The organism is Sediminibacterium sp. KACHI17 (assembly GCF_040362915.1).
Lineage (GTDB): Bacteria > Bacteroidota > Bacteroidia > Chitinophagales > Chitinophagaceae > Sediminibacterium.
The window spans coordinates 1,557,128-1,614,798 of record NZ_AP029612.1 but is presented as its reverse complement, the minus strand read 5'-3'; the positions used below and the strand labels follow the sequence as shown (position 1 = coordinate 1,614,798).

The window sequence follows — 57,671 nt, the reverse complement described above, 5'->3', positions numbered from 1 at the left end:
TCGTAAAAAAATGGATGGTCAAACAAAAAGACCCACAGAATCTGATGCGATTGATGGAAACGTCTGCCAAGAAAATTTTTGAAGAAGCAAAATATAAACCTTGATCAATTCATTTTAGCAGGAACGATCATATCGAAAGAGGGGATATTGACATCGAAGAAAGTTTTGGTATCCTGATTTTCCATGAGATAACTGCCATGCATTCTTCCCATCTCCGTTCGTAAGTTACAACCGCTAACATATTGGTAATGCTCACCCGGACGTAATATAGGCTGTACGCCAACTACGCCTTCACCTTCTACTTCACGATGTTCTCCATTGCTATCGAAAATATGCCAGTGTCTGCGCAGTAACTTAATGGTGAAATTGTTGTGATTTTCGATGGTAATGCGATACGCAAACATATACTCTCCATTCAGCGGGTTGCTGTAATCAGACTGAAAAAAAGTCTCTACACTGATCTCAACCCCTTCTGAAATTTTGGATACCATGCGGGAGATTTTGCTTGAGGTAAAAGTAGGGAAAAAAGTCCATGGACCATCGTCCATCGTCCATCGTCTATGGTCCATGGACGATGGACTTTTTTAACACAAAAAAATACCTCCCAACCCTTACCTTCGCAGCACTTTAAAAAAAGGAATTATGACAAAGATTGCCGTAGCTAAAGGGGATGGAATTGGTCCCGAAATCATGGATGCTGTTTTGTCGATTTTTGATGCCGCCAAAGTGCCATTGGAATATGATTTTGTTGATATGGGTAAATGGGTGTTTGACAAAGGCTACAGCAATGGAATGACCCCGGAAGCTCAGCAAACGATCGAGTCATTGGGGATCCTTTTTAAAGGACCGATGGAAACACCCAAAGGAAAGGGTGTGAAGAGTGTAAATGTTACAGCTCGGAAAACATGGAATACGTATGCGAATAAGCGCACTTTCCAAACATTACATGGTGTAGATACTGTATTTAGTAAAGCGGGTATTCCCATTGATATCACCATCGTTCGTGAAAACATTGAAGATACTTATGGTGGTATCGAACATATGCTGACGCATGACGTAGCATTGAGCCGACGCTTCATCACTCGTCCGGGAAGTATGCAGGTGATCAAGTATGCATTTGAAATGGCGAAGAAAAAAGGCGCAAAAAGGATCACTTGCGGACACAAAGCCAATATCATGAAGATCACTGATGGCTTGTTCCTTGAAGTATTTTATGAAGTAGCAAAAGAATATCCTGAACTGAAGGCTGATGATGTGATTGTTGATGATCTCTGTATGAAATTGGTTAGTCGCCCTGATCTTTTTGATGTAGTGGTACTAACGAATCTTCAGGGTGATATTGTGAGTGACCTTTGTGCAGGATTAGTGGGTGGACTAGGTTTCGCTCCTTCAGCCAATATTGGAGATCATATTTCAATTTTCGAAGCCGTACATGGAACAGCTCCGGATATTGCAGGAAAAAACATTGCCAATCCAACAGCACTGTTATTGAGTGGTATCGGTATGCTGCGTCACTTGGGATTGATGGAAAGTGCTGCGAAAATTGAGAACGCATTGTTGTATACACTCGAAAGCGGAATTCATACCGGTGACTTTGGAGATAAGGGTACTCCTTCTTCTGACACCACCACTTTTGCAAATGCCATTATCAATAATTTTGGAAAACAACCGGAACATAACCCCAAACCTGTTCTTGCAGATTTACCGGTGACACAAACTGTTTTCAAACTGGAGAGAAATCCGATGTTGGAAAGCAATGAAGAATCAGAAGAAAGAATCGTGGGTGTTGACATGTTTATTGAAAGCAATGAACAACCACAATTGGTAGCAGAAAAATGTTTGCAACATACTTTGGATCTTTTTAAGCTGGTGACCATCAGTAACCGAGGTACACAGGTATGGCCAAAGGGTTCTGTATTTACCAACCTGATCAACCAATACCGTTGTCGCTTTGAAAGTGTAGGCGAGGTAGGGCTGACCCAGGTAGATATCCTTGAATTATATAAGCGATTATCGACCGACTTTAAGATCTGTTCAACAGAGTTGTTGAATGCATGGGGTGATAAAAAGGGATATAGCCTGGCTCAAGGTCAGTAAAACCCCGATTTGACCCAATTTGATAGAAAAAACAAGTGCTAGCGGCTTGGAGCTCGCAGCTTGCCGCTTTTTTCCTAATTTCACGGCTCATTTAAACAGCGCAATCGAAACTATATGGCCGAAGTGATTTTAATGCCCCGCCTGAGTGATACCATGACCGAAGGTGTTATTGCCGCATGGCATAAAAATGTGGGTGATGCAGTAAAGAAAGGAGACCTCCTCGCAGAAATCGAAACCGATAAAGCCACTATGGAGCTGGAAAGCTACCAGGATGGTATTCTTCTACATATTGGAACACCGAAAGGTGGGAAGCTTCAGGTAAATGACCTGCTGGCTATTTTCGGTAAGGCCGGTGAAGATATTTCAGCATTATTGGCACAACATGCCGGAGGAAATGCATCTGCTGCTCCAGCAGCCCCTGAAGCATCGCCGGCTCCTGTTGCCGCTTCATCAGCACCCGTACCTGCTATGGATGTATCAAATATGGAAGAAGTGGTATTGATGCCTCGTTTAAGTGATACCATGACCGAAGGTGTGATAGCCGGATGGCATAAAAAAATAGGTGATACCGTTAAGAAAGGAGAAGTGCTGGCTGATATCGAAACTGATAAAGCCACCATGGAACTGGAAAGCTATAAGGATGGTGTATTACTGTATCAGGGTGCGCAACCCGGAGAAAAAATTCAGGTGAATGACCTGCTTTGTATCATCGGTAAAGAAGGATTGGATGTGAATGCGATTGTTCAGGCAGTGAAAGCCAATGGCTCTGCTGCACCTTCTTCTGCACCTGCAGCACAACCTGCTACTCCTGCACCAGCTCCTGTTGCATCTACTCCGGTTCAAACTGAGACCGTTATCAATGAAGGACGGATCTTTGCTTCTCCATTAGCCAAAAAGATCGCCGGTGAAAAAGGTATTGATCTTCGTTATGTAAAAGGAACTGGTGACAATGGGCGTATCACAAAAAATGATGTTGATGCATATGTTCCGGCCGCTGCTACAGCTCCGGCTTCACCAGCAGCTAAGTCTGCTGCTCCAATAGCAACAGCTCCTGCCGGACAAGTAAGTTTTGAAGATGTTCCTGTTTCTCAAATGAGAAAGACCATCGCTCGTCGCTTAAGTGAGAGTCTGTTCACAGCACCGCATTTCTATCTCACCATGACGATCGATATGGATGCAGCTGTTGCAGCACGTGCTAAGATCAATGAAGTGGCGTCTGTGAAGATCAGTTTCAATGATATGGTATTAAAAGCAACCGCATTGGCACTGAAACAACATCCAAAAGTGAATAGCAGTTGGCTGGGCGATACGATCAGATACAATCATCATATCAATATTGGTGTTGCAGTTGCGGTAGAAGATGGATTATTGGTACCTGTAGTTCGTTTTGCTGATACCAAATCACTCAGTCAGATCGGTGCTGAAGTAAAAGAATACGCACAAAAAGCAAAAGATAAAAAATTACAACCTGCAGATTGGGAGGGAAGTACTTTCACGATTTCTAATCTGGGTATGTATGGAATTGATCAGTTCACTGCGATCATCAATCCACCAGACTCTTGTATCCTTGCCGTAGGTGGTATTTCACAAGTGCCTGTTGTTAAAAACGGACAAGTAGTTCCGGGCAATATCATGAAAGTGACATTGAGCTGCGATCACCGTTCTGTAGATGGTGCAACCGGTGCTGCATTCTTACAAACCTTAAAGTCATTGTTAGAAGAGCCATTAAGAATGCTCGTATAATAAATGATTCATAATATGATCAGTAAAAGCTTTTTCCGCAAGGGAAAAGCTTTTTTTCTTGTATTTATGGGGTTTAAAGGGTATTTTGTTCTATTGCTTTCTAATTTATCAAAGTAAATAAACCCTTCAACATGAGAAAAATCTTAACCATCGCTGTAATGGCAACCCTTGTTTTTAGCTGTAAAAACACCGAAGAAAAAAAAGAAGTAACAGCAGATGTTACCTACCCGTATTCATTAGAAAAACCTGATAACTGGGATATCGGAAGTAAAGAAAATACCTTACTTGTTATGAACGCCCTAAAAGCGTTCGAAGAAAACAAAGTAGAGGATTGTCTTTCCTATTTTGCTGACACAGTCAAATGGCGTGCTGATTATATGGACCAAACATTTGTCAAAGACAGTCTGAGAACTGCGATGACGAATCTGAGAAATTCAATGCAGGCGATACAGGTTAAAATGGGAGATTTTGAATCTGTTGTTTCTAAGGATAAAAAAGACGAATGGGTGACCCTATGGTATACTGAAATTGTTACGGATAAGGCCGGTAAAACAGATTCATTAGCGATGATCAATGATATCAAAGTTTCGAAAGGAAAAATTGTTGAGCTCAATGAATCTATTCGCCATTTCCCTGCAAAAAAACTATAAAGCACCCTAAGCTATTTTCAAAAAGAGAGCCGCTGATTTGTTCAGCGGCTCTCTTTTTATACTCACTACCCACACTCATCACAAACTCACCACTCATCACACCCGATCGGTGCTCCTGGAGCTATTTCTGCATGTTGGGGCAGTTCAATGTCTTTAGGTTTTTCAATTCTTTCAACTGCATACAGATAATGAGCACGCCATGTAACAGGATTCAAATCAGCTTGTCTTTTTGCGTACGCTTTTAAATTATTCAATCTGTCAAAGCAAATAGATTTCACCATGTAGTTGGCATTGTTATGCTGACTTAAAGCAAGTAACCACGTCAATACGATCTGTTGTGTTTGCGCTTGAACCTGACCTTTTAATCCTTCCTGCTTTGGTGCCATCCAAGTTTTTTGAATGATGGCATCCAATACTTCACCCCAACCCAAAGTCCCTTTTTGTGCTTTGAATTGTTCGAGTCTGTTCGCTCTTTCTGCATTGAATAAAAAGCCCAATTCAAAATGCGCCAAGGCTTCCGCTGCTGCCATCGGATCAAAACTCATCCCTGTTCTTTTCGCAAAAGTTTCTCCAACACCATAATACAATGGCGGTCTGGGAGGAATCATCAAGCTGATACGATCAGGTAAAGTGAGTACATCCGGTGATAAACAATCCAATGCGGCTTTCAGTGCTTTTTGCTGAATAGCATTGTCCAGTATCTGTGGTTGTTGTTGTACATCACCACGAACATTATAACTGTAATTCATACCGCCGATCAGTTTTACTACGGCTTCGATCTGATAACGATGATAATTGTATACCGGCACCAATACATCTTCTAATCTGGACATTGGCATGGCTTCCTGAATGGCTTTTTCAGAGAATTGATCCAATGCTTTTTGTCGAACCTGTAATACATTTTTTAATTCATCGGTCACATCTTTTCCATTATCCCATAAGTGGGCATAGGGATGTAGTCCACCGGCAGCTCTGGCATCCGCATCTGCTATGAACAGTAATCCTTTTTTGGTATTCTCTTCCAGTAAATTCTTCAAAGCTTTTTCCTCATTGGTACCATCGGGGAAATCCTGATAGCCATAGGTGATGGCTCTTTTATCCCATTCGCCGATCTCATTGGTATATACTTTCGAAAAATCGATCTCGCCTTTACTGTTTACGAAAATATTGGGATGCGGATAATCCATCACCGATCCACGGTCATTATAACTGGATGCATAATTGTGTTGTAATCCGAGTGTATGACCGATCTCATGGGCCGATAACTGGCGTAAACGTTGCAGTGCTGCTTCCCGCATTGTAGCAGGAACAGGTTTGCCGGTTTCATAGGGTGACAGGAGTCCTGTAAAGATCAAATGATCCTGACGCACACGTAAAGAGCCCAGTGTTACCTGTCCTTTGATGATCTCACCGGTACGAGGATCAGTAACAGATGCGCCATAACTCCATCCTCTGGTTGAACGATGCACCCAATTAATCATATTGTAACGGATATCCATTGGATCGGCATCATCCGGTAACATTTTAATGATGAAAGCATTTCTGTAACCCGCTGCTTCAAAGGCCTGATTCCACCAGCGACCACCTTCCAATAATGCAGAACGAATAGGTTCAGGTGTGCCATTGTCTAAATAATACACAATAGGTTCAACCGGATCACTAATGGCAGCTGTTGGATCTTTCTTTTCCAGTCGATGACGGGAAATAAACATCTGTTCAATGGGTTCGGTAAATGGACTACTGAAATCAAAATAGCTGATACCAAAATAACCACTACGGATATCATACTTACGAGGCTTGTATTGATTATCCGGTAGCTGTACAAAAGAGTGATGCATGCGAACGGTGATGGCTTCAGAAGAAGGGGTTACGGCATTCACAAATCTACCCGCATCACTACCTCCGGTAAAAGTAATGATGGCTTCAAACTCACTATTCAAAGGGAAATTGCGGGTATTCGGAAGATAAATCGCAGAGCGAGATTCATTGAATGTATAAGAACCCTGACGCATCCCACGGATACGATCAGCGATACCGTGTGCATCTCTTAAAAAGAAGGAAGTAGCATCTACCAACACTTTATCACCCTCATCTTCATCAATCGTAAAGCCTGCAATGGCCGATTGAGCAAATGATTCTTGTACTGCTTTTCTTTCTTTTTCATCTGATGAGTTGGTGCGATAACGATAGTTAGGCTGTATCATCAATAATTTCTTACCTATTTTATGAAAGGTCACAATACGGGTACTACCCAATTGTCCACGATCAAGCCCGACATCATTAGATCCTAATCCGGCGGGCAGAGAATTCACATAAAGAAACTCTTGATTCAGTTTGTCTACCTGTAACCATATTTTACCGGTATTCGCATCCCACCAATAAGTGAAATAACCATCATACCGTTTCATGTTCTTTGTTTTCTCGTTGATCTTCGATGAGGTGTTCTGCGATTGTGTTTGCAAAAACAGCAAACAACAACAAGCCCAAAGCAGTGTGCGCATGAAAAGAAGTTTTGGTGAAGAAAATGAATGCTTATAAAGATATTTTAAAAAGAGACGTAGCTCTATAAAATACAAATAAAAATCCTGTTACTAGAACAGTAACAGGATCATTATAAATTTGATATCAATCGCTGATTAAGCGTTGAATGGAATTTCCGGATTGCTTACAGCCGGTGTTTCAACAGGTGCAGGAGCTGGTGCCGGAGCAGGAGCTGCAACTGGTGCTGGTTTGCTCACTTTCTTAGGAGCGGTTTTTTTCTTAGCAGCTGGCTTTTTTGCAGCTACTTTTTTAGGAGCAGCCTTCTTCGCTGGAGCTTTTTTTGCTGGGGCTTTCTTTGCTACTTTCTTTTTAGATGCAGCTTTTTTAGGAGCGGCTTTTTTCTTAGCAGCTGGTTTTTTTGCAGCAGCTTTTTTCACTGCTTTTTTAACAGCAGCTTTCTTTTTAGGAGCAGCCTTCTTAGCAGGTGCTTTTTTCTTAGCAGCTTTTTTTACAGCTTTTTTAGCGGCCTTCTTTACAGCCTTTTTTGCAGGAGCTTTCTTCGCTGCTGGTTTTTTAGCGGCTTTCTTTTTAGCTTTTGCCATGATGGTTAGTTTGTTGTTGTAAATGATGAGATAGGAAAGTTAGAAAATAATTTGCGAATTCAAAGTATTAGTTCTTTCAAAAAATGTTAACGGGCTATACACATCCTTATTCTTTCACTTCCAGGAGGGTCACTTTGCCATCCATGGTTGCTGCAATGATCTGTTTATTGCTCAGCATATTCACAGTATTCACCATCGAATTGTCGATCTTATACACCCATTTTTTCTCCTGTTTCACCGGGTCAACGGCATATACTCTTCCACTTTTTGTACCAAAAACGATGGTATTGTCTTTTTCTATCAGCATTGAGGGAACATGCTCGTAACCAAAGCCACAGTTGACTTTCCACGCAACAGACTGCTTTTCCCTAGAGGTAGGGAATGCGACTATCCAATCATTCATGGTTTTTCCGTACACAAATTTTCCGTCATTGGAAATACCGATAGATTCTCTGACCGTGGCTTCATTGTTTCTCCATAATGTTTTACCGGTTTCCAGGTCAATTGCATTGATGTAACGATCTGGTGCTACCACATACACTACCTGATCTTTGATCACCGGAATACAGGCTGCCGGTGAGAAATTCAATACGGTAGATCCATTGTTCCACTGCCAGATCAACTGTCCATTGCTTTTATTCAAAGCATAAAGATTCCGATCCCATGCACCAAAAATGATCTTCTCTCCCTCGATCACAGGTTTACTCATGACCGGGCCATTCAATCCTCCAAAACTCCATATTTCTTTACCCGTAGCAAGCTCCAGCGCCCTGAAATGGTGGTCACTCGAGCCGATATATACCTTGTCATTTTCAATGAGCGGTGATCCCAAAACAGCAGCACCTGTTTGGTATTTCCAGATCAGTTTTCCTGTGTTGTTTTGTAAACAATACACCCATCCGTCTCCCGAACCCATGATCACTTGCTTACCCGCAATAGCCGGAGAGGAAAAAACAGAACCTAGGGTTTGAAACTTCCATTTTTCTTTTCCTGATACTATATCCACTGCAGTGATCGTTCCCATACTGTTCCCAAAAAACACCAGTTTACCATCTGTAGCAGGAGTAGAAATGACATTGGCAGGAGAGTGGTGTACCCATTTGGCTTTTACATTGGGAAAACTATCATTGACAGCATAAGAAGGACGCATGCTTGCTGCACTTGTCTGATAATCATGTTGTGCGATCCGAATGCCCGTCCAGGAAGCACGGGTTTCCAGTCCGGGTCTGCGTTCTGAAAAGAGCATAGAGTCAGCACGTACATCCACCAAATTATACCCGCCGATCTCAGCCTTTGCTCTCAGATTAGAGCGACCCATCACCGCAGGAATACCTTCAAAATTCATGGCTTTATTGGCATGACCATGACCACATAACGCAGCGATGGTATTCTTTTTTTTCAACCTGTCGATGGCTTCATACCAATTATCCAGTCCATTATCCAGTGGATAATGATTGAGGAAGACAATCGGCTGATCTTTCTTTAGCTGGTTCAATTCTTTATCGAGCCAATTCACGGCATCACGCGGGATATGTCCATCACTCATACGCACATAAGGCCCGGAAGCGCAACCAATGAAAGTAATACCATTGTGTTCAAAGATGAACTTATCATAACCAAAGACCTGAACAAAAGCAACACCCCCTGTTTCACTCCAACCGGTATCATGATTGCCGGGAATGATGTAGTAGGGAACTTTTAATTCACTTAGGATCGCTTTGGCCATCTTGATCTCTTCTGTTGTTCCTAATTCCGTGATATCACCGGTAAGTACCACAAAAGCGATATCGGTCATTTGATTGATATCTGCTACGGTTCTTCTTAGATCTTCTTCTGCACTGCCATTGGGAGAGCCAATATGCGTATCAGAGATAAAAGCAAAACGAAAAGGTTTGATCTGTGCCTGAATGTTGATGGTCAACATTACCAATGCAACAACAACTAATTTCTTCATGGTGGAAAGTTACGTACTGTAAACGGATCATAATACTGTAAGTGTTATTGTATCTTTAATTACGAATCACAGATGATAAATATGAAAGGATCGATTTTACAGAATGCAGACTTATATGGGCAGGCAGTGGTATGGATCATGTCATGGGTGCCCTTTATTTATTTTTTCCCTGAGGCATTCAAAAAAAGTGACTTTTATATGTTGATCTTAGTCCATGGACTCGGATTGATGATCATCGGAATTTGGCAGATGGTGAGTTGTTTGCTAAATCTGTTACAGGCCAATGATGTAGATAGCCGGTTTTTCAGAACCAACTTACTGGCAGGGATCATTTTAGGGGTAGCTTTTTTCATCATGTCATCATTCGGTATGTTGAAAATTCCTTTGGATAGTAAGAAAGCTTATATGGTTTATGTACTGTCTATTTATTTTATAACGATCGATGTATTAGCGATACGCTATTGGAGAAAGATCTATCGTCACTATCAAAAAGAACAAGTATGAGTAAGAAAACAGTGGTGTTGGGTGCTTCGGAGAATCCATCACGTTATAGTTATTTGGCAGTAAATAAGCTTCGAGCCTATGGACATCCGGTGGTGGCTATCGGAAATAAAAAAGGAGTGATCGGTGATATAGCTATTACTACAGAAAGACCTGAAGAAAAAAATACAGATACAGTAACGCTCTATCTGAATCCACAATTACAGCAACATTATTATGATTATATTCTTTCGTTGAAACCCAAACGCATCATATTTAATCCGGGTACGGAAAATGATGAACTGGAAGAACTTGCGAAATCTAATGGAATTCAAGTGATGGAAGCTTGTACGTTGGTATTGTTAGGGACTGGACAGTATTGAGATTCGTGGGTCAAAGGGTAACAAAGCTTTTATCTTACATAATATGAGACTATTTTTCTGCTTGTTCTTATTTTCGATCTTATTATGTGTACAATCCGCGTCTGCATCATCAAAGGGTGCTGATACATCTTTTAATATTTATAAGGGTGGAATCGATTCTTTGCATAAGCATATCGAAAGATCATTGGTTCGTTCAATGCCTATTTTAAAGAAAGATTATTTCCTGTTTTTTAAGATATTGATCGGTAATAAAGGGGTAGAAAAAGTCAGTGAATTGTACAACCAAGAAACGGAAATATCAAAGTGGGCGAGTAAGAATATTGGTAAGCATACTGATAATTGGATCAAACCTGAGAAAGAGTCCTTCATCGTAGTAATTCCTGTTTTTCTATTTGTCGAAAAAAGAAAAGAAAATATTTCGGGGCAAGAAACACCTTTTTTTACTGAGGGTAAGTCAAATGAGATAATTAAATATTCTTTTCTGATACCGCCGGTTAAAATTTTTCAGTATACCTCGAGTCATTGAAAAGGGTAGCTTTTATTACTAGATGAATGAGTGATATTTGATCCTTGTTCATCTTTTGACCCATAAAGGAAAAGTGTTCATACTCAAATTTCAATTAGCTTTAATATTACAACCATACCAATAAAGGATATCTTATGCAGTATATGAAAATTGTATTTCTTTTTCTGGGATTGTGTGTTGTGAGTCTAACATCTGCGCAGACTTCTGAAAAAAGAGTGTATATAAATCCATCTATCGGCGGTTTCAGATTAACGACAGATCCAAATAATATCAATAATACCCCATTCATGTTTGATGGGAAGATAGGAACGGATATTAGTAAGCACAGTATTATAGGACTTCAATTTTCCAGGACCCATCAAACTACTATGGTATCCGGCCTGTTCTGGGAGCAAACCGTTTCTGGTCCTTACCCGTTAACTCGATATGGAAAACTTACCCATCAAATAACTGCATTGGGTTTTTTTTATGAACGAAACTTTCAAATCGGAAAACATATAGATCTTTTCCCTAGTGGATATATCCAATATCTTGATTTCAAAGAAATAGAGAGAGGTAATGTTATCTATGTAACTGATTCATCAAGAATTTACGAGCGTAAAACATTTAATAACTATTCTGCAAGGACTGGCATTAATTTAAATATGCAGTATAAAGTTGGAAAATCATTCGCTATAACGATGCGATTACTGCAAATAGATTGTAGGCTATGGGATTCATCAAGGAAAAATATTTCTGGTGAACTGCCTTTTTTATTGGGGGTTAAGTTTTCTTACTGACCAGTTAACTTTCTGCAATTTTCAATACGCATTTTTAAAGAGAGGCTCTTTCATTAGTGGGGTTAGTAATGTTAATGTAAGTAACTTTTAAGAATGGTCTTGGGAATGTATATATTTATTTGAAGAAATTAAAAATACTATTAAATTTATTTTGTTTATCCCCCCCCCTATAAGATCAATAAAATAGAGATAAGTATCTGTTTCATACTAACAGAAATCAGTCACTTTTAGTTTTGTAAAGTTTTATTTCGTTGAATTCATTTTTTTGAATTGAAGGCAATCAATAAAATTGAAATGAAAAAAGTAACAATAATATTTATTGTCATAGTAGCATTTTCCATGGGATTTTATGGATACTTGCTAATTAATGACCCCTTACAACTTAAGCTAAAAACAAGCTTTGTATTTCCTACTTTTTGGCTAGTTATTAGTTTAATTCAACTAAAGCGAAGAAATCTGGCAATATTCTTAGTAATACTATTTACGTTTTTGTTTGTATGCATTTATTTCACTCAGTATGGGTTAAACATATTATTTAATCGATAACTTCTTTTATTAAAAACGTCTCAAAATTTTTATTTCAGAAATCAATTTCATCAACTAAAAAAAACTTTATGAGCACAACAACTTCACGCATTTCAATTAACAATGCTAAGGAGCATCTACAAACCGATGAGATCCTTTCAAAAGCACAAAGCGGAACAATTAGTGCGAGTTGACTTTTGGAAAGTTCCAAAACTGTATAAATACTGGCATTGTATCCTTGCCTTTGTTCTGGTTCGATCTAATATTATAAGTCTCTTGGAATCAGGCAATCCAATTAGGTAGATGATTTTCTTTAAAAAGCTTGTATATGGGTTTTTAACAAGTTATATTGTAGAAACTAACACCTGAGTCATGGATTTTGAAAAACTACTAAATAGTATTGAAAGTCTGCTATATCTGATTATTGTAGAGATTTCACTTGTCTTTATTACGGTTGGAAAACTATTTAAGCACTCAAAAAATTGTTATGCTATTGTGGAGGCTGAAGAAGCGATAGGAGATCCCAATCAACAATATAGAAGGTATAGTTCCCCCATTAAATTGGGTGTATTGATTGCGTTGGCTACTTTATTTGTGATCAATACTGCTCCTGAGTATACTGAAAGTGAGTCGTCTGAAATGGCATCCGCTAATCAAGTGATTGATAGTGCTCAAACCTCTACTCAAGAAAATATTATTCAAAATAGTGATCGTGATACAACAAAAAGTGAAGTAACAGAAACAAGTTCAGATAACACTCATGCAGCTAATACAGACAATACAAATAATAGTAGAGCTAGTACAAAACCAAAGGAAGTGCAAGTGTATGGAGTAGGAGTATTTGAAACATTGCTCAATCACTTTACTGAACTGAAAATTTATGAGCAAGCAGCAATCTTTTTTGTCATTTGCAATATGAATGCGATCATCATTGCCCTTTTATTATTCAAAATAAGTAATGAGCCAATCCTTGGTAAAGTTTTCCGAGGATCTTTTTTAGCTATGATTTATGCCAGAGTATATATGACAGTTCCCTTTTTATTACTCATGACTACTGTTATGTATTCTCCCGATACGGCATTTGATGAAACAAATGGTTCATTAATAATCCAGTTAATATTTATGCTATTATTATTTCTATTTGCTTTTGGGTTTTATCGATATTTAAGCGCTTCTTTATACATTGTAAAATCCACATTGGGTGGAATTTCTTTTTTTAGGCTTTTTGGATTTTTGCTGTTATTGATTTTACTGGATTTTTGGTGGATTTATTTTGGATTCATAGCATCATAATAAGGAGGGTCCTTTAAATATTAATCAATAAAATTGGGCTAAACTATTGGAAAGTTTCGGAACTTTCCAATAGTTTAGCCTGCCCATCCCTCACGATCTAAACTGCGGTAATGAATCGCTTCCGCCAAATGTTCGGGTTGTATATCGGCACTATTAGCCAAATCAGCGATTGTTCTACTTACTTTTAAAATACGGTCATAGGCACGCGCACTCAAGTTTAATTTTTCCATCGCGCGTTTGAGTAGGTTTTCACTCATACTACTGATCCTGCAAATTTCTCTAAGTTGTTTACTACTCATTTGTGCATTCGCATATACACCATTCTCACCATTGTATCGCAATGATTGTATTTCTCTGGCTTTTATGACTCTTTCACGAATAGCTGCTGAGTCTTCTCCATTTTGCTGATTACTCAATTCACTGAATGCCACCGGCGTTACTTCTACGTGCAAATCAATTCTATCCAATAATGGACCGGATACTTTATTTAAATATTTCTGAACGATGCCGGGTCCGCAAGTACATTCTTTTTCCGGATGATTATAGTATCCGCAAGGGCATGGATTCATCGATGCGATCAACATGAAATTGGCTGGAAAATCAAGTGCGATTTTTGCACGTGAGATCGTAACCCGTCTTTCTTCCATCGGTTGACGCATCACTTCTAAAACCGTTCGCTTAAATTCGGGTAACTCATCCAAAAACAATACACCATTATGCGCTAGTGAAATTTCACCTGGTTGAGGAACACCACCCCCACCTACCAATGCTACATCACTGATGGTATGATGCGGAGACCTGAACGGACGCTTACTGATCAATGAACTATTCTCAGGTAATTTTCCTGCTACACTATGAATCTTGGTTGTTTCCAGTGCTTCCTGTAGACTTAATGGTGGTAGAATAGTGGGCAAACGTTTTGCCAACATGGTTTTTCCCGCACCTGGTGGACCAATCAAAATGGCGTTATGTCCGCCGGCAGCTGCAATTTCTAAGGCACGTTTAATATTTTCTTGTCCCTTTACGTCGGTGAAATCAAATTCAAATTGGTATTGGTCACTAAAAAATTCTTCACGTGTATTAACGACCACAGGCTGTAAACTGTTTTCATCTTTGAAGAAAGCGACCACTTCATCCAAGTGCTCTACTCCAAATACATTGAGTTGATTTACCATACCTGCTTCTCTGGCGTTGGATTTGGGAACGATCAATCCTTTGAAGCCTTCTTTTCTCGCTTGAATCGCAATAGGTAATGCACCTTTGATGGGCTGTATACTTCCATCCAGACTCAATTCTCCCATGATCACATAGTCATTGAGTGCTTCAGGATTTTCCAACTGTTCACTGGCGCCCAATATGCCTAATGCAATCGGCAGATCAAAGGAAGAACCTGATTTTCTAATATCTGCCGGTGCAAGATTCACAACGATCTTAGTACGTGGCATATGAAAATCATTGGTTTTGATAGCACTCTCTGTTCGTTGCAAACTTTCCCGAACCGCATTATCAGGCAATCCTACGATTTGATATCCCTGTCCTGCACTAACATTAACCTCAATTGTTATTGTAATAGCTTCTACGCCATAAACAGCACTACCAAATGTTTTTACCAGCATAATAAAGAAGTAAAAAGTAAAAATTAAAAAGTCAAAAGAAGGGAAAGATAAAGGAGCAAAAAATAAGAATGAATAAAACAGGTAATAATACGCGTAGAAACTCCTGATTTAATGGCGGATGTCAGATGGCAGATGTCAGATTTGATATTTGTGATATGTTCGTATAATTTGAAACATATTAGCTAGATGGATAGACAAGAACTCGAAAATAGAACTAAACATTTTCATATTGAGATCATTCAATTGTGCTTGTTATTGCCAAAAAATAATGTTGGTTTTGAGATTGGAAAACAACTAATAAGATCTGCGGGTTCGGTTGCTGCAAATTATAGAGCTTCTAAACGAGCAAAATCTATCGCTGATTTTATTTATAAGATTGAAATTGTATTGGAAGAGTCTGATGAGTCTTTATACTGGTTACAAATCCTACAAGAAACGGTGATAGTTAACGATAATCGAATTTATAGGCTTATACGAGAGGCTCATGAGTTAACTGCCATTTTCTCAGCTACAACAAAAACAAATCTGACATTTGACATCTGCCATCTGACATATCACAATTTTTCTAGTAGCTCAACAACCCCTTCTCTCCTCAAAATCAAATACCCGAGTCTGTCGTTGCTGATGCCTTCTTTTAGTTGATAACTGAATACCAGTTGTTCATCTTGTACACTGGTTTCAAAATAGCGGAATTGGATATTGCTGTATTGTTGAAGTGGTTCGCCTATCTCATATAAGTGTGTGGATAGGATGAATAGTACATTCTTCATTTTACGCAAGCCTTCGATCACAGTGGTGCTGCACTTCATGGCATCTTGAACATTGGTTCCTTTGAAGAGTTCATCTATAAGGATCAACCAGTTTCTTCCATCACTGATTTTTTCAATGGTATTACGAATGCGTTGTACTTCATTGAAAAAATAACTTTCGCCTTTTACAATATTATCTACCACATTGATATTACTCAATAATCCATCGAATAAACTCAATTGCATCTTGGTAGCAGGCACTCCCATTCCCAGATGTGCCAGGTATACACTTACACCTACTGCTTTGATGAAAGTACTCTTTCCGGCCATATTGGCTCCGGTCAGGAAAAGAAAATTCTTATCCCGACTCATATCTACATTATACGATGTTGGTGTTTGTAAAAGTGGATGGTACAATCCCGTTGCTTCGATAAAGGGTTGTGTTGATAGACTGATTTCAGGAAAACAAAAATCATATTTCTTACAGGCAATACTTAACGAAAGAAATGCATCGATACGACTATACAGATCGATCAATTCGAAGATCTGGTTTTTATAGTGGAAACGTATAAAGTCTGCATAACTTAAAATGCGCCAGTTGGGCATCTCTTCTTTTGATTGGGTTCCTATCTCGGGTATCAGTCCTTTATTCAGGAGCATATCAATTCGCTCAGCCCATATTCGCAACTGCGTGCTCTGTGTACTTTCTTTTAATAAGGTACTTACCTGCGTCATTCCTTTAATGAAATCGATACAATGTGTGATCGTGTAACGGGTCAAAGAAAAATCAGGAGCATTGAAAAGCTTATAAGTGAAGCTATTGAATACATTGGGTTGAGTTGGATACTTATTGATCTGTGATTCATAAAACCGAGCGATCACCATAATGGTACCATTAGTGATCGATACAGGCCAGCGATCAGTCACTTGCATCAACTCTTTAATGATCTGCTGATTGCTTAGGATCGCATCAACCGACGCCAATGGCTTTCCAATCATATCATACAAATAATCTCTACCACCGCCGGTTTGGGTATGATCCAAAAAATGAACGACCGATAATTCTTCCTCACTATGAAAAATGGAAAGGTCAGCTAGTGTGGTTTTGTCTATTTGCATACGTTTGGTTTTTGGTCCATAGTCGATCGTCCATAGTCCATGGCACAACTGATCTACCATGGACTATGGACCATTGACCATCAGCTATCTCTCAAAACTCAGTCTCATCCCCCTCTTAGACTCATCAAATACTCCTTTTCCATAAACGGGATGTCCATTTACAAATGTGTAATTGATGGTTGCGGGGAGTGTCATTCCTTCCAGAGGGCTCCAGCCACATTTATAAAGAATATTGTCTTTTTGAATGGTATTGGATTGGTTCATATCTACCAGTACCAGATCTGCATAATATTCTTCACGAATAAATCCTCTTTCTTTGATCTGAAAGCACTGTGCTACAGCATGACTCATTTTTTCTACTACTTTCTCAATACTGATCTTTCCTTCCTTCACATAATGCAACATCAGTCCTAATGAGTGTTGAATCAATGGCAGTCCGGCATGTGCATGTTCATAATCTTCTTGTTTCTCAGCCCAGGTATGCGGAGCATGATCTGTTGCGATCACATCTAAGCGATCATCCAGTAAGGCTTCCCATAAAGCTTTTCTATTATCGGGTGCTTTAATGGCCGGATTACATTTGATTTGATTACCCAAACGAGCGTAATCGTCACTGGTAAAGTGGAGATGATGTACACATACTTCTGAAGTAATACGCTTGTCTTTTAATGGCAGCATATTACCAAAGAGTTGTAACTCTTTCGCTGTAGTAATATGCAGAATGTGTAATCGGGTGTTATATTTTTTCGCGTATTGGATGGCTTTAAAGGATGATTCAAAGCATGCATCTACATTTCGGATGATCGGATGATCTGAAGGTTCAAGGGTTCCTTTTTTTGCTTTTAATGCAGCAAAATTCTCTTTAATGATACTTTCCTCTTCACAATGAGTAGCGATCAATAGTTCGGATCCGGCAAATACTTTTTCGAGGATCAATGGATTATCTACCAATAAATTTCCTGTAGAAGAGCCCATGAATATTTTGACACCGCAGACCTCATTTTTTTTATCATTGGTTCGTAAGATCTCATCAAGGTTATCATTGGAAGTGCCCATGAAAAAGGAGTAATTGGCCAGAGAGGTATTTTTACCGGTCTCATATTTTTGTTCCAATAATTCCTGGTTAAAAGCAGGTGGACTTGTATTCGGCATTTCCATAAAACTAGTGACACCACCTGCTACTGCGGCTTTTGCTTCTGTGTAAATAGTGGCTTTATGGGTAAGTCCGGGTTCACGAAAATGAACCTGATCATCAATAACACCGGGTAAGAGAAATTGATGACTGCCATCAATTTCAATAGCATTTACGGCAGGGTTCAGTGAGCCGCCGATTTTTTCGATTCTGGAATTTCTGATCCATACATCGCCATGGGTAATGGTCCCTTCATTTACGATGGCGGTATTTTTGATGATATAATCTTTCATAAGCATCGCGCTTTAGCAATGCTGCAATTTATTACATCATGTGCAGTAAACCTTAATCTTCTAAATGAATTGAGAAAATGATCATGCGGGATTGAATCTTATCCAAGACATTGGAATATTTTAGGGTTGGATCATATTGATGGATATTGGATAATCCATAACTGAATTTGATCTCCGGTGAAACGGTTACAAAGGGCAGATAGAAATTAAAGCCGATACCTGTTTCAAAACCGAAATCATTTCTTTTCAGCTTTAACAGGTCTTCTGATAAACGGGCAGCTGAATTACTAGACAGATCGGTATCAATTTTAATACCCCCTAATAAATAAGTTCTGAAATTACCAATACGATCGGAGTTGAATTTGAAATGTACCGGTAAGCTGATCAATGTAGCGGGTAAAGTTTGTTTTTGAAATGAACCCTCTCCGGGTTTGGTAGGCCCCAATTGATAAGCCATGAATTTCGATCCGCCAATGATCAATTGCGGGTTGGCGCGTAATTCAAATCGGTTGGTCATTTTAACGGTAGCGAGGAGCCCCATTACAATACCGCCACTGGCTCCGGGTTCAACGGATAAAATGGAATCTGACTGTAAAAACCGGGGAGATTTGGTTTGGTGTAGATAGGAGCTGTTATAACCCAATGTAAGACCAAAATAATAAGGAAGGTCATCGTGATTAGGACGATAACGTTGCTTCTGTGCCAATACAGACACGGAAGAAAAAAGGATGATCGCAAACAGGATTACTTGCTTCCGCAATAAATAGTGCATATGCCGAAACTGAGTTTTTTCAGATAAGTTTGAGTAAATCCTGCTTCATGCATAATATTTAAAAAGTTATCTCCTTCAGGGAAGGCTTGAACACTATCGTTCAGATATTGATACGCATCTTTATTATTCGCAAATAGTCTCCCAACACCGGGAGTGATCACATTGGTATAAAAGTCACACATTTTTCTGAAAAGTGGTTGTTTAGGTCTGGAGAATTCCAGGACCACCAATTTTCCTCCCGGACGAAGTACCCGATACATTTCCGACATTCCCTTATCTAAATGTGCAAAATTCCGAACACCAAATGATACGGTAATGGCATCAAAATGATTGTCAGGAAAATGAATCGTTTCACTGTCTCCGGTCTGAAGGGTGATATGATCGGTAAGCTGTAGCTTTTCGAGTTTTTCTCTTCCCAATGCCAGCATCCCCTCCGAAATATCTATGCCAATGATCTTTTTGGTTTTCAGCATCCGATGCATCATGATAGCTACATCCGCAGTACCTGTTGCAACATCCAATACCAATTGCGGTTGAATGTCTTTCAATTGTCTGATCGCTTTTTTCCGCCATTGAATATCTACACCCGCTGTCAGAAAGCGATTTAAAAAATCGTATCTGAATGCGATACTGTTGAACATCTCTGCTACCTGTTCCTTTTTTCCTTTTTCACTTTGCTGGTAAGGAACCACCTCATCGTGCGCAAACTTTGCCATAAGGCACAAAGATATTGAATTCCCCCCTGAAGGTCAGTCATTGTTACGTGATAGCCCTTAAAACAGGGGTTAATGTTTCGCAAATATTGATTTTAGACAGTTTTTATCGATAGTTGGAAAGCCACAAAGGCTTATTATCTTCGTTTGAATGAGGGCCAGAATTTATAAGTCAACCGGTAGTTGGTACATCGCAAAAGGGGAGGATGGACGTTTGTATAATGCCCGTATCAAAGGGGTTATGAAAATTGAGGGGATTACTTCAACAAATCCCATCGCTGTGGGGGATGAAGTGGAGATGGAAATTGAAGCTGTTGAAGAGGAGTCGGCCATTATTAGTACCATTCATGATCGTAAGAATTATGTTGCCAGAATCTCTCCTCATAATAAGCACCTGCACCATATTATTGCATCCAACCTGGATCAGAGTTTATTGTTTGTAACCTTGAAAGATCCCAAAACATCCCAGGGATTTATGGACAGGTTTTTGATCTCTTGTGAAGCCTATCATGTTCCTGCTGTGATCATTTTCAATAAATCAGATCTCTATCGAAAAAAAGAGATGGATAAATTTGAACAGCTACGTGATATCTATACCAAGATCGGTTATGAAGTATTGTTATGTAGTGTTGAAAAACGGGAGGGACTTGATTCGATCAAAGCCATACTTCATAATAAAACATCTTTATTAAGTGGGCATAGCGGCGTTGGAAAATCAACCTGTGTCAATGCATTATTTCCAGAGTTTAATTTACGTACGCAGGAGGTAAGTGGTTGGAGTGGAAAAGGGATGCATACCACCACATTTGCAGAAATGTTCGATCTGCCGGGAGGTGGTCATATTATTGATACACCAGGTGTTCGAGAATTTGGTCTGGTAGATATCGAAAAAGAAGAACTCGCACATTATTTTCCGGAAATGAGAAAACGGATCAATGATTGTCAGTTCAATAACTGTATGCATATCGAAGAACCGAATTGTGCCGTAAAAAAAGCAGTGATGCAAGGAGAGATCTCAGAAGAAAGATATATCAGTTATAGAACGATATTGGATACGATGGGCGAGGAGTATTAAGGTACAACATATCGATCATAGCCAATGCCTCTACTATTTGCTATCACCAATATGCCATAAGCTATTCATTAACTTTTCTTCTCTTCCTGAAACCACGAAGCATACATCACGTAATTATTCGAGATACGATTGATCTCTCCGTTGATGAGTTCTTGTGAAATATCTTTTACTTTTTTAGCAGGAACGCCGGCATAGATACAGCCTGCTTCAACAACAGTTCCTTCCAATAAAACAGCACCTGCTGCTATGATAGAATTACTGTGTACTATACAACGATCCATTACAATTGCTCCCATGCCAATCAACACATTATCGTGAATCGTACAGCCATGTACCAATGCATTGTGTCCGATGGAAACATTATTGCCGATTTCAGTAGGATTTTTTTGATAAGTACAATGAATAACCGCCCCATCTTGAATATTGACTTTATTACCCATCCGGATATAATGTACATCACCTCTAACCACCGCATTGAACCATATGCTGCAATCATTACCCATGACCACGTCGCCAACGATGGTGGCATTAGGGGCAATAAAACAATTTTCACCAAATTCAGGATGTTTACCGAGGACGGGGAGAATAACTGCCATAAAATATCGAATTTCGAATGTTGAATGTCGAACTTTAAACGAAAGTTAGCAAAATGAGTGGGATTTCAAATAAGGAACTTTTTCTTCAGCATGTTGCACAAACTTCTGCTGCGCCGATTGGGTTGGAGATGAAGAATGCATCTGGTATTCACATTTGGGATGTGAAAGGGAAAAAATATACAGATCTGATCTCAGGATTCAGTGTTTGCAATATCGGGCATAGTCATCCTCATGTTGTGAAAGCAGTTCAGGAACAAGCTGCTGAATACATGCACTTAATTGTATATGGAGAATTTATTGAAAGTCCACAGGTGCAATATGCAAAATTATTGACCGATCATTTACCGCCTGCTTTGAATTGTGTATACTTTACAAATAGTGGTGCAGAAGCTACAGAAGGTGCTATGAAGTTAGCTAAGCGTATCACAGGTAGATCAAAGATCATTGCATTTAATAATGCTTATCATGGCAGTACGCAAGGTGCTTTGAGTGTTATGGGAGGCGAATATTGGCGGAATGCTTTCAGACCATTATTGCCCGATATTGTTCATGTTGATTATAATGATGATGCAGTATTTGAATTGATCGATTCATCCGTGGCTTGTGTGATATTGGAAACAGTTCAGGCTGAAAGCGGTATTACAGTACCACGTAAAGAATGGTTACAAGCCATTCGGAAAAAATGCGATGAGCATTGCGTACTATTAGTGTTTGATGAAATACAAGCAGGATTTGGCAGAACAGGTTCTCTTTGGGCATTTGAACAATTTGAAGTGATCCCTGATATCTTATTACTTGGAAAAGCATTAGGTGGTGGTATGCCATTAGGAGCATTTATTGCCGACAAGAAATTGATGTCTACATTGACCTATAATCCGGTATTGGGCCATATTACCACATTTGGTGGGCATCCTGTAAGCTGTGCTGCCGGGAAAGCCGCATTGGAAGTGCTTTTACAGGGCGAATACATACAACAAGTTCACCAGAAAGGGAAGCTACTGCAAACGCATCTTCAACACCCTGCTATCCAGCATACGAATTCGTATGGTCTTTGGATGTCATTGAAATTCAAAGATGAGATGACCAACCAGCAAATTGTTCATCAATGTGTGAAAAATGGATTGGTGACCGATTGGTTTCTCTTTGCGCCGGATCGATTAAGAATCGCACCTCCACTGATCATTACGGAAGCAGAACTGACCGAAGTATGTGCAACGATTATTATGAGTATTGATGAAATAGTGAATGAATCTTAGTTGACGGTTGACCGAAATAGTGTATTGCCTTCTGTCAACTGTCAACTAGCAACTAAGTACTCCTCCTTCCGCTAACAAGGTCCCAATCTGCAGAACCTGCTGTATAGCTTCTCATATAGCGGTATGATATTTTTGATATCAAATCTACAGGCCTGTGCATAGGCAGCTTCTTTCATGTTTTCAAGCTGAGTATTATCTTTCAAAAGTGAGATAGCATATTGACTCATGGTTGCTACGTCTCCCACATTTGCCATAAAACCTGTTTCACCCTGGATATTAATCTCACTCAATCCTCCTGCGTTGGAACTGATCACCACTGTTCTTGCAGCCATGGCTTCCAATGCGGCCAAACCAAAGCTTTCATATTCAGACGGGAGTATGAAAACATCACTTACTGCCAGAATATCTTCCATTTGTTCCTGCTTGCCTAGAAAACGAACATCTTCTTCAATCCCTAATTCTCTGGTCAGTTCTTCTGTTCCCGGCCTTTCAGGTCCATCACCTACCATTAGTAATTTCGCAGGCATTTCTTTTCTTACAGCTGCAAATATTTGTACCACATCAACGACTCTCTTCACTTTTCGGAAGTTGGATGCGTGAATGAGTATCTTTTCACCATTTGGAGCGATCACTTTTCTGAATGCATCGATCGGTTTTTTATCAAATCGCGCTACATCTACAAAATTGTGGATCACTTCTATTTCTTTCTGAATGTGGAATGATTTATATGTCTCCTCTCTAAGATTATTTGATACTGCTGTTATGGCATCACTTTCATTGATCGAAAAAGTTACGACAGGTTCATAGGTTTTGTCTTTTCCTACCAAAGTGATATCAGTACCATGTAAGGTAGTGATCACAGGTACATTGCGATTGGCCTTTTGTTTGACGATTTGTTTGGCCATGTATGCAGCAGAAGCATGTGGTATCGCATAGTGTACATGTAACAGGTCCAGATCATGATTCATGATCACATCTACCATGGTACTGGCCAATGCCACTTCATATGGCGGATAATCAAAAAGCGGATAAGTAGGAACACGGACCTCATGGTAGAATATATTCGCATTAAATACATTCAATCTTACCGGTTGCTGATAAGTGATAAAATGTACCTGATGTCCTTCATCCGCCAATGCCTTTCCCAATTCCGTTGCGAGTACACCACTACCACCAAATGTTGGATAACAAACAATTCCTATACGCATAGCTAACCTTTGATTTTTGATATGACGATTTGATCCCATCCATATTGTATTGTAATATGCGGTACAAACCCTTTTTGTTCTCTGTGCGGCATCATTGAATCTACAACCAGAGTACTCGTAAAATTATGTACCGTATACCCAATCAGGAATCAATCCTCCAAAGATACCCTGCAATTAACAATAATTACGACAATACTGTTCTCCGCTCATCAAAGGCGGAGGAAACATGACAAATCATTAACTTTATCGGTATGAAAAAAATATACATTCTTTTATTGCTACTGCCCTTTGGCAGCTTTGCACAGCAAGATGATGCTGCTGTCATCAAAAAGATATCTGATGAAATATTGAGAAATGGGAAGGCTTACGACCTTTTATACCAATTAACAAAGCAGGTAGGTGGACGAATTGCCGGTTCTCCGCAGATGTATAAGGCGGAAGCATGGGGTGAAAAGGCGTTGAAAGAAATGGGTGCAGATAAGGTATGGCTTCAGGAATGTATGGTTCCCCGTTGGGTAAGAGGTGCAAAAGAAGATGCTAGAGTGGTGACCATTGATGGCAAAAAAACCAACCGCGTTTTAGACGTTCTCGCACTGGGTAATTCTATGGGTAGTGCTAAGCCAATTACGGCTGAAGTCATTGCCTTCGACAGTTTTGAAGAGATGGAAAAAAGAAAAGATGTAGTAAAGGGTAAGATCGTTTACTTCAATCATTCTTTTGATCCTACCAATATCAAACCTTTTGTTTCTTATGGACAAACAGGTGTTTCCCGAAGAGCTGGTCCTAGTATGGCTGCTAAGTATGGAGCGGTAGGTGTGATGATCCGTTCATTGACTGAATCTACTGCCAATGATCCACATACCGGTGGCACTGTGTACAATGATTCATTTCCTAAAATTCCAGCCATTGCTATGGGACCAAGGGATGCCGACTATATCTGGGATCTCAGTAAGAAATCTTCTTTCACAGTGACCATGAAGACCAGTGCAAAATTTTTGCCTGATACGATTGGACATAATGTGATCGGAGAATTAAGAGGATCAATGTTTCCGGATGAAATCATTACGGTAGGCGGACATCTGGATAGTTGGGATGTTAATGAAGGTGCACATGATGATGGTGCAGGGGTTGTACATACCATTGAAGTGATGCGTGCATTGAAAGCGATCGGCTACCAGCCAAAACGTACCATTCGTTTTGTATTATTTGCCAATGAAGAAAATGGTATGCGAGGCGGAAATAAATATGCTGCTGAAGCAAAAGAAAAAGGGGAGAAACACATTTTCGCATTGGAAAGTGATGCCGGAGGATTTACGCCCAGAGGTTTCGGATTTACGGCTCCCAAAGATAAACATGATAAAATGCAGGCATGGTTGCCTTTGTTGAAACCCTATGGAACAGAAGACATGTCGGGTAGTGGCGGTGGAGCTGATATAGGTCCTTTGAACCGAACTTTCGGTACACCTATTGCCGGGTTTATACCTGATCCTCAAAGATATTTTGATATGCATCACGCCAGAACAGACGTATTTGAAAATGTCAATAAGCGTGAACTGTTACTGGGTGCAGTAAATATGGCTGCGTTGATTTACCTTGTAGATAAATATGGTTTATAAATGACAACCAAACAAAAAATCATCTGGAGTATTATCATTGTTGTTTTTGTTTCGTTATCTGCTTTCATTTATTGGCGCTATTATTTTGTGTATGCAGAAGGAACCAAAGCCGGCTTACTTAATACTTTCCAGAAAAAGGGCATCCTTTTCAAAACATGGGAAGGAAAAATTATCCAAAGTGGATTTCGTGCCAATGTTCAAAGCAATGAATTTGACTTTAGTGTTACCAGTGAATCTGTTGCTGAACAATTATTGCGTTGCTCGGGTAAAGAAGTAGAACTGCATTACAAGAGATATATTGGCACATTACCCTGGCGCGGATTAGAAAGAAATATTGTAGACAGTGTCTATGAAGTTCGTGGTCAAGCACCCGAAACAATCATAGCTCCCAAGTAACGTTAAAAGAGAAGATTCCATATATCTCTGCGCTATCTCCTTTTCTCTTATTCTCTGCGGTTTTATGCCGCAGAGAAATAAGGGCACAGAGATGGCGCATTTTTTTTGAAGTGATTAAGCTTGTAGTAAAAAGATCGCCAGCTTTTTGTGAATATCAGTCTGTTCCTGCTTCCATTGACGAATCGTTTTTGTTTTGATCGATTCTACTGCAGCAGTAATATCAACTGCGATACAAAGTTTTGTTTCAGGTTTACAGCATTGAAGCAGGTCATTGATCATCGAATTATTTCTGTAAGGAGTTTCGATGAATATTTGTGTACAATTCCTTTTTAAAGAATCATTTTCCAGGTCCCTGATCTTTTTCTTTCGCTCCGTAGTATCAATGGGAAGGTAACCATTGAACTGAAAGCATTGTCCATTCATACCACTAGCCATCAACGCAAGTAAAATAGAACTGGGACCTACCAATGGTTTCACAGTAACCCCTATATTTTGTGCCGCTTCTACCAGTATTTGCCCCGGATCAGCGATACCAGGACAACCGGCTTCACTAATGATACCAATATTCTTACCTTCTTGTAATAGTTGTATGAATTGCTTTTTTACTTCTGCTTCCGCTTTATGGATGGCAAACCATTGATAGTCGTCAATCACCATCTCCTTCCACATTTTTTTGAGAAAGCGCCTGGCTGTTTTTTCCTGTTCAACAAAAAAAACAGAGCAATCTTTTACGGCATCCAGAATGTAGGGAGGAATTGTTTCAATCGCATCTTCATACAAAACGGTAGGGATAAGGTATAGCTTTCCGAACTGCATATTAATTCTTTGAACTATTGGGATAGGTGCTTAGCGTTGCAGCAACTACTGCATATGAAGGAGCCAGGATCCAACCAATGATCGGGATCATGTGCATCAAATAAAATATAAAGCCATTCCCGATAGCGAGTCCTTTATGATTACCAATATAAAAAATACTTTCTGCAGGTGTTTTCTTCTGTCGCTCCATACTGTAATCAAGCATTGAGAAACCATAATAGTAACATTCAACCAGAACAGCTAGAATAGGTGTAAGCCATCCTATCAGCGGAATCAGGCTTAGAAGCAGAATGGATAGTACATAAACAGTTTGCCATACACTATTCCTCAAAGCGAGTCTAATACCTCTTAGAATATCTTTTCCCAGTTGCGTAAAACTGAATGGGAAATCTTTACCTTCAATAATGGATGCCGTTTTCTCACTTAAAAATGCAAATACCGGAGAGCCAATGATCAAAAACAAGAATTTGAAAAGAGAGAAATAAAGCAACATCATGATCAGCCATAACAAAGCTGTTCCGAATACAAATAAAAATCCTACAAAACTATTTGAGAACTGATCGATCCATCCGCGTAAACCGGTCTTCATTGCCATCCATTCAATGAAATCTCCTGCTGTTTGTCCGAAATAATACATACCGGTTAAAAAAAGTACGGTATATAATAGTCCTGGAATAAGGATCCATTTCCAAAGTTTATGTTTGATGATAAACTGATGGGCTTGTGAATAGGATTGTATGGCAATGATAAGTTCCTTGAGCACCCGAATACGTTTTGATACACTAAGTTAATGTATTCAGTATGTTTATTCTGTGAAACATTTGCATGAATATTATAATAATAGATTAACGCTGGATTTCTATCAACATGACAATGTTTGTGAGATAGCCAGACAACTCATTGGTAAAGTATTGGTCACTTCTTTTGAAAACATACTTACCGCGGGAAGGATCGTTGAAACAGAAGCATACAACGGTATTGCTGATAAGGCCTCACACGCTTATGGTGGGCGATTTACAAACAGAACAGCGGTGATGTATGAGCCGGGAGGAATTGCTTATGTATATCTGTGTTATGGTATACATCATTTATTCAATGTTGTTACAAATCAGGCCTCCATTCCTCATGCCGTTTTGATCCGAGGCATTGAACCGATAGCGGGTGTAGAGCATATGTTACAGCGCTTTAAAAAACTAAAGGCCGATCATAGTATTGGTAGGGGCCCCGGTAACGTTACAAAAGCATTGGATATTAAGGTTGGTCACACCGGTACCTCTTTACTAGCATCCGATCTATTCATTTCAGATGATGGCTGGAAAACTCAAAAGACAAATATTATCGCAACTCCTCGGATCGGCGTAGATTATGCTGAAGAAGATGCCTTATTGCCTTATCGATTTATATTGAAAGGAAATCCTCATGTTACCAAATCGCCCTTGAATAAAGCAACACTTAAAATTTAGGACAATTGATGACCTTATCTGATGAAGGTCGTCTGATATAAATTAATGAGATCTCAATACCACCTCTGTTTTGTGAAGCCGTTCTTAGCTGAGAAGAATTATAATCATAACTGGCACCAATCCGGAAATCATCGAATTCAATACCAACATAGGGTATAACTGCATCTTTTAAACGCATCCAAGTTCCCACATATAAACTCGTGGCTTTGATATCATCGGGATTTGCATTGAATTGTAATGCAGCACCAAGCATTGTAGAAGATGTACCGCCCTGAAACATCTGCATGCCACTCATGTGGAGTGTAGTTGTATTGCCTACAGGAAAATAAGTACCTGCATGAATGGTTGTTCTTGTAGGTAATAGATATTCTGCTCCGGTAAAAGATTGTTTGGGTTTATTGATATGATACATACTCACACCCATGTAAAAATTGTTACGATCATTCGTGTTGCCATTATATAAAATGCCGGCATTGATGTCAACATATTTGGAGTTCAGTGTGCCTGTATTGAATACTTCAGAAGTAACACCTGTAAAACCTGCATTGGTCAACTGATCTTCAAACTTGAGCATATTGGTATTGATCAGCATGTTTGCATAAGTCAATTGAAATCCGGCACTCAGTTGGTGATATCCTTCTTCATCCAAACCCTTATGATAGGCAGTACCCACCGATGCATAATTAAACTTTACTGCACCATTGGCACTATTATCCGTCAGTCCCATAAACCCAACACCCCAGGTATCATTAGAAGCGATCCGGTCTTTCATAATCTGAAAATCAATGGAAGCAGTTGCAGTGGTATATGCTTTTTCGATACTGGGCCACTGGTTGCGATAATTCCCGGCAACGCGATAGGTGCCATAGAATTTACCGGTAAAAGCGGGGTTGAGTGTTAAAGGTGAGGAGAAGAACTGTGAAAAATTAGGATCCTGCGCCAAAGTGTTTTTGGTCAACAATAGCAGTATCCCTAAGCAGCATATTTGTGTCAGCTTTTTCACGAGGCATCTAATTTAGGATAATCTTCCTGAAACAGATACGTTCGTTCAGAAGATTAGGTTGTCCTTAACTTCAGTATTTGACCTTGAAAAAGCGATGATCGCTGCACAGCTTAGGACTGATTCTTAGTTCCAAAGGCCAGATCACCCGCATCGCCAAGTCCGGGAACGATATATCCTTTGGCGGTCAATTCATCATCAATATCACCACACCAGATATGTATATCTTCACCGCATTCTCTGTGGATCAGCTCAATACCTACACTGCAGGCAATGGCCACTACCACGTGAAACTCTTTTGGTGTACCCTCATCTTTCATGTACTGGATGGTCTTTACAATAGAAGCACCGGTAGCCAGCATTGGGTCACTGATGATCACAATACGGTTGTCTAATGAAGGACAACTCATGTATTCCAGACTGATCTCAAATGAACCGTCTCTATGATGTTTTCTATAAGCAGAAACAAAGGCATTATCAGCCCGGTCGAAATAGTTGAGCATGCCATTGTGCATGGGTAAACCTGCTCTCAGTATGGTAGCCAGTACCGGTTGTTGTTCCAGTAATTTACTATCATGGGTGCCAAGAGGGGTGGGCACTTCAGTTATCTTGTATGGCAAACGCTTACTGATCTCATAAGCAGCGATTTCCCCGATACGTTCCAGGTTTCTGCGAAAACGCATACGGTCACCCTGGATATCTACATTTCTTAACTCTGATACCCAATTACTGACAAGGCTATGTTCCTGACTAAGGTTTACGATCATGGCATGATTGAATTGAAGGCTTCAAAACTAAAATCTATCTCTTGGAATCGGAAATTTAAGTTTTTCAAGCTGTTTCATTGGCTCTAACGCTTTCAAAACGCTAAAAAGGTTATTTTGGTAGAAACAAACCCTTATGCAACAAATTGGCAGATTCCTGATCATCATAGCGTTATTGAGTTCTTGTGAGTCAAAGAAAGAGGAGAAGAATTTTGAAAAAAGTTATGAGACCGTAAAAGAGACACTGGCTGAAAAGGAGAAGAATAATCCTAAAAGGTTTCTCATGGTGACCAATCGTGACAGGAAAAATCTGATCGGACAAACGGTTGTGATGGGCTCGATTTCCAATAAAGCCACTGTTTGTTGGTATAAAGATGTAGAACTGCGATTATCATTCTTCAGTAAAACCGGTGCAAAACTGGATGAAGGTTTGGAAACGATCTATGAGAATATTGGTCCCGGTCAAACGGTAAAATTCAAAACCAAATATTTTGCACCAAAGGGTACGGATAGTGTTGCCATCTCCATAAACAAAGCGATCGGCGATATTTCAGGGGCTGAGTAGTTGTTACTCACACAAACTGAAATCTGTCTCCGTCGAAAAGACCTTTGTCGCTGAGCTTTAGATGTGGGATCACGAGTAATGCCATAAAACTAAGGGTCATGAAAGGAGCTTGTAGATGGGATCCCAGAGATTTGGCCATCTTATCAATAGAAGTATATGCTTCAGAAACTTTGTATCCATTCTCAGTACTCATCAAACCAGCCACAGGAAGTCCGAGTACCTGATATTGTTGCTCATTCACATAACAACTCACGCCACCCTTTTCAGCGATCACTAAATTGATAGCTGCTGCGAGTGATGCATCATCAGTACCTACCGCAACAATATTATGACTATCATGTGCAACGGATGAAGCAATGGCTCCCTGTTTGAAACCAAAATTTCGGATGAAACATTTGGCCACTGCTGCCTGATGATAGCGATTCACTACTACCATCTTTAAAATATCATTGGATACATCTGATACCCATTCTTGATCTGCCAGTTTGCCGGGTAATGATAGTTTGTTGGTGATCAATTGTCCATCAAGTGCTTCAATAACAGGAATGAGTCCGGCTGTTGAAGGATATTGTTCTTTTTGTATGCTTAGATCTTTTACAGTAACAGGCTTGCAATCGAATTGATTGATCGTTGTAGATGAAACAGACTCGATCAACGTCGTTCCGTTTTGTGCAACTAAAATACCATCAACATAGGTTTGCAGTACTTTGAAATCTGTGAGGTCTTTTACAACAATAAAATCTGCCGGATCTTTTTCATTCAATAATCCGATCGGTAACCGGTAATGTAATACCGGATTGACACATGCAGCTTTTAATACATTGAATACATCCAATCCTTTTGCCACAGCACGAGCACAGAGATCATTAATATGTCCATTTACTAAACTGTCGGGATGTTTATCATCACTGCAAAACAAAATATGGTTGGGATGATCATCTACTAAGTCGATCAATGCATCAAAATTTCTTGCAGCACTTCCTTCACGAATGATGATCTTCATGCCATGCTGTAATTTATCAACTGCTTCTTCCAATGTAAAGCATTCATGATCGGTGGAGATACCTGCTTCTATATAGGCTTTAGCAGCATCACCACGTAAACCCGGCGCATGACCATCTACCGGTTTCCGCATACGATGTGCTGCTGCGATTTTTTTCATCACTTCCGGATCCTGATGTAACACCCCGGGGAAATTCATCATCTCACTTAAATAAAGAATCTCAGGTCTTTCGAGAAGTGTAGTAACAGCTGTGCTGTCAATCATAGCACCTGCAGTTTCAAAAGTGGTAGCAGGTACGCAACTAGGCGCTCCGAAGTTGAATTTGAAGGGAACTTTTTTTCCGTTTTCAATCATAAAATCAACACCGGCAACCCCACATACATTTGCGATCTCATGAGGATCACTTACGGTACCTACCGTACCATGAACTACTGCCAGACGGGCAAATTCAGATGGAATAAGCATGCTGCTTTCAATGTGAACATGGCTGTCAATAAATCCGGGAAGAATGTACTGATCCGGAGTATTGGCATCTGTCTTTTCAATGCGATGGATGATTCCATTTTCCACCCACACATGTGCAGGGTATATTTTTTTATTACGGATATCAACCAGTTTGCCGGAAACCTGAAAAGAAGTTTGGGTACTCATGTAACGAAGATAGAAAAAGTGGGCTGATTGTGTTTTTAAGATGGCAGATGATAGTTGACAGTGAAAATGGATGAGCTGTCAACTGTCAACCGTCAACCAGTTTTCCCCCGTTCATCAAATCTTTTGCTAAATCATCGTACAAAAAATCCTTTAGCAGTAAAGTCTCAGTAAGTTTACGTTTCATAGAATTAAACCACATGAAAAAGATAGTACTATCCCTGATGCTGGCAGTAGGAACCTTACTGACCTATGCACAAACAGTAGAAGAAGTGATGACAAAATATGAAGAAGTCAATGGAGGTAAGAACAGACTGAAAGCCATCAAAACTTTACAAATGGAAAGTGTGATGAAGATGAATATGATGAATCAAAGTTTTGATATCAGTTTAAACAGTATTCGTGAGAGAGGGAAATTATACCGCAGACAAATGGGTGGTATCATGGGAATGGGTAATTCATGGACCATGGTAACAGATACCGCGGGTTATGTGCTGATTCCGGCGATGCCTAATTTCGGTGGACCAAGAGGTGGTGGTGATGGACCTGCCACTCCTTCCGGGCCAACCATTTCGAAAATGACTGAGGATGATCTACGCAAACAACAACATGAGTTGGATTGTGCCGGTCCTTTTCCTATGTTGATCGATTATGCTAAAAAAGGATATACTGCTGAATTACAAGGGACCAGTAAAGTGAATAAAGAAGATTGTTATAAAGTAAAACTGAACATGAAGGATGGGCTCAGTGCCATATTCTATATCAACACAAAAAACTATCTCGTTCAACAAGTTGATGCCACAGATGAAATGGCTGCAGCATTAACCGGTTTTGGGAGCATGATGCGTATGATGGGTGGTGGTAGACGTAGCTTGAAAGCTTCTATCATGTACAATAGTTATAAAGATATAGGGGGAATTCAGTTTCCCATGAAGCAGATCATCAATATCGGACCTGTAGAAACAGTGATCGAGCATCTTGATATCAAGATGAATGAGCCTGTTGACGAAGTCTGGTATAAAGTAAAATAGTTGATAGTCCATAGACCATAGGCTATGGACTATTATCCCTTTTCTTTCGTAAATTCCCTATCCAATTCAATACTGCATATGAAAAAAACAATGATGCTGCTTTGCGCAGTGCTAATGCTTGTAACCAGTTTGCAAGCACAAAAACAGGATGCAAAAAAGACAACTACGTCATTACCGCCTGCTGTAACTGATCCTACAAATCAGCTTTTCTCAAAACTCAAATATCGTTTGGCCGGCCCTTTCCGTGGTGGTCGTAGTGCAGCGGTAGCGGGTAGTTATAAAAACAAGACTACCTTCTATTTTGGTGCCACCGGTGGTGGATTATGGAAAACCACTGATGGAGGTAGTAACTGGAAAAATATTGGAGATAAATACCTCGGTGGTAATATCGGTTCTATCGCTGTGGCTCCTACTGATGAAAATATCATTTATGTAGGTGAAGGTGAGAATACAGTTCGTGGTAATGTTGCCGAAGGTTTAAATGGTATGTGGAGAAGTGATGATGGTGGTCGTACCTGGAAAAATATCGGTCTTAAAGAAGGGAGACATATCATTCGTATTGTGATACACCCACGTGATCCGAATACAGTTTGGGTGGCTGCACTTGGACATCTTTTTGGTCCGAATGAAGAAAGAGGTGTATTCAAAACCACAGATGGTGGTAAGAGCTGGAAGAAAGTATTGTATGTAAATAATCTCACCGGATCTTCTGATCTCGTTATGGAACCTGGTAATCCGAATGTGTTATATGCAGGTATGTGGCGTCTGATCAGAACGCCGCATAGTTTAGAAAGCGGTGGTGAAGGAAGTGGATTGTATAAAAGTACAGATGGAGGTGAAACATGGACCAACATTAGTACTGCTAAGGGTATGCCTAAAGGTACCTGGGGAATTGTTGGCGTAGCGGTAGCACCTTCAAATACTGATAAAGTATATGCGATCATCGAAAATGCCAATGGTGGATTATATACTAGTAGTGATGGTGGTGAAAGTTGGACATTGACCAGCAGTGATAATAATATTCGTCAACGCGCATGGTATTATACCAAAGTGTTTGTAGATCCTCAAAATGAGAACCTCGTATATGCACCAAATGTTGGGTTTATGCGCAGTCGTGATGGTGGAAGATCTTTTCAAAGTGTAAGAACACCGCATGGCGATCATCATGATCTTTGGATCGATCCGGAAAATGGTAACAGAATGATCGTGGCAGATGATGGAGGTGCACAGATCAGTTTTGATGGTGGAGAAAACTGGAGTACGATGGATAATCAGCCAACAGGACAATTCTATCGTGTATCAACAGATAATGCGCATCCATATAGAATATTGGGAGCACAACAAGATAACTCAACCATTCGTATGCGTAGTCGTACCAGTGGTGCCGGTATCACAGATCGTGATTGGGAAGTAACAGCCGGCTCTGAAAGTGGCTATGTGGTTGCGGATCCATTGAATCCTGATGTTGTATATGGCGGTAACTATGGTGGTTATTTGGCAAGACTGGATCATAGAACAGGAGAGAATCGCGCCATCAATGTTTGGCCTGATAACCCCATGGGATCAGGTGCAGATGTTTTGAAATATCGTTTCCAATGGAATTTCCCGATCTTCTTTTCTCCTCATAATCCGAAGCGATTGTATGCTGCAGGAAACCATTTATTCGTAACAGAAAATGAAGGACAAAGCTGGGAGATCATCAGTCCTGATCTAACCACCAATGATAAAACACGTCAGGTTTCCAGCGGTGGTCCGATCACAAAAGACAATACTTCTGTAGAATACTATTGTACCATTTTTACAGCTGCTGAATCTGCACTAGAAAAAGATCTGTTATGGGTAGGTAGTGATGATGGATTACTGCACGTGAGTAAAGATGGTGGAAAGAACTGGGAGAATGTAACACCAGCAGAAGCGGGTAAATGGATGATGTGGAATTGTATTGAGACCGATCCTTTCAAAAAAGGAACTGCATACATAGTAGGTACAAAATATAAGCTGGATGATTATGCTCCGTACATCTTTAAAACGGAAGACTATGGAAAGACTTGGAAAAAGATCACAAACGGAATAGATAAAATGCATTTCACTCGTGCTATGCGTGCAGATCAAAAACGTCCGGGTTTATTGTATGCAGGAACTGAGTTCGGTATGTATATTAGTTATGATGATGGCGCTAATTGGAAAAAGTTTCAGTTGAATCTACCTGAAACGCCCATCACTGATTTGACGATCAAAGAAAATGATTTGATCGTAGCAACACAAGGACGTGCTTTCTGGGTATTAGATGATTTGAGTATTGTTCAACAAATGAATCCTTCTGTGCTTGATAAAAACCTACATGTGTTTGATGTAAATCCGGTTTATCGTACAGAAAGTGCGGGAAGAGGTAGGAGAAATTTTGGTGGTGCGAATGCGAACATGGGTATGAATCCTCCTTCAGGTGTCGTGTTTAATTACTACCTGAAAGGAGCTACAGATAGTTCTAAAGTTTCGATCACTGTATTTGATAAACAATCAAAACCCATTCGCACATTCAGTAAGAATGCAAGAGAGGCAGCTGATAAAATTGATTTTGAAAATGGGATGAATCAGTTTGAATGGGATATGCAATATCCTCCTGCAGAACGTCTGGATGGATTGATCCTTTGGAATGGTGGTATTGGATCAGCCAAAGCGTCACCGGGTAAATACACGGCTCGCTTTCGTTATGGAAAAGATTCTGTAGACGTTCCTTTTGTGATCAAACCCAATCCGAATTTCCCTACTACTGAGGCCCAATATGATGCGCAGTTAACTTTCTTGTTACAGGTTCGTGATAAGTTCAGTGAGATTCAAAAAGCGATCAAGAACATCCGTTCCTTACGCTCACAGATGAATGATTTTACAGCCAGACTAGATGGAAATAAAGAGATCAAATCTTTTGCAGATAGTATCAATAAAAAGATCACAGCTGTTGAAGAAGCATTGTATCAGACCAAAGCGAAGAGCGGGCAAGATGTATTGAACTTCCCGATCCGTTTGAATGATAAGATCGCAGGATTGTATGGGGTAGCATCTAGTGGACAAAATCCGCCAAGTAAACAAGCGCGTGAAGCTTTTGCTGAATTGGCCGGACAAGCAGATGTTCAATTGGCCAAATTGAAAGCGGTTATGGAGAATGATGTAAAAGCATTGAATAAACTCATTAATGAGAAACAGGTGCCGGTGATTGGAATTAAGTGAGATATGAAAAATGAAAAGAGAAAGGGCTGCAACATTTTTTATGTTGCAGTCCTTTTGTTATAAACATATTTAAGTGCATAAACGCAGACTAGAATCAGACATCAGACATCAAATCCGGCCGTCTATCTTTTGTACGCTGCAGTGCTTGTTCATAGCGCCATTCTTCTACTTTCTTTGGATCGCCCTGTAATAGTATTTCCGGCACTTTCATGCCCCTGAAATCTGCAGGTCTTGTATATACGGGAGGTGCTAATAAATTATCCTGAAAAGAATCTGTCAATGCTGAAGTTTCATCATTCAATACGCCTGGTATCAAACGACCGATAGCATCTACCACAACTGCCGCAGCCAGTTCACCGCCACTCAATACATAGTCGCCGATAGAGATCTCCATCGTTACATACTGCTGGCGGATGCGTTCATCAATACCTTTGTAATGACCGCAAATGATCAATAAATTTCCTTTTAAGGATAACTGATTGGCCATTCGCTGATCGAAACGTTGTCCGTCAGGCGTCATATAGATGATGGCATCATACGGTTGATCTTTTTGTAGTTCATCAATCGCATTGGCCAAGGGTTCACACATCATCACCATGCCTGCACCACCGCCATATTGGTAATCATCCACCATGCCATATTTATTTACCGCCCATTTTCTTAGCTGATGTACACGCACTTCCAAAAGTCCTTTTTCTTGTGCACGTTTCATGATACTATGCGCAAAAGGACTCTCCAATAATTCAGGTAGAACAGTGAGTAGGTCGATTCTTAACATGCAACAAAGGTAGGCGAGATTCGATTATGCCACTTACTTTCAGGTGGTTTGACTATTCATTACCCATAAAATCACCCAGATCTCTTCTTTGTTTCTTAGTAGGTCTACCAATTTTACTCAAACGCTTTCCGGTTTGATAGGTGGCTGCTTCGAATTTGATCCTGTCAAGCTCCTCGGCAGGTGTGAGATCTATATAGAATTTAATGGCTTCGCTATATTGTACACGATGATCGAGAAGTCCACTCACTTTTACTACCCATCTGCGGCTTTCTGTTTTTACTTCATACTCATCTCCAATGGCAACAATACGTGAGGCTTTAATAGCATTGCCATTCATCTTTACTTTACCCTTACTGCATGCATCACCCGCCTGGCTTCTTGTTTTGAATAAACGAATGGCCCAGAGGTATTTATCGATCCGTAATTTTTCTTTGATCTCAGTCATAACTAAAACAAAACAGGAGCAAATATAAAATTGCTCCTGTCTCTTTGTTTATTTTCCTTCCGCATAATACTGATGGAAATAAGGAATGGTTTCAATGCCTTTATAAAAATTGAACACATCATATTTTTCATTGGGGCTATGCAGGTTATCACTGTCAAGGCCAAATCCCATGAAAACGATCTTCAATCCAAGTTCTTTTTCAAACAAAGCACAAATAGGAATGCTGCCTCCGCCACGAACAGGAATAGGCTCTTTGCCAAAAGTGGTTTCAATGGCTTTTGCAGCAGCTCTGTATTCATGAGAATCAATAGGTGTCATATAGGGTTCACCACCATGGTGTTCAGCAGCTTTTACGGTGACACCTTCAGGAGCCATACTGGTGAAATAATCCAGGATCTTTTTAGTGATCTTTTCAGATGACATATTGGGTACGAGTCTGCAAGATATTTTAGCAAAAGCTTTTGATGGCAAAACGGTTTTAGCACCTTCACCCGTATAGCCACCCCAAATGCCATTCAGTTCGAGTGTTGGTCTGATGCCTGTTCTTTCATTGGTGGTATATCCTTTCTCACCCCAAAGACTTTGAATGCCCAGATCTTTCTTGTATTCCGCTTCACTGAAAGGAGCTTTGGCCATTTTTGCTCTTTCTTCTGCCGTAGCATCTACTACATCATCATAAAATCCAGGGATCGTGATGTGATTGTTCTCATCATGACAGGCGGCGATCATTTTTGCCAGCATAGTAATAGGATTGGCAACAGCACCACCATATACACCACTATGCAGATCACGATTAGGTCCGGTTACTTCTACTTCAATATAACTGAGTCCGCGTACTCCAATATCGATTGAAGGAGTATCCATGCTGAGCATAGAAGTATCACTGATCAGAATAACATCTGCTTTTAGCAATTCTTTATTCGTCTTTACAAAAGTGGCAAGGTTAGGACTTCCCACTTCTTCTTCTCCCTCGATCAGAAACTTCACATTGCAGTGTAAACTGTTTGTTTTTACCATTGTTTCCAATGCCTTCACATGCATATAGAATTGTCCTTTATCATCACAAGCACCGCGAGCATAAATTTTTCCGTCTTTGATCACGGGTTCAAAAGGACCACTATGCCATAGCTCTAACGGATCAGCAGGTTGTACATCATAATGTCCATATACCAATACCGTAGGTTTTGCAGGATCGATCATTTTCTCTCCATAAACAATTGGGTGGCCTGCAGTAGGGTAAATAGCGGTTGTATCTGCTCCGGCATCTTTCAGGCTTTTCTCAACAGCTTCAGCACAACGGATCATATCTTCTTTGTGTTCTCCGCGAGCGCTTACGCTGGGGATACGCAGAAGGTCTAATAATTCGTTCAAGAAACGTTCTTTATGTTCTTGTTGATATTCTTTCCAAGCTTGCATAACAATTGTATTTGAATGAGGCTGCAATTTAGTACTAACTACTTATTTATGATAGTGAGGATCAAATATTCATTCAAGTGTGTGCTTTTTGTCAGAAATGATGTTCGTTAAGGTCCATTCCAGCTTCTTTTCGAACCTATGCTGTCTATGTTCACACTGTTTATTACAGATACGGCAACTGAAAGGTAGACACCCATCTGTATGTACAAATAGTTCTATCATGTCACCAAATTCTTGCTTGATCAGTGCCGATAAATGATCGATCTCCCGATGGGCTTCATGGATATTCAAATACCAGGGAACGGTAAGATGACAGTCAACATGTAATAAACTACCGTATTTGATGACACGCAGATTGTGCAGATCGACCCAGTTTTCAGAACGATTTTTATTGAGTACTTCAATGAATTTCTTTAATAAATCCATATCCGCTTCGTCCATAATACCTGCCAATGATGAGCGAATGATCTTATAACCATTGTAAATGATCAGTATACTCATCACCAAAGCGATCACCTTATCTAACCAAAACAGTCTTGTAAACAATATGATGATCAATCCCGCGATGATCGCAAGTGTTGAATATGTATCAACCTGTAAATGTTTACCGCTTGCCTGTAATGCCAGTGAATTATTTTTTCTGCCTAAGCGAAGACAAAGAGTTCCGGCAACAAAATTGAGGATCGCTGTTATTGCTATCAGCCATAGACCCGTATCTAGCTGATGTACGGGTTCATTACGGAGAATATTGGCAACCGTTTCGTAAATGATCATGATACCTGCCGCAACGATCAATCCACCTTCTACTGCTGCAGAAACAAATTCGGCTTTCCCATGACCATAAGGGTGTTCAAGGTCTTTGGGTTTGGCGGCTACATATAAACTGTATAGTCCGATAAAACCGGCGATTACGTTAACAATACTTTCTAATGCATCCGATAGGATCGCAAGTGAATGTGTAAAATAATAGGCAATGATCTTGGTGAGAAACAATACTACGCTCAACAAACTAATCCAAAGCTGGATCCTGAAATTTTGTTGTGCGGTTGTCAAGAGAAGTGTTTTAATAAAGGTAAATAAAGACTTTATAGATAAAAAAGAAAGGTCTCGCATTTTGCAAGACCTTTCTTTTTAAATCAACTCGATTGTATAGTTGATGGGACAGTGTTTTGCTAACATCGCAGAAATACCGCAATATTTTTCTTTAGACAAGCTTACGGCTCTGTTGAGCTTATCCAGGTTGTCAGGAGATACATCGCATCTATATACCATATCAATAAATTTGAAGACTTTAGGATGATCTTCTGTTTGTTCAGCGGAAGCTTCAATCTCCAATTTGGTAAAAGGGACTTTCATTTTATGCAGGATCTCAACCACATCGATACCACTGCAGCCACATAAAGAACCGAGGAGCATTTTTTTGGGGTTCATACCGCTGCCTGATCCTCCTCCTTCTACACTTGTATCTAAGCGAGCTACATGACCGGTATCTGCTTTTACATCAAATGCAAGGGTTTCAACCCATGACGTTGTAACTTTCATTTTGATCGTTTTATAAGTATTGTGTAAGCGTTATTTCATTCTTGCTGCAACTACATCCCAATTCACAACATTCCACCAGGCGTTGATATAATCGGGTCTTCTGTTTTGGTATTTTAAATAATAAGCATGTTCCCATACATCAAGTCCCAATAATGGAGTGCCCCATGTTTCACTGACATCCATCAATGGATTATCTTGATTAGGAGTAGAAACGATTGCTAATGCATTATCACTGTTAATGATCAACCAAGCCCATCCACTTCCAAACCTGCCTTTGGCAGCATCTGCAAATTGTGTTTTGAAACTCTCAAAAGAACCAAATGACTGAATGATGGAAGTTCCTAATTGTCCGGCAGGGGCAGCTGAACCTCCAGGTTTCATGGTTTGCCAGAACATCTCATGATTGTAGTGACCGCCTGCATTGTTGCGCATTTTGGTGGAATATTTTGAGATATTTCTTAGCAATGACTCTAGCCTTGTGTTAGTGGTATTTACATTTTCTGCAGTGCAAGCTTCAGATAATGCTTTAGCATAGGCAGCTGCATGTTTACTGTAGTGGATATCCATTGTAGTGGTATCAATTGCAGGCTCTAGTGCATTGAATGCATAGGGGAGCGGTTGTTGAGCAAACTCACTACTTCCAGTATTGACAGACGCATTCACCAATGAAGGTAAAATGGTTCCTGAAAGTCCAAATGCAATACCTGCTTTACCCGTTTGTTGAATGAATGATCTGCGGGATGATGATTGATTCATAAAATAAGTTTTTCTAGGTAAAAAAATCTTAGCAGGAAACATTACGAGATCATACTTTCCTGTTCCTTGTTTTTTGATCCTTGATTCTTCCTAAAGTTATTCCAAATCTTGCGCAAGCGTGTAAAAGTTCTGTAATAAAACTCCTGATTGAATAATTGTGAGTCGCGCATGGCTTTATAAGTAAGGAAAGCTCCAATCGGGATCAATACCAGGGTCGATAGCCACATGCCCTGTAAAGGCGAAGCTTGACCCGATTTCACAAACTTTTCTCCAAATGTGTTGAACAGGTGAAACAAGACAAAGAATATGATCGCGAAAACCAAGGGTGTTCCAAGTCCCCCTTTTCTAATGATAGAACCAAGTGGGGCGCCGATCAGGAATAATACGATACATGCAACCGATAAAGTGAACTTACGATGCCATTCAATTTCATGGAAGCGTAAGGATTTATATTTCTCAGTGTAGTCTGATGCGAGTAAGCCAACATTACTTTTGATACTGCTGATTTGTCCAACGCTTGCATCAATGATCACATCTCTCAATGAATCGGGCAGTAGGGCATCGAAAGATTTAGCTGTTTTGATTTTTAGTGTATCAGTTTTGATCCATCCTGTATCAGCTGCATACCGGGCAAATCTTACATACGGCGTAATATCAGCTCTTGATCTCTTTAGATAAAAGGTATCAATATTCTCCAGTGAGTCAATGGCATGATTGAGTTGCCGTAAACTTAGCATCTTCGGATCATAGAATGCGCTATCACCTGTTTTGTTCATCTGAAAACTTGAGAGGTCGAATATCTTTTTATACTCTTTGAATCCGAGTCGGATAAACTCTGTATTGGCAGTGCCTCTTGTACCACGTTCTTCAAAGCGCCAACCATTTTTCAGGATGAACTCCAGGAATTTCTTATCCGGTGTTACACGCATGATACCGCTTTCTGCCATCAGCATGTTATCCTGTAATCCATAATTTTTTTCAAATAAAACGATATCGTGGATCACGCTATCATTCTTCTCTTTTTTTCCTAGTTTGATCACATAGCCATCCAGCTTATCATAAAATACACCTTCTTTAATATCTATAGCCGGTTTTGATACGATGATATCATACTTTAAAGCAGCCAGTTTTAATTGTGTAACAGGAATGATATTGTTTGAAAATAAAAATGCGAGTCCACTCAATAAGATCGTAATAAAAAAAAGTGGGCGCATGAAACGAAGGAGCGGAATACCGGAAGCTTTGATCGCAACAAGCTCGAATGATTCTCCCAGGTTTCCAAAAGTCATGATCGATGAGAAAAGTAATGCCAATGGCAAAGCCATAGGTACCCAGAACAACATAACCAATCCTACCAGTTTCATTACCGTGAAAAAATCCAATCCCTTGCCCACAAGATCATCGATGTATAACCAGAAGAATTGCATGGTCAGTACAAACAGTGAAATAGCAAAGGCTGCCAAAAAGGGCCCGATGAACGAACGGATGATGAGTATATCTAGTTTTTTGAACATGGGAGGCGAGTAGAGTGAGTAGTGAATAGTGAGTAATGAGTAAGCATAATTGCTAAAAGTTAACTCATTACTCACTATTCACTATTCACTTATCTTCATACAATGTTAACCGCAAATCTAAGACTTTCATCAGAGGAAAGGCAGTTACTGCTCGATGAGCGTTTTATTTTAACAAAGAGAAGCATTCTACAGAAAACAGAAGCATTTTTTGGTGAACTGAGTGAGCTATTCAGACAGCAAGTTGTTGAACGAAAAATGGAAGGGGAAGCATTTTTACAGTGGACACCCAAAATAGCCAGGGGGGAGAATTATCACGGATTACCATGGATCATGATGGATTATCCTCGTTTATTCGGAAAAAAAGATGTGTGTGCTATCCGTTGTTTTTTTTGGTGGGGACAATATTGCAGTATCACGTTACATGTATCCGGAATCTATCAGGAGCGATTTCAATACGCCATCATTGATTTTTTACGAAAAGAAAAAGGATCGGGATGGTTATATGCAACTGGAGATGATCCTTGGCAACATATAATAGATGAGGATCATTATCAGTTATGTGAAAATCCAGATCGGTTGTTGGCTGAACAGGCATCAAGATCTTTTTTGAAGATCGCAAAAAAAATCCCACTTGAAAAGTGGGATGAATTAGATGATTTTTATACAGACAATTTTGTTGGCTTGCTATCTGTGTTAGGGCATTAAGCACCTAATCTGTGAAATAATTCTTTCACCTGATAGCCCCATAACTGGCTCTGATCCTTGATTTCATTCTTCTCAGCAAAATCTTTGATGATCAGGATGGTCTGGTTGGATATTTCTGTTTTTTCAATTCGGAACTCGAAGTACTCATTCTTCTCAGAATGAAGCCAATGGAAACGGATGAACTTATCCTGTTCTTGATCCACAATAGCAGCTTTATCAGGTGTGCCGCCATTCCATGAAAAACTATATACACCTTCCCATTCGTCTACTTTATCTGCAAACCATTCCTGTAAACCTGCGGGAGTGGCTAAAAATTCGAAAAGAATTGCTGGGGAACATCTCACCGGAAACTCTAAAGTAAATAACTGCTTTTTGCTCATTACATTCTCTTTAATCTGCCTTCATTCGTAAGGCTGCAATAATATTAAATAATCCATACCGTCCAAATGTTTTTTTATCGAACTCAGGTATTTCCGAATAGGTAAAAAAGAGACAATTGCAAAGGATGGTATAAGTTATTGTTTTTCAATCGGTTGCGGCAAATATTTTTTTTGAAAAAATTTCAAAAATGCTTAAATTGCTGATAAGTGGAGAAAAGGCGCAAAGGATGAACCAATGAATAACTGCTGATCCAAGTCTCACAACCCTAATACACAACCAAAACTGCATCCCATGAGTATGCGTCAGCTCAAAATCACGAAGTCAATTACCAATCGTGAATCACAGAGTCTTGAAAAGTATCTTCAGGAAATCGGAAAAGTAGATCTGATCAGTCCGGAAGAAGAAGTTCAATTGGCTATGCGGATTCGACAAGGTGATCAAAGGGCTTTAGATCGTTTGGTAAAATCCAATCTTCGCTTTGTGGTCTCAGTTGCCAAACAGTATCAAAACCAGGGATTAACCTTACCCGATCTCATCAATGAAGGTAATCTTGGATTGATTAAAGCTGCGCTTCGTTTCGATGAAACACGTGGTTTTAAATTCATTTCTTATGCAGTATGGTGGATTCGTCAAAGTATCTTGCAGGCATTGGCAGAACAAAGTCGTATTGTTCGATTGCCATTGAATAAAGTAGGTCTGACCAACCGCATCAGTAAAGCTTATCAATTATTGGAGCAGGAATTTGAAAGAGAGCCAACCGTTCAGGAGCTGGCTGAGTTATTGGAACTTAGCATTGAGGAGGTTGCAGCCACAATGAGTGTGGGATTCAGGCATGTAAGTATGGATACACCACTATCTGATGGGGAAGATGGTACTTTGATGGATGTCATGGAAAATCCAAATGCTGATAAAACAGATGAAAAATTGGTTCATGATGAATCATTACGAATGGAAATTGAGCGGAGTTTGAAGACCTTGACAGAAAGACAAAAAGAAGTTCTTTGTTTTTTCTTTGGGATCGGGGTCGATAATCCACTGAGTCTGGAAGATATTGGTGAAAGATTTAACCTGACACGAGAAAGGGTGCGTCAGATCAAGGATAAAGCAATTACCAAACTCAGGAGTACAAGCAGATGTAAACACCTGAAGGTATATCTCGGATAAATAAATCCACACTATATTTGCAACGCTTAAAGTGAACCTCAAATTGGTTCACTTTTTTATTGGTGTAAGACCGAAATCGTGATATTATGTTTCAGAATCTCTCCGAAAAATTAGAATCAGCGTTTAAGAACCTAAAAGGTGAAGCGCGTATCAATGACCTGAATATTGCCAATACGGTCAAAGATATTCGTCGTGCATTGATCGATGCGGATGTCAATTTTAAAATTGCCAAAGAGTTTACAGATAAGGTAAAAGATAAAGCCATAGGCGAAAAAGTCATCAATGCCATCAGTCCGGGTCAGTTGATGGTGAAGATCGTTCAGGATGAGCTGACGGAGTTAATGGGCGGATCAGAAGCTACATTCAATGTAACCGGAAATCCTGCGATCATTTTGATTGCCGGGTTACAAGGTAGTGGTAAGACTACTTTCACCGGTAAACTGGCGAATTACCTGAAAAATAAAAAAGGTAAATCCCCTTTATTAGTAGCTGCGGATATCTATCGTCCCGCTGCGATCGATCAGTTGACAGTACTGGCTGAACAAGTAGGCGTTGATATTTACAGTGAGCGAGAAAACAAAAATGCCGTAGAGATTGCATTGAATGCGATCAAAGAGGCAAAGGCAAAAAATAAAAATGTCATCATCATAGATACTGCCGGACGTTTGGCAGTTGATGAAGCGATGATGAAAGAAGTGGCGGATATCAAAGCAGCAGTGAATCCGACTGAGATATTATTTGTTGTAGACTCCATGACCGGACAGGATGCGGTGAATACAGCCAAGGCTTTTAATGATCGGTTAGATTTTTCCGGTGTTGTATTGACCAAGTTGGATGGTGATACAAGAGGTGGTGCTGCACTTTCTATCAAGTATACCGTCCAAAAGCCAATAAAATTCGTAAGTAGTGGTGAGAAGTTAGATACGCTGGATGTTTTTTATCCTGACCGTATGGCGCAGCGTATTTTGGGAATGGGTGATATCACCACATTGGTAGAAAAGGCCCAGGCTCAATATGATGAGGTACAGGCAAAGAAGTTGGAGAAGAAGATCCGTAAAAATCAATTTGATTTTCAGGATTTTCTGGATCAGTTACAGCAGATCAAAAAAATGGGAAACATCAAAGATCTGATGGGAATGATCCCTGGTGTAGGAAAGGCGATTAAAGATGTAGATATCAATGATGATGCATTCAAAGGAATTGAAGCGATCATTAGTTCTATGACTCCTTTTGAACGTGCTAATCCTGATAGTTTAACGCCCAGTCGTAAACAAAGAATAGCTAAAGGATGTGGTAAAGATCTTACGGAAGTGAATGCATTCATGAAGCAATTTGAACAGATGAAACAGATGATGAAGATGATGAATAACATGCCAATGGGTGGAAGATTTCCCGGCATGCGCAGATGATTTATACCATTGGTACAACAATATTCATCTCTGTAGTGTCATAGACTGGATATCATATGCGTTGTCTATACATTATATGCATTTTACTCGCAGCTCATTTAATCGGCACGCCTGCCGGTGCCCAAAAAGCCATTCTGGTATCTAGTACCGGTAAATTCTTTGAGTTCGATTATGTCAATGGTACTTGTCAAACAAAAGAACTCACCAACTTTTGCAGTCTGAATGTACCTGGTTTCTCAGCTGCACAATACAAAAACAAAATTTATTACAACAGCGGTACACAATTGTATGAAGCGGATCTGTTGAATCCTGCGCTGTGCAGACCCCTCTCTGTTTTTTGTACAGGTAACTCTATGACAGCCGATAAGAACGGAACATTGTATTGGGTGGATGGAGTTACACTCTATCGATTGCCATCGGGGCTGACTCAACCCGAAATTCTTGGTGCGATGCCTTTTGTAGCAGCCGGCGACCTAATGTTCTATGGCGATAAATTATTAATGGCAGCTGCACCTTCTGGTGGATTACAAAATTATAGTCTCATAGAAGTGAATATCAGTTCGCCACCCAACAGTAAACTTTTTATGGAAACACCAGGCTATAATTTTTTTGGACTGATGAATGTTTCTATTGATTGTAATACCAATAAAGTATACGGTATTGCAGGAAACGGTATTGGAGGTAGCGATTTTGTAGAATTGGATATGGAAGCGCGTGTGGTGTTGGGTAAGTTATGTTCTATTACGATCAGTGTGTATGATGCCGCAAGTCCGACAGAATCAGGTGAAGTAAGAGGTGTGAACGTGAATTCCATTTCTATAAAACCACAATGTGAAGGAGCAGGGCTTGGTGAAATTGCTGTAGCGGCCACCAGTGCCAGTGCTTCTGCAAAACTTTCTTTTTCAAGTAATGGAGGGGCTAGTAATGAAACAGGTACATTTTCAAATCTCACCGCAGGCAATTATGCCATCAAGATCACTAGTACAGACGGATGTTCAAAAGATACATTTGCAACCGTAAAACTTATTGAACGACTCGAAGTTCGCACTGCCACCACTCCTGATACTTGTGGTGCCCTAACAGGTGCTGTAACAATTGCACCTGTCAGCAACCATAGTGGACTTAGGTATTCATTGGAAAATGCTGCTTACGTTGCAGGCAATGTATTTACAGGATTATCTGCAGGACGAAAGTCTTTAAAAGTCATGGAAAGCAATGGCTGTGTGCTGGATACGAATTTTATCATACCCACTTATCGACCCCCATTACCCGTTTCGAATGTAACTGTTACAGGAGCTACTTGTACTGTTGCCAATGGTTCATTGGTATTGACATTTGCCAATGGCGTCAATATACAAGGTGTGAGAATTGATGGCGGAACGATTCAAAGTTCCGGAAGCTTTTCAAATCTTTCTGCAGGAGACCATCAGTTGCAGATCATTACCAATACTTGCAATTTTGATACTACGATCAACATACCACTCTTATCAACAACAGCACCCATAGTTACCTATACTTCCGTATCTCCAGATTGTGGTGATAAGAATAATGGGTCTGTTCGTATCAATCTTACAGGATCCGTAAATCCGTATACTTATAGTTTAAATAACTCGGTATATAGCAATAACAATTATTATACAAACCTGTCTTCTGGTACATATGCAGTATCTGTAAAAGATGCACAAGGGTGTATATTTTCAGGTACAGTAGTAGTGCAACCCTATGTATCGTTACCCATCACTGTGCAATCGAATGTAACACCGACAGATTGTTTCAATGCAGAAGGAGGAAAAGCAACGATCAATGTTCAGGGAAGTGAATCACCCTATTTTTTCAGGATCGATAACCGTAATTTTTTAGCCGGACAGGAGGCCAAAAAATTATTACCCGGCAACTATATGGTTCAGATCAGGAATGGAAATAATTGTCTGGTAGATTCGGTTTCGGTAACAGTAGCAGAGCAAAATATTCCCGGTATCAATTGTGATACTGTATATGTGCCAAGTGCTTTTACACCCAATGCAGACGGGAAAAACGATCTGTTAAGACCGGTTTTTAGTAACCGAACAACCGGATTCATATTCCGGGTATTCAACCGTACAGGGCAGATCATCTTTGAAACCAAAGAACCACAAAAAGGCTGGAATGGACGATTTAATGGGATCGAACAACCACAAGGGGTATACGTATGGAGTTTTATGTATATATCTTCGGGAGGTAGAAATCGGACATTTAAAGGCACAACCTTACTCTTGAGGTAACATATTATTAACTTTTTAGGGTAGGGTTACTTTGGAATTCTACGTTCAAACACCTATTTTTGCCGCCTGATTCACCCTATTTATTAACGCCTATAAATTTCTATTTAACATGGCAGTAAAAATGAGATTACAGAGACACGGTAGCAAGAAGCGTCCGTTCTACTTTATCGTAGTGGCCGATGCCCGTGCCCCAAGAGATGGTAAGTTCATCCAAAAAATTGGAACTTACAACCCTCTGACTGTTCCAGCAACTATTCAGTTAGACCGTCAAAAAGCACTTGAGTGGTTGAACAAAGGTGCTCAGCCTACTGACACAGTCCGCAGAATCCTCTCTTTCAAGGGAGTGTTGTACCTGAAGCACCTTTTAAGAGGTGTGAAATTGGGTCTGTTTGATGATGCTACAGCTATGACCAAATTCCAGGCATGGCATAATGAGCATGAAGCAAATGTTACCCGTCGTAATGAAGAGCACAGAAAAAATCAGCGTGCTAAAAGAGCCTATACTCCAGTTGTGAAAAAAGTGGAGGCTAAGCAAGAAGAAGCTGCACCTGCTGAAGGAAACACAGAAGCTTAATCAACGATAAGTTCAACATATTCCTGAAAGTCCCGATTGTATCGGGACTTTTTTTATGCATTTTAGTTTGGAGTCGATAGTCCATGGGCCATAGACCATGGTCCATGGACTATATTTGCACTATGGAATCGTATATACACATCGGCCGTTTTGTGGCAAGTTTCGGATTGAAAGGAGAAGTGATCTTGCAACATGCCCTTGGTAAAAAAACGGCACTGAAAGATGTGAAAGTGATCTTCGTGGAAGAACAAAAAGGCTCCTACTTGCCTTATTTTCTGGAGAGTTCAAAAGCGAAAGATCACAACGAAATATATGTGAAACTAGAGGGGGTTGATACTAAAGAAAGAGCCTCCAGATTAAGTACCCGTAATGTATGGTTGAAAGATGCTGATTTCAGAAAGTTAGCGGGTAAATCATCTCCGATCTCCTTACTAGGTTATACGATCATTACAGATGAAGATGAAAATTTAGGGCCTGTTCTGGAAGTGATCGAACAGCCTCATCAAGTATTACTGCGTATTGATCTGAATGGTAAAGAAGCACTCATCCCTCTACATGCTGAATCGCTTGACGGTATCGATCATGATCAAAAAGAAATTCATGTAGTGTTACCGGATGGGTTGTTGGATGTTTACAGGTAGAAGATAGACCATGGTCGATAGTCCATGGACCATGGTCTATCCACTATCGACCATTACTAACTTGCGATCTTACCCGGATTAAAATACAACACTTCTGCTCCTTGCAGGACTCCGGCTGCTTGGAGGGCTTTTTCGGCCTGAATAATATGTCTGTATTGATGGGCAATGAAAAATAAGAATGTATCTCCTAGTTTTAGTTTGATGAATTTAGCAATGGAAATAGGACAACTTGCTTTATTCAGGTCAATACTCCTGGCATCCTCTAATAGTTGTAATAATTTTTCCTGTTGCTCAATAAATACGCCGATCACTTGGTGACTATTAAAATTAGAAACCGGATAATGATCTTTTGGTGAAGACATTTTCTTGCCTAATGAACCATCTTCTTTTGGCATCATGAGCTGTGTAAAATAATTACCCAGCCATCCTGACTTAAAATGAGTAGTAGCTTTCCAATCCTTCTTTCTGGCTTCTCTTATTGCCTTCTCCATCACTGGTAAATAATAACGCCCATAACTATTTAAGTGCTCTAAACATTGTGTGGCGCTCCACTTTTCTGGAGATTCTTTCAGTGCAAACTGACTATGTTTGATCATTTGCCACTCGCCGATGGCTTTGTTTAAAAAGGATTCTGTTTGCTCCTGCAATTCGTTGATGAGTGTGTTTGATAAATAAACTGGCATTTTTTTCTGTTTTTGTTACTGCAAAGCTGCCGGTATCACAGGAGTTAAATCTTGGCCTGCGCTAAGATTTTTGATGCATGCTGTGAAAATAGTCGACAGTTGATAGTTGACGGTTGCAGAAGTGGAGAATATTTTATCTGTCATCTGTCAACTACACTAACACCCTCAACCCTCAATCCTTACATTACCCAACAGCTTACTGAATGTTGTTGCATCAATACCTAAATAAGAAGCCAGGTATTTATGCGGTATAAGTCTGAGAACATGTGGACTTCTCTTTAATAAAGTCTTGAATTTTTGTTCGGCAGAGAAACATTGCAGCTCTATCTGTCGCTCCAAAACTCCTGCAAGGGAAAAGCTGGTTGCTTTTCTGATCAATGTTTCAAAATTGTGATGTCGTTTCATTAGCTCATCTATCTGCTGATAACTGGTACGAATGAACTCGCTTTTTGTGAGGGTTTCAAAGAAATACTTAGAGGGCATTTGAGTAAGAAAAGAATCAGCAACTCCTGAGAATGAAAAAGGATAGGTAAATACGATCGTTGCTTCTTTCCCATCATCACCTGCATAAAAAGCCCTTTGAATGCCTTCTGTAACAAAGTATAGATATCTTTCTGTTTCATTCACATGCGTAAGCACCGTTTTTCTTTTCGCGGAGAAAGGCTGCCATATCAAAGAAAAATCATCCCATTCATGATCATTCAATGGGTGGATCTTGTAACAGAATTTTTTGAGTTCTTGTATTGGATCTATACTGACTGACAAATCTTGTCTATTTATTCAATATCCAATTTACAGCAGATTCTAATACCGGATCTCTTTTTTGTTTTTTATCTGAGGCAGTAGGAGTGATGATCTTTTCCGGAACCACAGGTCCAAGATTCTTTTCATCTTTATTTGCCCGTGTAAACATCTTTGAGGCAGCCCTGGCTATAATATGCGAATGAGGTAGCATGAAATTGAACATCTCTCCAAAATCATTGGGAGATTCACCTGTTGGTTCTCCAAAAGTAGCGGCCAACTGATAACTCACAACACCATCTGCCAACATATTCGCGCTAGAAAATGTACCAGTTCCGATCAGGAAAGCTACTTTGCCTTCAAAAAAAGGATCTTTAATGGCTGGCTTTTTAAGCTCGCGGTTTACATAAGTATAAGTATTGCCATCCGGCTGACTCATATAAAACTTATGATCAGCCTCGTTATAATTCTTGGCTGATTTTAAAAATGTCTTATAATGACTACTGATCTTCCATTTCATGCCACCCGCCAAGATATAAGGCTTCTTATTGAAGTGTGCGAGTAATTGTTCCCCTAGTTGAGAATCACCACCACCATTTTCTCGTAGATCGATAATCAATCCTTTCGAACTACTATCCTTTAAAGAAGAAAATACATTCTTTAAAAACTGATCAAATGGCAAAGTAGCATCATCACGCATGCTTCTGTAATTCAAGTAACCGATACCATCCTTCAGCCAAGAGAACTCATATGGCTTATTACTTTGATTACTCATCTTAGCTGTAAGGACTTTGGTAATACTGTCTGTTTGTGATCTATGAAATCCTTCAACTGTGAAGCGAACCTTACTGCCATTTTCTTTGACTGCATCAATATGAAAAGGACTGGAGATGCCAGACAGGAATAAAAGCTTTTTACTGTAATAAGCGATTTGTTCTCTTTTCCAACTTTCTAATCCTCCAAATAACGATGTAAATCTTTTATTCAATTCGCTTACGGGGATATCATTGATGGCAGTGACCCTGTCATTCATTTCAAGTTTTTGTGCACTGCTGATATCATAAGCAATGATCCATGCATCCTCAGTTACTTTTTGCAGTTGAAAAGGAAAACGTAATGATTGATTATAAAGACTATCTGTGATCTTGCTACTTACTAAACCCACATGGCCTTCATCCAAAGCGGCTCCTAATCGGCTAAATATAAATACTGCATCAGTATGGGTGATACTGTCTGTAAACTTATACAACAAACTATCTGTAAGCTCCTGCATGGCTTTTCTCGATATGGAGTGATACATGTTTACATGCGATTCCTCCATGGTAGTTAGCCAAAACTGGATGTCTTCTTTTACAGCTGTTTTAGAAAGCTTTTTATAGTAGAAATCAACCGGGTGTTTCTTCTCATATGCAACTTGTTGACCCTTGGCAACCCATGCGAAACCGATCAAGAATACAAAAAGGATGAACCTCATACTTTTATTTTATGACCCCAAACGTACACACTATGGATTTTGTTACAATCACATAAAAGGGGGATAACTTATATCTTAGCATAGATATGTCTCTTCCTCAGCGTTATATTGCCCATTTGGATCTTGACTCTTTTTTTGTAAGTGTTGAGATGTTGAATGATCCTTCCTTGAAAGGGAAAGCGGTGATTGTAGGTGGCTCAAGAGACAGGGGTGTCGTAACCACATGTAGTTATGAAGCAAGAAAATTTGGCGTCAGAAGTGCTATGCCGATGAAAACGGCCATGAAATTATGTCCACATGCCATTTTAGTGAGAGGAACCCGCGGTGAATATAGCCGATACTCCAGATGGGTGACCGAGATCATTGCAGCCAAAGCGCCATTGTTTGAAAAAGCCTCTATTGATGAGTTTTATATTGACTTGACTGGCATGGATAAATTCTTTGATCCTTTCCAGTGGACCATCGATTTACGTCAGGAGATCATGAGTCAAACTCAATTACCTATTTCTTTTGGATTGGCTTCCAATAAAATGGTGGCCAAAATTGCAACAGATGAAGCCAAGCCGAATGGTTATTTATTTGTTCAGCCAGGAATGGAAAGAGATTTTTTAGCGCCATTACCGGTAAGTAAATTTTCAGGGGTTGGAGAACAAACATTGAAAACCTTACAGTCAATGGGGATTCATTTGATCAAAGATGTTATCCATACACCCATTGAAATACTTGAAAAAAAACTGGGTAAATGGGGTACAGATCTCTGGCATAAAGCGCATGGCATGCATCATGGCGAAGTGCATGCATATCATGAAGCAAAATCGATCTCTACAGAAAATACCTTTGAAGAAAACAAAACAGATATCGACTTTTTGTTGAGTGAGCTGGTACGTATGACAGAAAAAGTAGCGTATGAGTTAAGACAGGATGAAAAATTGACGGGTTGCATCGCTGTTAAAATACGATATCCTGATTTCGAAACTACATCTAGACAAACCACCATTGATTATACGCTCAGAGATGATGAATTGATACCGGTAGCCATTGATCTCTTTCATAAACTCTATCGCAAGGGTCAGCCAGTTCGTCTTTTGGGAGTAAGATTGAGTGAATTAACCAATCATGCAATACAGGGAAGTCTGTTTGATGATGCCGAAAAAAAGAATGAACTGTATAAAGCCATTGACGATGTAAAAAATAAGTTCGGTAAATCCTTGCTCCAAAAAGCCAGAACAGTCAAAAAGGATAAATAATTCAGGGCTCGCTCTAATTGGCACTATTTAGATATCAGACTATTGTAATGATCAAAGAAAAGAGAGATTCATGCTATCTTTTGCTGTATCTTAATAGCCCTAATCATAAAATCATACCATGAGAAAGCTTCTCTTTTTAATTGTTAGTTTGATGACACTAACAACAACTTTTGCGCAAAAAACCATTATGCACTGTGGTCAATTGGTAGATGTTAAAAATCTACAACTGCTAAAAGAAATGACCATTGTGACGGAAGGAAATAAAATCATTGAAGTAAGTAAAGGATATAAAGCGGCTGCAACAGGAGAAAAAGTGATTGATCTCAAATCAAAAACTGTAATGCCCGGACTAATTGATATGCATGTGCATATGGAGAGTGAGACCAATCCTGGAAGGTATATGGAAACATTTACGTTCAATCCAGCTGACTATGCATACCAGTCAGTGGTGTTTGCAGAAAGAACACTCATGACTGGCTTTACTGCGGTACGTGATCTAGGGGGTAGTGGTGTCAATATTTCTTTACGGAATGCTATTAATAAAGGATTGATCAAAGGTCCAAGGGTCTACACTGCAGGAAAATCTATTGCTACAACTGGTGGACATGCGGATCCTACCAATGGCTACAGAAGAGATCTTACGGGTGATCCGGGTCCGGATGCCGGCGTTGTAAATGGTCCGGATGAAGCAGCAAAAGCTGTTAGACAGCGATATAAAGAAGGAAGTGATGTTATTAAGATCACCGCTTCCGGAGGTGTTTTAAGTGTTGCTAAAAGTGGTGAGAACCCTCAGTTCACAGAAGCTGAAATAAAAGCGATTGTTGAAACAGCAAAAGATTATGGTTTTAAAGTAGCAGCACACTGTCATGGTAAAGAAGCCATGAAGCGTGCGGTAGTTGCAGGTGTGAATTCTATTGAGCACGGCACTTATATGGATGAGGAAGTGATGGGATTGATGAAAAAAATGGGTACCTATTATGTGCCTACGATAACAGCAGGGAAAGCCGTAGGCGATTCAGCCAAAAAACCGGGTTATTATCCGGAGTTGGTTACCCCTAAAGCAATTGCAATAGGACCTAAAATTCAAAACACTTTTTCAAACGCATATAAAGCAGGAGTTAAAATTGCATTTGGTACGGATGCTGGTGTATATGCACATGGGAAAAACTGGCTTGAGTTTGTATATATGAATGAAGCAGGTATGCCGGCTTTAGAAACCATACGTTCTGCAACATTATACGCTGCAGATTTATTAGGTGATGACAGAATCGGTGTAATTGAAAAAGATAAATTGGCGGATATCATTGCAATTGATGGGGATCCGGTGAAGGATATCCATTCAATGGGTAAGGTAAAGTTCGTTATGAAAAATGGAGTGGTATATAAAAACGAATAGATTTCAGATAAAAAGAAAATAAAAAAGCCGCAGCTCTATTGATAGATTGAGCTGCGGCTTTTTTATATGGGTTAATTAACCCAGCTTCCTTAGTTGTGATAACATAGCCTTGAGATCTTTTGGTAATTCGGCTTCCAGCGTAAACTTCTCACCATTTAATGAAAAGGAAAGTTTGTAAGAGTGCAAAGCGAGTCTAGACATCAAAGGTCTTTCTTGTTCTGCATCTTTTGACAATTTAAATTTCTTCTTCAAGGAAGATAAAAGAATCGGTGAAGGGTCTCCGTACAATTCATCACAAACAATAGGATGACCTATATGTTGCATATGAACACGAATCTGATGTGTTCTTCCTGTATGAATTTGAAACTGCAGCCAGCTATATAAACGGAAACTTTCGAGTACTTGATAATCTGTCAGCGAAGTCTTGCCTTTCACATGTGTGATCATCTTTCCGTTTTTTCCCGGGTGTTCCATAATGGCTGCGTCAATACTGCCAGATTCATTGATCAGTTTTCCGTGAACAAGTCCGAGATAAAATTTTTCTACCTCTCTTCCTTCAAATAATTGTGATAGTTGTTTATGCGTCTCTTCGTCTTTTGCAAAAACAATGATACCACTGGTGTCTTTATCTAAGCGATGAACTGTATAGATCTCACCATAATGATTCTTCAGTAGTTCTTTCAATGAAAGCTCCTGTCCAAGTCTGTCAGGGATACTCAGCAATCCGGACGGCTTATTAACAGCGATGAAATAATTATTTTCGAAAATGATATTTGGGCGCATGGTAGTAGCTTATAGGTTATAGCGAATAGCTAATAGGTTATTGGCGATAAGTTATAGATGATTGTATCAGTTGAAAAACGTATTGATCAAGGCTAATGGCCATGAACGATAAGTTATTAGCCATGGACCATGCTCTACTTAGCTTTCCTCACAAACGATTTATTCATAAACTTAAGTAGCCTTACTTCTTTTTCATTGAGGAAACGCCATTTGCCACGGTCTACATTTTTCTTGGTGAGGTTGGCGAACATTACGCGATCTAGTCCTTTTACATCATACCCCAGGTGTTCGAAAATCCTACGCACAATACGGTTTCGGCCACTATGAATTTCTATGCCTACAATATTTTTGTTCTTGTCATCTGCATAGCCTACAGAATCAGCTTGTACAAAACCATCTTCCAGCGTAACACCTGTCATGATTGCTTCAAGATCTTTTTTTATCACAGGCTTATCCAATGTTACCTCGTATATTTTTTTTACTTCAAAAGATGGATGGGTAAGTTTTTGTGCAAGCTCTCCATCATTTGTCAATATTAATACACCGGTTGTATTTCTATCCAGTCTTCCAACCGGATATACACGTTCTGGTGTAGCACCCTTGATGAGGTCTAATACTGTTTTTCTTCCTTGTGGATCATTTGCTGTGGTGATGTAATCTTTTGGTTTATTCAGTAAGATATAGACTGCATTTCTTTGAAGAAATACCTGTTTGCCTTTAACGATCACTTTATCCTTAGCAGAAACCTTATAGCCTGGTTCAAATATCTTATCACCATTTACAGTTACTTTACCCTCCTTCACCAGATCTGCTGCTTCTCTTCTTCCGCAAACACCTGCATGCGCAATGAATTTATTCAAAGGCATTTGCTCGTTGCTCCCTTCTTTTTTTAAAGGGATATCTGCAGGTTGCATTTCCTGCTTATGTTCTTTCTTGGAATATTGATTACTTGATTTCTTACCTGAAGCTCGCTGCTCAAAGCTTGCAGCCTTCCCCTTACTTGCAGCTTGAGGCTTAAAGCTTGAAGCTTTATCCTCCACTCCCCTCATTTTTTCAATTTTCTTTTTCCGCATTTCTTCTCCTGCGGCGCGTGCTTCGGCTTTTATCTTTTTCTTTTCCTGGCGGAAAGCTTCTTTAATGGCGCTACCTTTTTTTTGGTTGGCGAACTTGTCGAAATTGTCTGTTCTTTTTT

At 39.8% G+C, this 57,671-nt stretch carries 55 protein-coding genes (2 of these 55 running past the window's edge); 26 read left to right on the top strand and 29 right to left on the bottom strand.

Features of this window, described 5'->3' with window-relative positions; genetic code table 11:
* A protein-coding gene (locus tag ABXG83_RS07085) for a hypothetical protein (RefSeq protein WP_353548153.1) crosses the window boundary here: on the top strand, nt 1-104 show its 3' portion. It extends 898 nt beyond the left edge of the window; 104 of the gene's 1,002 nt are visible here — the last part of the coding sequence; the start codon falls outside the window, past its left edge; it ends in the stop codon at nt 102-104.
* Here ABXG83_RS07085 and apaG read toward each other — a convergent pair whose 3' ends face one another.
* Nucleotides 105-491 carry a Co2+/Mg2+ efflux protein ApaG gene (apaG, locus tag ABXG83_RS07080; RefSeq protein WP_353548152.1) on the bottom strand — a complete coding sequence of 129 codons (387 nt, stop codon included), beginning with the start codon at nt 489-491 and terminating at the stop codon, nt 105-107.
* Between the two features lie 151 nt (nt 492-642).
* Between apaG and ABXG83_RS07075 the strand changes: the two genes are divergently transcribed.
* From ABXG83_RS07075 to ABXG83_RS07065, 3 genes are all read left to right on the top strand, one after another.
* Complete coding sequence (locus tag ABXG83_RS07075) at nt 643-2,097, top strand: NADP-dependent isocitrate dehydrogenase (protein WP_353548151.1); 1,455 nt, start codon at nt 643-645, stop codon at nt 2,095-2,097.
* A 114-nt stretch (nt 2,098-2,211) separates the two neighbouring features.
* Nucleotides 2,212-3,840, top strand: coding sequence for a pyruvate dehydrogenase complex dihydrolipoamide acetyltransferase (locus tag ABXG83_RS07070; RefSeq protein ID WP_353548150.1), 1,629 nt, complete (start codon nt 2,212-2,214; stop codon nt 3,838-3,840).
* 131 nt (nt 3,841-3,971) lie between these two features.
* Entirely contained in the window at nt 3,972-4,490 is a 519-nt protein-coding gene (locus ABXG83_RS07065) for a hypothetical protein (protein ID WP_353548149.1), read from the top strand.
* Nucleotides 4,491-4,576: 86 nt separating this feature from the next.
* Here the strand turns inward: ABXG83_RS07065 and ABXG83_RS07060 are convergent, their stop codons facing one another.
* From ABXG83_RS07060 to ABXG83_RS07050, 3 genes are all read right to left on the bottom strand, one after another.
* The gene (locus ABXG83_RS07060) at nt 4,577-6,898 is read right to left on the bottom strand and encodes a zinc-dependent metalloprotease (RefSeq protein WP_353548148.1); all 2,322 of its coding nucleotides are present in this window, start codon (nt 6,896-6,898) and stop codon (nt 4,577-4,579) included.
* Between the two features lie 228 nt (nt 6,899-7,126).
* Nucleotides 7,127-7,573: a hypothetical protein gene (locus tag ABXG83_RS07055; protein ID WP_353548147.1), complete on the bottom strand. Its 447-nt coding sequence runs from the start codon at nt 7,571-7,573 to the stop codon at nt 7,127-7,129.
* 106 nt (nt 7,574-7,679) lie between these two features.
* On the bottom strand, nt 7,680-9,527 hold the full coding sequence (locus tag ABXG83_RS07050; protein ID WP_353548146.1) for a PQQ-binding-like beta-propeller repeat protein: 1,848 nt from the start codon (nt 9,525-9,527) through the stop codon (nt 7,680-7,682).
* 81 nt (nt 9,528-9,608) lie between these two features.
* On the opposite strand from ABXG83_RS07050, the gene ABXG83_RS07045 reads away from it, so the two are divergent.
* From ABXG83_RS07045 to ABXG83_RS07025, 5 genes are all read left to right on the top strand, one after another.
* On the top strand, nt 9,609-10,031 hold the full coding sequence (locus tag ABXG83_RS07045) for a hypothetical protein (protein ID WP_353548145.1): 423 nt from the start codon (nt 9,609-9,611) through the stop codon (nt 10,029-10,031).
* Nucleotides 10,028-10,390, top strand: a complete 363-nt coding sequence (locus ABXG83_RS07040) for a CoA-binding protein (protein WP_353548144.1) — start codon at nt 10,028-10,030, stop codon at nt 10,388-10,390. Before ABXG83_RS07045 ends, ABXG83_RS07040 begins: the two co-directional genes overlap by 4 nt.
* 43 nt (nt 10,391-10,433) lie before the next feature.
* Nucleotides 10,434-10,916, top strand: a complete 483-nt coding sequence (locus ABXG83_RS07035; protein WP_353548143.1) for a hypothetical protein — start codon at nt 10,434-10,436, stop codon at nt 10,914-10,916.
* Between the two features lie 143 nt (nt 10,917-11,059).
* Nucleotides 11,060-11,695 carry a hypothetical protein gene (locus ABXG83_RS07030; RefSeq protein ID WP_353548142.1) on the top strand — a complete coding sequence of 212 codons (636 nt, stop codon included), beginning with the start codon at nt 11,060-11,062 and terminating at the stop codon, nt 11,693-11,695.
* An 897-nt stretch (nt 11,696-12,592) separates the two neighbouring features.
* On the top strand, nt 12,593-13,513 hold the full coding sequence (locus ABXG83_RS07025; RefSeq protein ID WP_353548141.1) for a hypothetical protein: 921 nt from the start codon (nt 12,593-12,595) through the stop codon (nt 13,511-13,513).
* A gap of 74 nt (nt 13,514-13,587) precedes the next feature.
* On the opposite strand, the gene ABXG83_RS07020 is transcribed toward ABXG83_RS07025, so the two are convergent.
* Nucleotides 13,588-15,129 (bottom strand): YifB family Mg chelatase-like AAA ATPase, encoded by a 1,542-nt coding sequence (locus tag ABXG83_RS07020; protein ID WP_353548140.1) that lies wholly within the window; start codon nt 15,127-15,129, stop codon nt 13,588-13,590.
* Nucleotides 15,130-15,315: 186 nt separating this feature from the next.
* On the opposite strand from ABXG83_RS07020, the gene ABXG83_RS07015 reads away from it, so the two are divergent.
* Nucleotides 15,316-15,771 (top strand): four helix bundle protein, encoded by a 456-nt coding sequence (locus tag ABXG83_RS07015; protein WP_353548139.1) that lies wholly within the window; start codon nt 15,316-15,318, stop codon nt 15,769-15,771.
* Here the strand turns inward: ABXG83_RS07015 and ABXG83_RS07010 are convergent.
* From ABXG83_RS07010 to ubiE, 4 genes are all read right to left on the bottom strand, one after another.
* Nucleotides 15,684-16,997 (bottom strand): DNA mismatch repair protein MutS, encoded by a 1,314-nt coding sequence (locus tag ABXG83_RS07010; RefSeq protein WP_353548138.1) that lies wholly within the window; start codon nt 16,995-16,997, stop codon nt 15,684-15,686. The two genes, ABXG83_RS07015 and ABXG83_RS07010, sit on opposite strands and share 88 nt — an antisense overlap.
* 84 nt (nt 16,998-17,081) lie before the next feature.
* The gene (locus ABXG83_RS07005; protein ID WP_353548137.1) at nt 17,082-18,422 is read right to left on the bottom strand and encodes a dihydroorotase; all 1,341 of its coding nucleotides are present in this window, start codon (nt 18,420-18,422) and stop codon (nt 17,082-17,084) included.
* A 52-nt stretch (nt 18,423-18,474) separates the two neighbouring features.
* Nucleotides 18,475-19,194 (bottom strand): porin family protein, encoded by a 720-nt coding sequence (locus ABXG83_RS07000; protein ID WP_353548136.1) that lies wholly within the window; start codon nt 19,192-19,194, stop codon nt 18,475-18,477.
* Complete coding sequence (ubiE, locus tag ABXG83_RS06995) at nt 19,167-19,910, bottom strand: bifunctional demethylmenaquinone methyltransferase/2-methoxy-6-polyprenyl-1,4-benzoquinol methylase UbiE (protein WP_353548135.1); 744 nt, start codon at nt 19,908-19,910, stop codon at nt 19,167-19,169. The genes ABXG83_RS07000 and ubiE overlap by 28 nt, the downstream gene beginning before the upstream one ends.
* Nucleotides 19,911-20,058: 148 nt before the next feature.
* On the opposite strand from ubiE, the gene rsgA reads away from it, so the two are divergent.
* On the top strand, nt 20,059-20,982 hold the full coding sequence (rsgA, locus tag ABXG83_RS06990; protein WP_353548134.1) for a ribosome small subunit-dependent GTPase A: 924 nt from the start codon (nt 20,059-20,061) through the stop codon (nt 20,980-20,982).
* Between the two features lie 68 nt (nt 20,983-21,050).
* Here the strand turns inward: rsgA and ABXG83_RS06985 are convergent, their stop codons facing one another.
* Nucleotides 21,051-21,578 carry a gamma carbonic anhydrase family protein gene (locus ABXG83_RS06985; protein ID WP_353548133.1) on the bottom strand — a complete coding sequence of 176 codons (528 nt, stop codon included), beginning with the start codon at nt 21,576-21,578 and terminating at the stop codon, nt 21,051-21,053.
* A gap of 53 nt (nt 21,579-21,631) precedes the next feature.
* On the opposite strand from ABXG83_RS06985, the gene ABXG83_RS06980 reads away from it, so the two are divergent.
* A complete protein-coding gene (locus tag ABXG83_RS06980) occupies nt 21,632-22,834 on the top strand; it encodes an aspartate aminotransferase family protein (protein ID WP_353548132.1) in 1,203 nt (400 codons plus the stop codon).
* 71 nt (nt 22,835-22,905) lie between these two features.
* On the opposite strand, the gene bshA is transcribed toward ABXG83_RS06980, so the two are convergent.
* On the bottom strand, nt 22,906-24,042 hold the full coding sequence (bshA, locus tag ABXG83_RS06975) for an N-acetyl-alpha-D-glucosaminyl L-malate synthase BshA (protein ID WP_353548131.1): 1,137 nt from the start codon (nt 24,040-24,042) through the stop codon (nt 22,906-22,908).
* 251 nt (nt 24,043-24,293) lie between these two features.
* On the opposite strand from bshA, the gene ABXG83_RS06970 reads away from it, so the two are divergent.
* Entirely contained in the window at nt 24,294-25,658 is a 1,365-nt protein-coding gene (locus ABXG83_RS06970; RefSeq protein ID WP_353548130.1) for a M20/M25/M40 family metallo-hydrolase, read from the top strand.
* Complete coding sequence (locus ABXG83_RS06965; protein WP_353548129.1) at nt 25,659-26,054, top strand: hypothetical protein; 396 nt, start codon at nt 25,659-25,661, stop codon at nt 26,052-26,054.
* A 114-nt stretch (nt 26,055-26,168) separates the two neighbouring features.
* Here the strand turns inward: ABXG83_RS06965 and ABXG83_RS06960 are convergent, their stop codons facing one another.
* Entirely contained in the window at nt 26,169-26,870 is a 702-nt protein-coding gene (locus ABXG83_RS06960; protein ID WP_353548128.1) for an SAM-dependent methyltransferase, read from the bottom strand.
* Nucleotide 26,871: 1 nt separating this feature from the next.
* Nucleotides 26,872-27,633 (bottom strand): EI24 domain-containing protein, encoded by a 762-nt coding sequence (locus ABXG83_RS06955; protein ID WP_353548127.1) that lies wholly within the window; start codon nt 27,631-27,633, stop codon nt 26,872-26,874.
* A 49-nt stretch (nt 27,634-27,682) separates the two neighbouring features.
* On the opposite strand from ABXG83_RS06955, the gene ABXG83_RS06950 reads away from it, so the two are divergent.
* Entirely contained in the window at nt 27,683-28,333 is a 651-nt protein-coding gene (locus tag ABXG83_RS06950) for a DNA-3-methyladenine glycosylase (protein WP_353548126.1), read from the top strand.
* On the opposite strand, the gene ABXG83_RS06945 is transcribed toward ABXG83_RS06950, so the two are convergent.
* Entirely contained in the window at nt 28,323-29,336 is a 1,014-nt protein-coding gene (locus ABXG83_RS06945; RefSeq protein WP_353548125.1) for a PorP/SprF family type IX secretion system membrane protein, read from the bottom strand. The two genes, ABXG83_RS06950 and ABXG83_RS06945, sit on opposite strands and share 11 nt — an antisense overlap.
* A 110-nt stretch (nt 29,337-29,446) precedes the next feature.
* Nucleotides 29,447-30,100 carry a uracil phosphoribosyltransferase gene (upp, locus tag ABXG83_RS06940; RefSeq protein ID WP_353548124.1) on the bottom strand — a complete coding sequence of 218 codons (654 nt, stop codon included), beginning with the start codon at nt 30,098-30,100 and terminating at the stop codon, nt 29,447-29,449.
* A 133-nt stretch (nt 30,101-30,233) separates the two neighbouring features.
* On the opposite strand from upp, the gene ABXG83_RS06935 reads away from it, so the two are divergent.
* Nucleotides 30,234-30,662 carry an FxLYD domain-containing protein gene (locus tag ABXG83_RS06935; protein ID WP_353548123.1) on the top strand — a complete coding sequence of 143 codons (429 nt, stop codon included), beginning with the start codon at nt 30,234-30,236 and terminating at the stop codon, nt 30,660-30,662.
* A gap of 7 nt (nt 30,663-30,669) precedes the next feature.
* Here ABXG83_RS06935 and ade read toward each other — a convergent pair whose 3' ends face one another.
* Entirely contained in the window at nt 30,670-32,316 is a 1,647-nt protein-coding gene (gene ade / locus ABXG83_RS06930) for an adenine deaminase (protein ID WP_353548122.1), read from the bottom strand.
* A gap of 197 nt (nt 32,317-32,513) precedes the next feature.
* Between ade and ABXG83_RS06925 the strand changes: the two genes are divergently transcribed.
* Both ABXG83_RS06925 and ABXG83_RS06920 read left to right on the top strand, forming a co-directional pair.
* Nucleotides 32,514-33,344, top strand: coding sequence for a hypothetical protein (locus ABXG83_RS06925; RefSeq protein WP_353548121.1), 831 nt, complete (start codon nt 32,514-32,516; stop codon nt 33,342-33,344).
* Between the two features lie 78 nt (nt 33,345-33,422).
* Nucleotides 33,423-36,569, top strand: a complete 3,147-nt coding sequence (locus tag ABXG83_RS06920; RefSeq protein WP_353548120.1) for a hypothetical protein — start codon at nt 33,423-33,425, stop codon at nt 36,567-36,569.
* 94 nt (nt 36,570-36,663) lie between these two features.
* Here the strand turns inward: ABXG83_RS06920 and trmD are convergent, their stop codons facing one another.
* The 7 genes from trmD to ABXG83_RS06885 all read right to left on the bottom strand — a co-directional run bounded on the left by trmD (nt 36,664) and on the right by ABXG83_RS06885 (nt 43,020).
* Complete coding sequence (gene trmD / locus ABXG83_RS06915) at nt 36,664-37,347, bottom strand: tRNA (guanosine(37)-N1)-methyltransferase TrmD (RefSeq protein ID WP_353548119.1); 684 nt, start codon at nt 37,345-37,347, stop codon at nt 36,664-36,666.
* 52 nt (nt 37,348-37,399) lie between these two features.
* The gene (locus ABXG83_RS06910; RefSeq protein WP_353548118.1) at nt 37,400-37,792 is read right to left on the bottom strand and encodes an RNA-binding S4 domain-containing protein; all 393 of its coding nucleotides are present in this window, start codon (nt 37,790-37,792) and stop codon (nt 37,400-37,402) included.
* 48 nt (nt 37,793-37,840) lie between these two features.
* Nucleotides 37,841-39,208: a dipeptidase gene (locus tag ABXG83_RS06905; RefSeq protein WP_353548117.1), complete on the bottom strand. Its 1,368-nt coding sequence runs from the start codon at nt 39,206-39,208 to the stop codon at nt 37,841-37,843.
* Between the two features lie 69 nt (nt 39,209-39,277).
* Entirely contained in the window at nt 39,278-40,261 is a 984-nt protein-coding gene (locus tag ABXG83_RS06900; RefSeq protein WP_353548116.1) for a cation diffusion facilitator family transporter, read from the bottom strand.
* A gap of 78 nt (nt 40,262-40,339) precedes the next feature.
* Nucleotides 40,340-40,750: an OsmC family protein gene (locus ABXG83_RS06895; RefSeq protein WP_353548115.1), complete on the bottom strand. Its 411-nt coding sequence runs from the start codon at nt 40,748-40,750 to the stop codon at nt 40,340-40,342.
* A 30-nt stretch (nt 40,751-40,780) separates the two neighbouring features.
* On the bottom strand, nt 40,781-41,506 hold the full coding sequence (locus ABXG83_RS06890; protein ID WP_353548114.1) for a superoxide dismutase: 726 nt from the start codon (nt 41,504-41,506) through the stop codon (nt 40,781-40,783).
* A 41-nt stretch (nt 41,507-41,547) separates the two neighbouring features.
* The gene (locus ABXG83_RS06885) at nt 41,548-43,020 is read right to left on the bottom strand and encodes an LptF/LptG family permease (RefSeq protein ID WP_353548113.1); all 1,473 of its coding nucleotides are present in this window, start codon (nt 43,018-43,020) and stop codon (nt 41,548-41,550) included.
* A gap of 102 nt (nt 43,021-43,122) precedes the next feature.
* Here ABXG83_RS06885 and ABXG83_RS06880 point away from each other — a divergent pair, with 102 nt between their 5' ends.
* Nucleotides 43,123-43,725 (top strand): hypothetical protein, encoded by a 603-nt coding sequence (locus tag ABXG83_RS06880; protein ID WP_353548112.1) that lies wholly within the window; start codon nt 43,123-43,125, stop codon nt 43,723-43,725.
* On the opposite strand, the gene ABXG83_RS06875 is transcribed toward ABXG83_RS06880, so the two are convergent.
* The gene (locus tag ABXG83_RS06875; RefSeq protein WP_178889587.1) at nt 43,722-44,105 is read right to left on the bottom strand and encodes an START-like domain-containing protein; all 384 of its coding nucleotides are present in this window, start codon (nt 44,103-44,105) and stop codon (nt 43,722-43,724) included. The two genes, ABXG83_RS06880 and ABXG83_RS06875, sit on opposite strands and share 4 nt — an antisense overlap.
* A gap of 298 nt (nt 44,106-44,403) precedes the next feature.
* Here ABXG83_RS06875 and ABXG83_RS06870 point away from each other — a divergent pair, with 298 nt between their 5' ends.
* The 5 genes from ABXG83_RS06870 to rimM all read left to right on the top strand — a co-directional run bounded on the left by ABXG83_RS06870 (nt 44,404) and on the right by rimM (nt 50,155).
* Complete coding sequence (locus ABXG83_RS06870; RefSeq protein ID WP_353548111.1) at nt 44,404-45,270, top strand: RNA polymerase sigma factor RpoD/SigA; 867 nt, start codon at nt 44,404-44,406, stop codon at nt 45,268-45,270.
* Between the two features lie 86 nt (nt 45,271-45,356).
* Nucleotides 45,357-46,679 carry a signal recognition particle protein gene (gene ffh, locus ABXG83_RS06865; protein WP_353550746.1) on the top strand — a complete coding sequence of 441 codons (1,323 nt, stop codon included), beginning with the start codon at nt 45,357-45,359 and terminating at the stop codon, nt 46,677-46,679.
* Between the two features lie 56 nt (nt 46,680-46,735).
* On the top strand, nt 46,736-48,940 hold the full coding sequence (locus ABXG83_RS06860; RefSeq protein WP_353550745.1) for a gliding motility-associated C-terminal domain-containing protein: 2,205 nt from the start codon (nt 46,736-46,738) through the stop codon (nt 48,938-48,940).
* A gap of 109 nt (nt 48,941-49,049) precedes the next feature.
* On the top strand, nt 49,050-49,514 hold the full coding sequence (rpsP, locus tag ABXG83_RS06855) for a 30S ribosomal protein S16 (RefSeq protein WP_353550744.1): 465 nt from the start codon (nt 49,050-49,052) through the stop codon (nt 49,512-49,514).
* Nucleotides 49,515-49,636: 122 nt separating this feature from the next.
* Entirely contained in the window at nt 49,637-50,155 is a 519-nt protein-coding gene (gene rimM / locus ABXG83_RS06850) for a ribosome maturation factor RimM (protein ID WP_353550743.1), read from the top strand.
* Between the two features lie 56 nt (nt 50,156-50,211).
* On the opposite strand, the gene ABXG83_RS06845 is transcribed toward rimM, so the two are convergent.
* The 3 genes from ABXG83_RS06845 to ABXG83_RS06835 form a co-directional block, all read right to left on the bottom strand.
* On the bottom strand, nt 50,212-50,838 hold the full coding sequence (locus ABXG83_RS06845; RefSeq protein ID WP_353550742.1) for a DinB family protein: 627 nt from the start codon (nt 50,836-50,838) through the stop codon (nt 50,212-50,214).
* A 165-nt stretch (nt 50,839-51,003) separates the two neighbouring features.
* Nucleotides 51,004-51,603 carry a Crp/Fnr family transcriptional regulator gene (locus ABXG83_RS06840; RefSeq protein ID WP_353550741.1) on the bottom strand — a complete coding sequence of 200 codons (600 nt, stop codon included), beginning with the start codon at nt 51,601-51,603 and terminating at the stop codon, nt 51,004-51,006.
* A gap of 7 nt (nt 51,604-51,610) precedes the next feature.
* Entirely contained in the window at nt 51,611-53,053 is a 1,443-nt protein-coding gene (locus ABXG83_RS06835; RefSeq protein ID WP_353550740.1) for a S41 family peptidase, read from the bottom strand.
* Between the two features lie 86 nt (nt 53,054-53,139).
* Here ABXG83_RS06835 and dinB point away from each other — a divergent pair, with 86 nt between their 5' ends.
* Both dinB and ABXG83_RS06825 read left to right on the top strand, forming a co-directional pair.
* Nucleotides 53,140-54,300, top strand: coding sequence for a DNA polymerase IV (gene dinB / locus ABXG83_RS06830; RefSeq protein WP_353550739.1), 1,161 nt, complete (start codon nt 53,140-53,142; stop codon nt 54,298-54,300).
* Nucleotides 54,301-54,418: 118 nt separating this feature from the next.
* A complete protein-coding gene (locus ABXG83_RS06825; RefSeq protein WP_353550738.1) occupies nt 54,419-55,696 on the top strand; it encodes an amidohydrolase family protein in 1,278 nt (425 codons plus the stop codon).
* A gap of 75 nt (nt 55,697-55,771) precedes the next feature.
* Here the strand turns inward: ABXG83_RS06825 and ABXG83_RS06820 are convergent, their stop codons facing one another.
* Nucleotides 55,772-56,479: an RNA pseudouridine synthase gene (locus ABXG83_RS06820; protein WP_353550737.1), complete on the bottom strand. Its 708-nt coding sequence runs from the start codon at nt 56,477-56,479 to the stop codon at nt 55,772-55,774.
* Between the two features lie 134 nt (nt 56,480-56,613).
* A protein-coding gene (locus ABXG83_RS06815) for a pseudouridine synthase (protein ID WP_353550735.1) crosses the window boundary here: on the bottom strand, nt 56,614-57,671 show its 3' portion. Its footprint extends 4 nt past the window's final position; 1,058 of the gene's 1,062 nt are visible here — the last part of the coding sequence; the start codon falls outside the window, past its right edge — the gene reads right to left on this strand; its stop codon occupies nt 56,614-56,616.

What these genes read in the sequence shown, in the direction of transcription:
- apaG (WP_353548152.1), bottom strand. Translation starts at nt 491, where the DNA reads ATGGTATCCAAAATTTCAGAAGGGGTTGAGATCAGTGTAGAGACTTTT.
- ABXG83_RS07075 (WP_353548151.1), top strand. Translation starts at nt 643, where the DNA reads ATGACAAAGATTGCCGTAGCTAAAGGGGATGGAATTGGTCCCGAAATC.
- ABXG83_RS07070 (WP_353548150.1), top strand. Translation starts at nt 2,212, where the DNA reads ATGGCCGAAGTGATTTTAATGCCCCGCCTGAGTGATACCATGACCGAA.
- ABXG83_RS07065 (WP_353548149.1), top strand. Translation starts at nt 3,972, where the DNA reads ATGAGAAAAATCTTAACCATCGCTGTAATGGCAACCCTTGTTTTTAGC.
- ABXG83_RS07060 (WP_353548148.1), bottom strand. Translation starts at nt 6,898, where the DNA reads ATGAAACGGTATGATGGTTATTTCACTTATTGGTGGGATGCGAATACC.
- ABXG83_RS07055 (WP_353548147.1), bottom strand. Translation starts at nt 7,573, where the DNA reads ATGGCAAAAGCTAAAAAGAAAGCCGCTAAAAAACCAGCAGCGAAGAAA.
- ABXG83_RS07050 (WP_353548146.1), bottom strand. Translation starts at nt 9,527, where the DNA reads ATGAAGAAATTAGTTGTTGTTGCATTGGTAATGTTGACCATCAACATT.
- ABXG83_RS07045 (WP_353548145.1), top strand. Translation starts at nt 9,609, where the DNA reads ATGAAAGGATCGATTTTACAGAATGCAGACTTATATGGGCAGGCAGTG.
- ABXG83_RS07040 (WP_353548144.1), top strand. Translation starts at nt 10,028, where the DNA reads ATGAGTAAGAAAACAGTGGTGTTGGGTGCTTCGGAGAATCCATCACGT.
- ABXG83_RS07035 (WP_353548143.1), top strand. Translation starts at nt 10,434, where the DNA reads ATGAGACTATTTTTCTGCTTGTTCTTATTTTCGATCTTATTATGTGTA.
- ABXG83_RS07030 (WP_353548142.1), top strand. Translation starts at nt 11,060, where the DNA reads ATGAAAATTGTATTTCTTTTTCTGGGATTGTGTGTTGTGAGTCTAACA.
- ABXG83_RS07025 (WP_353548141.1), top strand. Translation starts at nt 12,593, where the DNA reads ATGGATTTTGAAAAACTACTAAATAGTATTGAAAGTCTGCTATATCTG.
- ABXG83_RS07020 (WP_353548140.1), bottom strand. Translation starts at nt 15,129, where the DNA reads ATGCTGGTAAAAACATTTGGTAGTGCTGTTTATGGCGTAGAAGCTATT.
- ABXG83_RS07015 (WP_353548139.1), top strand. Translation starts at nt 15,316, where the DNA reads ATGGATAGACAAGAACTCGAAAATAGAACTAAACATTTTCATATTGAG.
- ABXG83_RS07010 (WP_353548138.1), bottom strand. Translation starts at nt 16,997, where the DNA reads ATGCAAATAGACAAAACCACACTAGCTGACCTTTCCATTTTTCATAGT.
- ABXG83_RS07005 (WP_353548137.1), bottom strand. Translation starts at nt 18,422, where the DNA reads ATGAAAGATTATATCATCAAAAATACCGCCATCGTAAATGAAGGGACC.
- ABXG83_RS07000 (WP_353548136.1), bottom strand. Translation starts at nt 19,194, where the DNA reads ATGCACTATTTATTGCGGAAGCAAGTAATCCTGTTTGCGATCATCCTT.
- ubiE (WP_353548135.1), bottom strand. Translation starts at nt 19,910, where the DNA reads ATGGCAAAGTTTGCGCACGATGAGGTGGTTCCTTACCAGCAAAGTGAA.
- rsgA (WP_353548134.1), top strand. Translation starts at nt 20,059, where the DNA reads ATGAGGGCCAGAATTTATAAGTCAACCGGTAGTTGGTACATCGCAAAA.
- ABXG83_RS06985 (WP_353548133.1), bottom strand. Translation starts at nt 21,578, where the DNA reads ATGGCAGTTATTCTCCCCGTCCTCGGTAAACATCCTGAATTTGGTGAA.
- ABXG83_RS06980 (WP_353548132.1), top strand. Translation starts at nt 21,632, where the DNA reads ATGAGTGGGATTTCAAATAAGGAACTTTTTCTTCAGCATGTTGCACAA.
- bshA (WP_353548131.1), bottom strand. Translation starts at nt 24,042, where the DNA reads ATGCGTATAGGAATTGTTTGTTATCCAACATTTGGTGGTAGTGGTGTA.
- ABXG83_RS06970 (WP_353548130.1), top strand. Translation starts at nt 24,294, where the DNA reads ATGAAAAAAATATACATTCTTTTATTGCTACTGCCCTTTGGCAGCTTT.
- ABXG83_RS06965 (WP_353548129.1), top strand. Translation starts at nt 25,659, where the DNA reads ATGACAACCAAACAAAAAATCATCTGGAGTATTATCATTGTTGTTTTT.
- ABXG83_RS06960 (WP_353548128.1), bottom strand. Translation starts at nt 26,870, where the DNA reads ATGCAGTTCGGAAAGCTATACCTTATCCCTACCGTTTTGTATGAAGAT.
- upp (WP_353548124.1), bottom strand. Translation starts at nt 30,100, where the DNA reads ATGATCGTAAACCTTAGTCAGGAACATAGCCTTGTCAGTAATTGGGTA.
- ABXG83_RS06935 (WP_353548123.1), top strand. Translation starts at nt 30,234, where the DNA reads ATGCAACAAATTGGCAGATTCCTGATCATCATAGCGTTATTGAGTTCT.
- ade (WP_353548122.1), bottom strand. Translation starts at nt 32,316, where the DNA reads ATGAGTACCCAAACTTCTTTTCAGGTTTCCGGCAAACTGGTTGATATC.
- ABXG83_RS06925 (WP_353548121.1), top strand. Translation starts at nt 32,514, where the DNA reads ATGAAAAAGATAGTACTATCCCTGATGCTGGCAGTAGGAACCTTACTG.
- ABXG83_RS06920 (WP_353548120.1), top strand. Translation starts at nt 33,423, where the DNA reads ATGAAAAAAACAATGATGCTGCTTTGCGCAGTGCTAATGCTTGTAACC.
- trmD (WP_353548119.1), bottom strand. Translation starts at nt 37,347, where the DNA reads ATGTTAAGAATCGACCTACTCACTGTTCTACCTGAATTATTGGAGAGT.
- ABXG83_RS06910 (WP_353548118.1), bottom strand. Translation starts at nt 37,792, where the DNA reads ATGACTGAGATCAAAGAAAAATTACGGATCGATAAATACCTCTGGGCC.
- ABXG83_RS06905 (WP_353548117.1), bottom strand. Translation starts at nt 39,208, where the DNA reads ATGCAAGCTTGGAAAGAATATCAACAAGAACATAAAGAACGTTTCTTG.
- ABXG83_RS06895 (WP_353548115.1), bottom strand. Translation starts at nt 40,750, where the DNA reads ATGAAAGTTACAACGTCATGGGTTGAAACCCTTGCATTTGATGTAAAA.
- ABXG83_RS06890 (WP_353548114.1), bottom strand. Translation starts at nt 41,506, where the DNA reads ATGAATCAATCATCATCCCGCAGATCATTCATTCAACAAACGGGTAAA.
- ABXG83_RS06885 (WP_353548113.1), bottom strand. Translation starts at nt 43,020, where the DNA reads ATGTTCAAAAAACTAGATATACTCATCATCCGTTCGTTCATCGGGCCC.
- ABXG83_RS06880 (WP_353548112.1), top strand. Translation starts at nt 43,123, where the DNA reads ATGTTAACCGCAAATCTAAGACTTTCATCAGAGGAAAGGCAGTTACTG.
- ABXG83_RS06875 (WP_178889587.1), bottom strand. Translation starts at nt 44,105, where the DNA reads ATGAGCAAAAAGCAGTTATTTACTTTAGAGTTTCCGGTGAGATGTTCC.
- ABXG83_RS06870 (WP_353548111.1), top strand. Translation starts at nt 44,404, where the DNA reads ATGCGTCAGCTCAAAATCACGAAGTCAATTACCAATCGTGAATCACAG.
- ffh (WP_353550746.1), top strand. Translation starts at nt 45,357, where the DNA reads ATGTTTCAGAATCTCTCCGAAAAATTAGAATCAGCGTTTAAGAACCTA.
- ABXG83_RS06860 (WP_353550745.1), top strand. Translation starts at nt 46,736, where the DNA reads ATGCGTTGTCTATACATTATATGCATTTTACTCGCAGCTCATTTAATC.
- rpsP (WP_353550744.1), top strand. Translation starts at nt 49,050, where the DNA reads ATGGCAGTAAAAATGAGATTACAGAGACACGGTAGCAAGAAGCGTCCG.
- rimM (WP_353550743.1), top strand. Translation starts at nt 49,637, where the DNA reads ATGGAATCGTATATACACATCGGCCGTTTTGTGGCAAGTTTCGGATTG.
- ABXG83_RS06845 (WP_353550742.1), bottom strand. Translation starts at nt 50,838, where the DNA reads ATGCCAGTTTATTTATCAAACACACTCATCAACGAATTGCAGGAGCAA.
- ABXG83_RS06835 (WP_353550740.1), bottom strand. Translation starts at nt 53,053, where the DNA reads ATGAGGTTCATCCTTTTTGTATTCTTGATCGGTTTCGCATGGGTTGCC.
- dinB (WP_353550739.1), top strand. Translation starts at nt 53,140, where the DNA reads ATGTCTCTTCCTCAGCGTTATATTGCCCATTTGGATCTTGACTCTTTT.
- ABXG83_RS06825 (WP_353550738.1), top strand. Translation starts at nt 54,419, where the DNA reads ATGAGAAAGCTTCTCTTTTTAATTGTTAGTTTGATGACACTAACAACA.
- ABXG83_RS06820 (WP_353550737.1), bottom strand. Translation starts at nt 56,479, where the DNA reads ATGCGCCCAAATATCATTTTCGAAAATAATTATTTCATCGCTGTTAAT.